55 protein-coding genes, 1 tRNA gene and 1 pseudogene (1 of these 57 running past the window's edge) are annotated in these 57671 nt (G+C 31.0%); 39 read left to right on the plus strand and 18 right to left on the minus strand.

Going from position 1 to position 57671, the window contains the following annotated elements; all coding sequences use genetic code 11:
- The first annotated feature begins 146 nt into the window (after nucleotides 1-146).
- Genes JJD95_RS02370 through JJD95_RS02380 form a run of 3 tightly spaced genes read left to right on the plus strand, consistent with a single transcriptional unit; the run spans nucleotide 147 to nucleotide 1985 of the window.
- Entirely contained in the window at nucleotides 147-290 is a 144-nt protein-coding gene (locus tag JJD95_RS02370; RefSeq protein WP_291640117.1) for a sigma factor-like helix-turn-helix DNA-binding protein, read from the plus strand.
- Complete coding sequence (locus JJD95_RS02375) at nucleotides 280-1101, plus strand: DUF4179 domain-containing protein (RefSeq protein ID WP_291639976.1); 822 nt, start codon at nucleotides 280-282, stop codon at nucleotides 1099-1101. The genes JJD95_RS02370 and JJD95_RS02375 overlap by 11 nt, the downstream gene beginning before the upstream one ends.
- A gap of 23 nt (nucleotides 1102-1124) precedes the next feature.
- Nucleotides 1125-1985 carry a hypothetical protein gene (locus JJD95_RS02380; RefSeq protein WP_291639978.1) on the plus strand — a complete coding sequence of 287 codons (861 nt, stop codon included), beginning with the start codon at nucleotides 1125-1127 and terminating at the stop codon, nucleotides 1983-1985.
- Nucleotides 1986-2075: 90 nt separating this feature from the next.
- Here JJD95_RS02380 and JJD95_RS02385 read toward each other — a convergent pair whose 3' ends face one another.
- Nucleotides 2076-3473: a hypothetical protein gene (locus JJD95_RS02385; protein ID WP_291639980.1), complete on the minus strand. Its 1398-nt coding sequence runs from the start codon at nucleotides 3471-3473 to the stop codon at nucleotides 2076-2078.
- A 272-nt stretch (nucleotides 3474-3745) separates the two neighbouring features.
- Here JJD95_RS02385 and JJD95_RS02390 point away from each other — a divergent pair, with 272 nt between their 5' ends.
- The 3 genes from JJD95_RS02390 to JJD95_RS02400 all read left to right on the plus strand — a co-directional run bounded on the left by JJD95_RS02390 (nucleotide 3746) and on the right by JJD95_RS02400 (nucleotide 6739).
- Nucleotides 3746-4918 carry a malic enzyme-like NAD(P)-binding protein gene (locus JJD95_RS02390; RefSeq protein WP_291639982.1) on the plus strand — a complete coding sequence of 391 codons (1173 nt, stop codon included), beginning with the start codon at nucleotides 3746-3748 and terminating at the stop codon, nucleotides 4916-4918.
- 125 nt (nucleotides 4919-5043) lie between these two features.
- A complete protein-coding gene (locus JJD95_RS02395) occupies nucleotides 5044-6021 on the plus strand; it encodes a D-glycerate dehydrogenase (RefSeq protein ID WP_291639984.1) in 978 nt (325 codons plus the stop codon).
- Nucleotides 6022-6352: 331 nt separating this feature from the next.
- Nucleotides 6353-6739 (plus strand): hypothetical protein, encoded by a 387-nt coding sequence (locus JJD95_RS02400; RefSeq protein WP_291639985.1) that lies wholly within the window; start codon nucleotides 6353-6355, stop codon nucleotides 6737-6739.
- Nucleotides 6740-6851: 112 nt separating this feature from the next.
- Here JJD95_RS02400 and JJD95_RS02405 read toward each other — a convergent pair whose 3' ends face one another.
- From JJD95_RS02405 to JJD95_RS02415, 3 genes and pseudogenes are all read right to left on the minus strand, one after another.
- Nucleotides 6852-7034: an FMN-binding protein gene (locus tag JJD95_RS02405; RefSeq protein WP_291639988.1), complete on the minus strand. Its 183-nt coding sequence runs from the start codon at nucleotides 7032-7034 to the stop codon at nucleotides 6852-6854.
- Nucleotides 7035-7062: 28 nt separating this feature from the next.
- Entirely contained in the window at nucleotides 7063-7485 is a 423-nt protein-coding gene (locus JJD95_RS02410; protein ID WP_291640119.1) for a DUF3048 C-terminal domain-containing protein, read from the minus strand.
- Between the two features lie 33 nt (nucleotides 7486-7518).
- Nucleotides 7519-8124, minus strand: a pseudogene (locus JJD95_RS02415) (DUF3048 domain-containing protein); the annotation flags it as partial.
- Between the two features lie 310 nt (nucleotides 8125-8434).
- Between JJD95_RS02415 and JJD95_RS02420 the strand changes: the two are divergent.
- From JJD95_RS02420 to JJD95_RS02445, 6 genes are all read left to right on the plus strand, one after another.
- Nucleotides 8435-10192 carry a sigma 54-interacting transcriptional regulator gene (locus JJD95_RS02420; protein WP_291639991.1) on the plus strand — a complete coding sequence of 586 codons (1758 nt, stop codon included), beginning with the start codon at nucleotides 8435-8437 and terminating at the stop codon, nucleotides 10190-10192.
- 248 nt (nucleotides 10193-10440) lie between these two features.
- A complete protein-coding gene (locus JJD95_RS02425; RefSeq protein ID WP_291639993.1) occupies nucleotides 10441-11922 on the plus strand; it encodes a pyridoxal-phosphate dependent enzyme in 1482 nt (493 codons plus the stop codon).
- Nucleotides 11923-12307: 385 nt separating this feature from the next.
- Nucleotides 12308-13798 (plus strand): glycerol kinase GlpK, encoded by a 1491-nt coding sequence (gene glpK, locus JJD95_RS02430; protein ID WP_291639995.1) that lies wholly within the window; start codon nucleotides 12308-12310, stop codon nucleotides 13796-13798.
- 105 nt (nucleotides 13799-13903) lie between these two features.
- Nucleotides 13904-15010 carry an NAD(P)/FAD-dependent oxidoreductase gene (locus JJD95_RS02435; protein WP_291639997.1) on the plus strand — a complete coding sequence of 369 codons (1107 nt, stop codon included), beginning with the start codon at nucleotides 13904-13906 and terminating at the stop codon, nucleotides 15008-15010.
- Between the two features lie 436 nt (nucleotides 15011-15446).
- On the plus strand, nucleotides 15447-16565 hold the full coding sequence (locus JJD95_RS02440) for an NADH-dependent flavin oxidoreductase (protein WP_291639999.1): 1119 nt from the start codon (nucleotides 15447-15449) through the stop codon (nucleotides 16563-16565).
- Between the two features lie 130 nt (nucleotides 16566-16695).
- Nucleotides 16696-16771 (plus strand) — tRNA-Thr (locus JJD95_RS02445).
- A gap of 150 nt (nucleotides 16772-16921) precedes the next feature.
- On the opposite strand, the gene nagB is transcribed toward JJD95_RS02445, so the two are convergent.
- The 4 genes from nagB to JJD95_RS02465 all read right to left on the minus strand — a co-directional run bounded on the left by nagB (nucleotide 16922) and on the right by JJD95_RS02465 (nucleotide 20352).
- Nucleotides 16922-17647, minus strand: coding sequence for a glucosamine-6-phosphate deaminase (gene nagB, locus JJD95_RS02450; RefSeq protein WP_291640001.1), 726 nt, complete (start codon nucleotides 17645-17647; stop codon nucleotides 16922-16924).
- Nucleotides 17647-18816, minus strand: coding sequence for an N-acetylglucosamine-6-phosphate deacetylase (gene nagA, locus JJD95_RS02455; protein ID WP_291640003.1), 1170 nt, complete (start codon nucleotides 18814-18816; stop codon nucleotides 17647-17649). The genes nagB and nagA overlap by 1 nt, the downstream gene beginning before the upstream one ends.
- 56 nt (nucleotides 18817-18872) lie before the next feature.
- Complete coding sequence (locus tag JJD95_RS02460; protein ID WP_291640005.1) at nucleotides 18873-19604, minus strand: GntR family transcriptional regulator; 732 nt, start codon at nucleotides 19602-19604, stop codon at nucleotides 18873-18875.
- A 169-nt stretch (nucleotides 19605-19773) separates the two neighbouring features.
- Nucleotides 19774-20352, minus strand: coding sequence for a hypothetical protein (locus JJD95_RS02465; protein WP_291640008.1), 579 nt, complete (start codon nucleotides 20350-20352; stop codon nucleotides 19774-19776).
- A 268-nt stretch (nucleotides 20353-20620) separates the two neighbouring features.
- Between JJD95_RS02465 and abc-f the strand changes: the two genes are divergently transcribed.
- The 10 genes from abc-f to JJD95_RS02515 all read left to right on the plus strand — a co-directional run bounded on the left by abc-f (nucleotide 20621) and on the right by JJD95_RS02515 (nucleotide 33812).
- Nucleotides 20621-22519, plus strand: a complete 1899-nt coding sequence (gene abc-f / locus JJD95_RS02470; protein WP_291640010.1) for a ribosomal protection-like ABC-F family protein — start codon at nucleotides 20621-20623, stop codon at nucleotides 22517-22519.
- A gap of 95 nt (nucleotides 22520-22614) precedes the next feature.
- Nucleotides 22615-23844: an aminopeptidase gene (locus tag JJD95_RS02475; RefSeq protein ID WP_291640012.1), complete on the plus strand. Its 1230-nt coding sequence runs from the start codon at nucleotides 22615-22617 to the stop codon at nucleotides 23842-23844.
- A gap of 174 nt (nucleotides 23845-24018) precedes the next feature.
- Nucleotides 24019-25260, plus strand: coding sequence for a hypothetical protein (locus JJD95_RS02480; protein WP_291640014.1), 1242 nt, complete (start codon nucleotides 24019-24021; stop codon nucleotides 25258-25260).
- 302 nt (nucleotides 25261-25562) lie between these two features.
- On the plus strand, nucleotides 25563-27038 hold the full coding sequence (locus JJD95_RS02485; protein ID WP_291640016.1) for a spore germination protein: 1476 nt from the start codon (nucleotides 25563-25565) through the stop codon (nucleotides 27036-27038).
- A 26-nt stretch (nucleotides 27039-27064) separates the two neighbouring features.
- Nucleotides 27065-28159, plus strand: a complete 1095-nt coding sequence (locus JJD95_RS02490) for a GerAB/ArcD/ProY family transporter (RefSeq protein ID WP_291640018.1) — start codon at nucleotides 27065-27067, stop codon at nucleotides 28157-28159.
- Nucleotides 28156-29268 carry a Ger(x)C family spore germination protein gene (locus JJD95_RS02495; protein ID WP_291640020.1) on the plus strand — a complete coding sequence of 371 codons (1113 nt, stop codon included), beginning with the start codon at nucleotides 28156-28158 and terminating at the stop codon, nucleotides 29266-29268. Before JJD95_RS02490 ends, JJD95_RS02495 begins: the two co-directional genes overlap by 4 nt.
- Nucleotides 29269-29270: 2 nt before the next feature.
- Nucleotides 29271-30350: an endospore germination permease gene (locus JJD95_RS02500; protein WP_291640022.1), complete on the plus strand. Its 1080-nt coding sequence runs from the start codon at nucleotides 29271-29273 to the stop codon at nucleotides 30348-30350.
- 1 nt (nucleotide 30351) lies between these two features.
- Nucleotides 30352-31473, plus strand: a complete 1122-nt coding sequence (locus JJD95_RS02505; protein WP_291640023.1) for a Ger(x)C family spore germination protein — start codon at nucleotides 30352-30354, stop codon at nucleotides 31471-31473.
- Between the two features lie 73 nt (nucleotides 31474-31546).
- Nucleotides 31547-32704 carry a Ger(x)C family spore germination protein gene (locus JJD95_RS02510; RefSeq protein WP_291640025.1) on the plus strand — a complete coding sequence of 386 codons (1158 nt, stop codon included), beginning with the start codon at nucleotides 31547-31549 and terminating at the stop codon, nucleotides 32702-32704.
- A gap of 22 nt (nucleotides 32705-32726) precedes the next feature.
- On the plus strand, nucleotides 32727-33812 hold the full coding sequence (locus tag JJD95_RS02515; RefSeq protein WP_291640027.1) for an endospore germination permease: 1086 nt from the start codon (nucleotides 32727-32729) through the stop codon (nucleotides 33810-33812).
- Between the two features lie 77 nt (nucleotides 33813-33889).
- Here the strand turns inward: JJD95_RS02515 and JJD95_RS02520 are convergent, their stop codons facing one another.
- Complete coding sequence (locus JJD95_RS02520) at nucleotides 33890-34096, minus strand: hypothetical protein (protein ID WP_291640029.1); 207 nt, start codon at nucleotides 34094-34096, stop codon at nucleotides 33890-33892.
- Between the two features lie 23 nt (nucleotides 34097-34119).
- Nucleotides 34120-34284 (minus strand): hypothetical protein, encoded by a 165-nt coding sequence (locus tag JJD95_RS02525; protein ID WP_291640031.1) that lies wholly within the window; start codon nucleotides 34282-34284, stop codon nucleotides 34120-34122.
- 194 nt (nucleotides 34285-34478) lie between these two features.
- Here JJD95_RS02525 and JJD95_RS02530 point away from each other — a divergent pair, with 194 nt between their 5' ends.
- Nucleotides 34479-35204: a hypothetical protein gene (locus JJD95_RS02530; RefSeq protein ID WP_291640032.1), complete on the plus strand. Its 726-nt coding sequence runs from the start codon at nucleotides 34479-34481 to the stop codon at nucleotides 35202-35204.
- A gap of 55 nt (nucleotides 35205-35259) precedes the next feature.
- On the opposite strand, the gene JJD95_RS02535 is transcribed toward JJD95_RS02530, so the two are convergent.
- Entirely contained in the window at nucleotides 35260-35868 is a 609-nt protein-coding gene (locus JJD95_RS02535; RefSeq protein WP_291640033.1) for a 3'-5' exonuclease, read from the minus strand.
- Between the two features lie 245 nt (nucleotides 35869-36113).
- On the opposite strand from JJD95_RS02535, the gene JJD95_RS02540 reads away from it, so the two are divergent.
- The 3 genes from JJD95_RS02540 (at nucleotide 36114) to JJD95_RS02550 (ending at nucleotide 40031) form a co-directional block, all read left to right on the plus strand.
- A complete protein-coding gene (locus tag JJD95_RS02540) occupies nucleotides 36114-37787 on the plus strand; it encodes a sensor histidine kinase (RefSeq protein ID WP_291640035.1) in 1674 nt (557 codons plus the stop codon).
- Between the two features lie 4 nt (nucleotides 37788-37791).
- Nucleotides 37792-38493, plus strand: a complete 702-nt coding sequence (locus JJD95_RS02545; protein ID WP_291640037.1) for a LytTR family DNA-binding domain-containing protein — start codon at nucleotides 37792-37794, stop codon at nucleotides 38491-38493.
- Nucleotides 38494-38594: 101 nt separating this feature from the next.
- Nucleotides 38595-40031, plus strand: a complete 1437-nt coding sequence (locus JJD95_RS02550; RefSeq protein ID WP_291640039.1) for a carbon starvation protein A — start codon at nucleotides 38595-38597, stop codon at nucleotides 40029-40031.
- Nucleotides 40032-40100: 69 nt separating this feature from the next.
- On the opposite strand, the gene JJD95_RS02555 is transcribed toward JJD95_RS02550, so the two are convergent.
- The 4 genes from JJD95_RS02555 to JJD95_RS02570 all read right to left on the minus strand — a co-directional run bounded on the left by JJD95_RS02555 (nucleotide 40101) and on the right by JJD95_RS02570 (nucleotide 43341).
- A complete protein-coding gene (locus JJD95_RS02555; RefSeq protein ID WP_291640041.1) occupies nucleotides 40101-41261 on the minus strand; it encodes an amidohydrolase in 1161 nt (386 codons plus the stop codon).
- A 204-nt stretch (nucleotides 41262-41465) separates the two neighbouring features.
- On the minus strand, nucleotides 41466-41645 hold the full coding sequence (locus JJD95_RS02560) for an asparagine synthase (protein WP_291640043.1): 180 nt from the start codon (nucleotides 41643-41645) through the stop codon (nucleotides 41466-41468).
- Between the two features lie 93 nt (nucleotides 41646-41738).
- Nucleotides 41739-42599: an anti-sigma factor domain-containing protein gene (locus JJD95_RS02565; RefSeq protein WP_291640044.1), complete on the minus strand. Its 861-nt coding sequence runs from the start codon at nucleotides 42597-42599 to the stop codon at nucleotides 41739-41741.
- Nucleotides 42592-43341: a sigma factor gene (locus JJD95_RS02570; protein WP_291640046.1), complete on the minus strand. Its 750-nt coding sequence runs from the start codon at nucleotides 43339-43341 to the stop codon at nucleotides 42592-42594. Before JJD95_RS02570 ends, JJD95_RS02565 begins: the two co-directional genes overlap by 8 nt.
- A 221-nt stretch (nucleotides 43342-43562) precedes the next feature.
- Between JJD95_RS02570 and JJD95_RS02575 the strand changes: the two genes are divergently transcribed.
- Nucleotides 43563-44552 (plus strand): DUF5667 domain-containing protein, encoded by a 990-nt coding sequence (locus tag JJD95_RS02575; protein ID WP_291640048.1) that lies wholly within the window; start codon nucleotides 43563-43565, stop codon nucleotides 44550-44552.
- Between the two features lie 106 nt (nucleotides 44553-44658).
- A complete protein-coding gene (locus JJD95_RS02580) occupies nucleotides 44659-44814 on the plus strand; it encodes a hypothetical protein (protein ID WP_291640050.1) in 156 nt (51 codons plus the stop codon).
- A gap of 258 nt (nucleotides 44815-45072) precedes the next feature.
- On the opposite strand, the gene JJD95_RS02585 is transcribed toward JJD95_RS02580, so the two are convergent.
- Nucleotides 45073-45486 carry a hypothetical protein gene (locus JJD95_RS02585; RefSeq protein WP_291640052.1) on the minus strand — a complete coding sequence of 138 codons (414 nt, stop codon included), beginning with the start codon at nucleotides 45484-45486 and terminating at the stop codon, nucleotides 45073-45075.
- A gap of 279 nt (nucleotides 45487-45765) precedes the next feature.
- On the opposite strand from JJD95_RS02585, the gene proB reads away from it, so the two are divergent.
- The 6 genes from proB (at nucleotide 45766) to JJD95_RS02615 (ending at nucleotide 51611) form a co-directional block, all read left to right on the plus strand.
- A complete protein-coding gene (gene proB, locus JJD95_RS02590) occupies nucleotides 45766-46584 on the plus strand; it encodes a glutamate 5-kinase (RefSeq protein ID WP_291640054.1) in 819 nt (272 codons plus the stop codon).
- Between the two features lie 23 nt (nucleotides 46585-46607).
- Complete coding sequence (locus JJD95_RS02595; RefSeq protein ID WP_291640056.1) at nucleotides 46608-47864, plus strand: glutamate-5-semialdehyde dehydrogenase; 1257 nt, start codon at nucleotides 46608-46610, stop codon at nucleotides 47862-47864.
- A 173-nt stretch (nucleotides 47865-48037) separates the two neighbouring features.
- Complete coding sequence (locus JJD95_RS02600; protein ID WP_291640058.1) at nucleotides 48038-48769, plus strand: glycerophosphodiester phosphodiesterase; 732 nt, start codon at nucleotides 48038-48040, stop codon at nucleotides 48767-48769.
- Nucleotides 48770-48798: 29 nt separating this feature from the next.
- Nucleotides 48799-49569: a YdcF family protein gene (locus JJD95_RS02605; protein ID WP_291640059.1), complete on the plus strand. Its 771-nt coding sequence runs from the start codon at nucleotides 48799-48801 to the stop codon at nucleotides 49567-49569.
- A gap of 312 nt (nucleotides 49570-49881) precedes the next feature.
- Nucleotides 49882-50658, plus strand: coding sequence for a CsxC family protein (locus JJD95_RS02610; protein WP_291640061.1), 777 nt, complete (start codon nucleotides 49882-49884; stop codon nucleotides 50656-50658).
- 161 nt (nucleotides 50659-50819) lie between these two features.
- Nucleotides 50820-51611, plus strand: a complete 792-nt coding sequence (locus JJD95_RS02615; protein WP_291640062.1) for a CsxC family protein — start codon at nucleotides 50820-50822, stop codon at nucleotides 51609-51611.
- Nucleotides 51612-51762: 151 nt separating this feature from the next.
- Here JJD95_RS02615 and JJD95_RS02620 read toward each other — a convergent pair whose 3' ends face one another.
- Entirely contained in the window at nucleotides 51763-52239 is a 477-nt protein-coding gene (locus JJD95_RS02620) for a hypothetical protein (protein ID WP_291640064.1), read from the minus strand.
- 261 nt (nucleotides 52240-52500) lie between these two features.
- Between JJD95_RS02620 and JJD95_RS02625 the strand changes: the two genes are divergently transcribed.
- Nucleotides 52501-52818 carry an ATP-dependent Clp protease adaptor ClpS gene (locus JJD95_RS02625; RefSeq protein ID WP_291640066.1) on the plus strand — a complete coding sequence of 106 codons (318 nt, stop codon included), beginning with the start codon at nucleotides 52501-52503 and terminating at the stop codon, nucleotides 52816-52818.
- 2 nt (nucleotides 52819-52820) lie between these two features.
- Nucleotides 52821-55133: an ATP-dependent Clp protease ATP-binding subunit ClpA gene (gene clpA / locus JJD95_RS02630; protein WP_291640068.1), complete on the plus strand. Its 2313-nt coding sequence runs from the start codon at nucleotides 52821-52823 to the stop codon at nucleotides 55131-55133.
- 41 nt (nucleotides 55134-55174) lie between these two features.
- Here the strand turns inward: clpA and JJD95_RS02635 are convergent, their stop codons facing one another.
- Entirely contained in the window at nucleotides 55175-55543 is a 369-nt protein-coding gene (locus JJD95_RS02635; protein ID WP_291640069.1) for a VOC family protein, read from the minus strand.
- 128 nt (nucleotides 55544-55671) lie between these two features.
- Between JJD95_RS02635 and JJD95_RS02640 the strand changes: the two genes are divergently transcribed.
- From JJD95_RS02640 to JJD95_RS02650, 3 genes are all read left to right on the plus strand, one after another.
- On the plus strand, nucleotides 55672-56409 hold the full coding sequence (locus tag JJD95_RS02640) for an MBL fold metallo-hydrolase (RefSeq protein ID WP_291640071.1): 738 nt from the start codon (nucleotides 55672-55674) through the stop codon (nucleotides 56407-56409).
- 298 nt (nucleotides 56410-56707) lie between these two features.
- Complete coding sequence (locus JJD95_RS02645; protein WP_291640073.1) at nucleotides 56708-57571, plus strand: YitT family protein; 864 nt, start codon at nucleotides 56708-56710, stop codon at nucleotides 57569-57571.
- Between the two features lie 77 nt (nucleotides 57572-57648).
- A protein-coding gene (locus JJD95_RS02650; RefSeq protein WP_291640075.1) for a hypothetical protein crosses the window boundary here: on the plus strand, nucleotides 57649-57671 show its 5' end (the start). The gene runs 238 nt beyond the window's last position; only the first 23 of its 261 coding nucleotides appear in the window; the start codon lies at nucleotides 57649-57651; its stop codon lies beyond the right edge, outside the window.

Below are 57671 nucleotides of genomic sequence, written 5' to 3' on the forward strand. Positions count from 1 at the left end.
AAAAGTGAACTATGAAAATGAATTGAAACTTATTTTATCAGCAATATTATATAAAAAAATCTGCGAATCACAAATAGTAATAGTAATTTATAATTTTAAGTTAAATTAGTGCTTTTAAAAAAAATCATGCTTCAGCTCTGGATGTAATAAGACTTAAGTATTTTGGAGATTACAAATTAGAGGAAGTATCAACTATCTTAGATATCCCAGTTGGAACGGTAAAATCAAGATTGAATTTTGGAATTAAAAAGTTAAAGGCGCTTATGGAGGTGAATAAAAATGCTCTGTGATGAAGCAAAGGATAGGCTCTATGAATTTATTTATGATGAATTAAGTGTTGAAAAAACTAGTGAGGTAAAAGAGCATATTGATAACTGCCCTAGATGTAAAAAGGAATATGAAGAGTTAAAGCAACTACTAATAAATGATATGGAAGAGTTTAAAGAGTTAACTGAGGAAATTAAAATCCCAAATGGCCTGTCAATAAAGGTTAAGGACTCCATAAAAAAAAGGGGACTAAGAAAGTTTTCAAGGTACGCTGTAGCTGCCTGTATGTTATTTATATTAATAGGTGGTATACCAGTAGCTGCTCAGTATATAAAATCAAGTACACTTCTTGATAAGTATAAGCAATTGGATCCAGAGATTGCTTCAATTTATAGCAATGATAATGGTGAAATGATAGAGAAAAGTAGTACTATGAAGGATATAACTTTTACTGTAGATGCAATTATAAATAAGAAGGACAGCACATTAATATTATTTACAGTTAAGGTACCTAAGGGTCAGGGAATAAATTATGCCACGCCTCCTTTTGGCATAGATTCTATAACGGTGCAAGATGTACTTGGGAAAATATATTTTACTACGGGTTCTGCAATGACACTCCAAAGTGTGAATAAGGATGGTGAAATAAAAGCAATAATGGAGATAGAACCCTTAAAGTTTTATGTAAGTAGTCTAACAGTTAGAATAACTGCTATGGAAGTTGGAAATATGACTGTAACTACAAAAGATAGTGAATTGCAATATGATGTTAAAAAGAAAAAAAATATTTATGGAACATGGCAGGTTAAGTTTAGAATTCATAAATTAAAATAGTGTTTAAGTAAAGGAGGTCTGATATGTCTACAATTTTTTCGGTAATATTAAGATTAGCTACTATTTTAGTTTTTTATGCATTAATTATTACATTAGTATATAAATTTATTAAGGTTTTTATAGAAGACTTTAGAAAAAATAAACACAAGATCCTATTAATTAAAATAGTAGCAGTAGTTATTGTTATATTTAGTTTTAATTATATGATAAATGCAAGAGGGGGATGGTACAATCCATATGTAGATAAACAGTATAAAAAATATTTTTTAAATTTGAAGGTTGAAAAGTCTTCCGGTGACACCAAAATAAAAATTAATGATGTACTAATGGATTTAAATAAATTATATTTTACCATTGGTGTAAAGGGCAGGGATAAGCTAGTAGCTGTGGAAGTAAAGAAAAACTTGCAGGATGAAGAGCCTTTAAGAGAAATAATAGGATTATGGCTTGGTAAAAGATTTATGTATTCATATAATGATTATGGTACATCTTACAAAAGTGAAAGCTTTATAGATCCAATGTATATTGTTTGTTATCTCTCAAGTGGGGAAGAGGTTAGTTTTAAGGTTGAGGATACAAAGGATATAAAATACCTTAGTAATATAATTCATATAGATAAAGATTTGCAAGAAGAAGGCGAAAAAATCAGAATGAGAACCTTCACAAGTGGTGTCACTTATGGAGAATTATATATGGTTTCAGATCTAGGATATGATGCCACCGATGTTTCTATATTTATCGATGATAAAGAATACAAAAACCTCATGGGCTCAGGCTCAGGAGGACAACAAAACTATACTACTCCTCCAATTGGTGATAGCAAGGTATATGTGAAAATTGTAGTTAAGAGTAGTGGAAAAGAATATAAGGTTGATATCCAGTAACTGATAGCAAGTGAATTCAGTTTAAGGCCTAAATACAATAAAAACGGCTCAATTCACGAGCCGTTTTTATTGTATTTATTTCTAGCTAAACTACATAATGAAAATAGCTACAATAGTAGTAATCACTAAACCTATGACAACTGGCTTAATGTTTTTCTTAGCCAGTTCAAAGGGATCAACACCACAAATAGCTGCTACAGGAATTACTGCCCAAGGAATTATTGTTCCACCGCCTACCCAAATTCCAGCTATTTGGCCCAGGGCCGTAAGGGTTGAGGTTCCTGCACCTAAAGCCGAACCGAAGATCTTAGAAATTGAACCAACAAGGGATATGCCGGAGAAACCTGAGCCATCCAGACCCGTAATTGCACCCACAACTGTAAGCGTGCTGGCTGCTACTGCTGAGCTAAGAGGGACTAAGTTTGCAAGTGCAACACCTAAATCATTAACAATTCCATTAGAACCCTCAGGAAGTATTTTTCCGAAAATATCAGTGAAAGCTGAATCCCCTAAATAAAAGAAAGCAGCTATAGGGATAACAATACCGAATATCTTAAAACCGAATTGTAAACCCTTAACAAAATTATCAGTAATTTTCTCTAAGGGGTGATTCTTGTAGGTTAATATTGAAACCAAACTTAGTATAAATACAGCTGTGCCTCCAATAAGAGCTGTTGCATCACCACCTTGAAGTTTTGCAGTGTACATTATATAGATGTCTAATGCGAAAAGCACTAGTATAAATAATGCCAAAAATTTTCTTAGAATTTTGGAAGAAATAAGCACTCTTTCAGGTAAACTACTTGTAGTTTCCTCTGTTTTAAATTCAACGGATAGTAGTCCTTTCTTAATATCCGCTCTAAGAAAATAAAAGGCTGCGGTAGTTGTAACTATGCCCATTGTGATTACAAGTGGAATACTTGCAGATATAACACTCGCAATAGGTATGCCAGCCCCATCTGCAGTAAGTTTAGGTGCAGCCTGAATTATATAATCACTTGACAGAGCTATGCCGTGTCCAAATAAGTTCATTGAAATGGCCACACCCATGGCTGGTAACCCTGCTTTTATGGCAATCGGTAAGAATAATGCTCCCACAAGTGCTACTGCTGGGGATGGCCAGAAAAACCAAGATAAAATCATCATAAAGATGCCGATAACCCAATAAGCTATCCAATAATTTTTAATGATGCCTTTAAAAGGGGACACTAGTTCATCATTTATTCCAGAATCCATAAGAGTGTTGCTCATAGCAGTTATGATGGATATTATAAAGATGGTAGGCATTAGCTCTTTTGTTGCATAAACAAAGCTATTAAATACACCCATGGTAGATCTGTAGATAGAACCTGTACCAAAAAGACCTAGGAGAAAAATACCTAATATACATATAAGAGATATATCCTTCTTCTTTATCATGGCGAATATTATTATAAGAATGAAGATTAGATATATATAGTGAAGAGGGGTTAGTGTTAAATTAATCATGTGCTTCTCCAATTAGCATTGTTATAGTATTAGATTATGAGAAAATACATACTTGGTTACTAACTATCATAGCCACTTATTGTGTTTATCATTATATTAGTAATTATAGAGTCGTAAAATAAGGGAAACCTTAATAAATAGACATGACTCCTGTGTTATTATATAATGGTAGGTGTAAAGGATATCGGTGGTATAGATGATCAGAGTTTTAATAAGTATTATCTTGAGCAGATAGATGGATTTAAATTAAATGCAAGGAGGTATATTTTATAATGAATTACGATGAACTTAGTCTAAAAATGCATGAAGAAAATAAAGGTATGATTAGTATAGTATCTAAAGTTTCTGTGAAAAACAGAGATCAGTTAAGTACTGCCTACACACCAGGGGTTGCTGAACCTTGTAGGAAAATTTATAAAAATAGTGAAGATGTCTATAAATATACAGCTAAAGGAAATCTTGTAGCGGTAATTTCTGATGGAACGGCAGTGCTTGGACTTGGAGATATAGGACCATTAGCTGCAATGCCAGTTATGGAAGGGAAAGCAACATTATTTAAGGAATTTGCAAATATTGACGCTTTTCCAATATGTCTTGATACAAAAGATGTTGAAGAGATTATAAAAACAGTAAAATATCTTGCCCCAACTTTTGGAGGGATAAACTTAGAGGATATATCCGCACCAAGATGTTTTGAAATTGAGAGAAGATTAAAAGAAGAATTAGATATACCTGTATTCCATGATGATCAACATGGCACTGCAATTGTGGTACTAGCCGGAGTTATTAATGCACTAAAGGTAGTTAAAAAAGACATTGATGTTGCAAAAGTAGTTATAAATGGTGCAGGTTCAGCAGGAATATCAATTTGTAAGCTTCTTCTTTCATATGGTATTAAAAATATAGTAATGTGTGATAAGAAAGGTGCACTTGCAGAGGGACTTGATTGGATGAATCCACCTCAAGTAGAAATGGCAAAGGTTACTAATAGAAATATGGAGCAGGGGTTACTAATGGAAATAATAAAAGAAAAAGATGTATTTATTGGAGTTTCAGGACCCAATATGGTAAATGCAGATATGGTTAGAACTATGAATAGTGATGCAATTATATTCGCAATGGCAAATCCATCACCTGAAATAATGCCAGAAGAAGCTAAAAAAGGTGGCGCAAGAGTAATTGCAACAGGAAGGTCAGATTATCCAAATCAGATTAATAATGTATTGATATTCCCAGGAATATTTAGAGGAGCACTAGATGTAAGAGCAACAGATATAACTGAAGATATGAAACTTGCAGCAGCAATAGCAATAGCAAGCTTGATTACAGATGAAGAATTAAATGATGAATACATTATCCCAGGAGCTTTTGACCCTCGGGTAGCAAAAACTGTTGCAGCGGAAGTAGCTAGAGTAGCAAGAGAAACAGGAATAGCAAAAATTTAGAATACCGATTATAAATGATTTGTATGTCTAATACTGGCAAGTAGTTTATTAAAAATATTCATGTAAATAAATAGCGAGGGTAGCTAAAGTTATTAATGAATTTATAGTGGATAAGGGGGCAAAAAATGAATAAAACTAATATATATATTGCTGAGAAACTACCTGAAGAGGTGGAAAAATATATCGCTAAGTACTGCAACTATGAAAAGTGGGACTTTGATGAAAAAATACCAAGAGACATATTGCTTCAAAGGATTAAAGATAAAGATGGAGTAATTTTAACAGGTATAAAAATTGATGAAGAACTATTAAAGAACGCTCCAAAGTTAAAGGTTGTAAGCAATATTTCGGTTGGTTATAATAATTTTGAATTGGAAGCAATGAAGAAAAGAAAAATTATAGGTACAAACACGCCTTACGTACTAGATGATACTGTGGCAGATTTAATACTTGGGCTAATGTTATCTGCTTCGAGAAGAATTGTTGAATTAGACAGATATGTGAAGGAGGGTAAATGGACACCTAGGGACGATGAAAATTTATTTGGGTTAGATGTTCATCATACTACTTTAGGGATTATAGGCATGGGTAGAATAGGTGAAGCAGTTGCTAAAAGAGCTAAGTTTGGATTTGACATGGAAGTATTATATTATAATAGAAGCAGAAAAGAGGATACTGAGAAAAGATTAGGGGTAAAATATTGTGATTTTGATTCTCTATTACAAAAATCTGATTTTATCGTACTGATGACTCCACTTACAGAGGACACCTATCATCTAATAGATACTAAAGAGTTTGATAAGATGAAAAATACAGCAGTATTTATAAATGCATCCAGAGGTCAGACGGTTAATGAGAAGGCGTTAATAGAAGCGCTAAAAAGTAATAAAATATATGCAGCAGGGCTTGATGTTTATGAAACGGAGCCGATTAATTCAGGTAACCCTCTGCTTAAAATGCCGAATGTAGTTACGATTCCACATATAGGATCGGCTACTGAGAAAACACGATATAATATGTGCATGGTAGCTGCAAAAAGCCTTGTTAGTGCAGTTACAGGCGAAGTTCCTATAAATGTTGTACCTGAATTGAATAAGATTTAATTAATAACCGCTGGGGATGCTTTTATCCTTCATCGGTTATTATTTTATGTTCGATAAAGTTATTTACTATAGTATCAGTTATATAAAAAACTGAAATAAATATACATGGATATGTATATTTATTCACGAAAGTTTTATTGTAAATTAATCTAAATATGACTAATTTACAACATTTATTATCAAACAATAGCCATAAACAAAGCTTTACAGATGCATTTAAATCGTAAAAATATTCAATAAATATTACAAAAAAGCATTGACTAATGAATTTAAATGCAGTACAATGTATACAAATAAATTTTTATTCTATTAATTCAAGGGGGCAATATAAATGTCAAACACACAATTATTTAAGTCTGAAAACGAATTAGTATGTTTTATTTCTGAATATATAATCAAACATGATGATACTATAGCAATTATAAAAAAAGATTTGAGAAAAGACGTAATTAAGTCTTTATTAATAAATGAAGATTTTAATGCCTTTAAAGATATATCTGATTCAGAAGAGAATGTACTATTTTTAATCAAAACTGGTGATAAGGAAGAAAAGAATTTAAGTCTTAAGGTGTGCGGTGCACATAATAAGCATACTAAAGCTTTTAAGATGGTTGATATTGATAATATACTACTTGTAGATGGTTTGATTACTGATGATGAAGCTAAGAGTATAATTTACAATAAGGAAATCACTAATATGAAGTTACAATTACAATAAAATTTCTTCTGGTTTCAGTAAAAAAGTTCTCTACTATAACAAATTAGCTTGTTATAGTAGAGAACTTTTTTGTTGTTTAAGTATGGTTCCATAAAGGCATAAGGGTGTTTATTTAATGACTTTTTCTTTCGCCACCACCCTTACCGTGTCCACGATTTTGTGGTAACTCTTGAGTGGTTGGCAATGTTACATTCAAAAGCGCTTGTGATAGAGCATCATTAACTGCATTCATTATGCCTATGGAAGTAAAGGTTGCTCCGGAATTTGCATCTACCTCAGAATTTTGATTATCCAATAGGGTAACTTTATTAACATTATATGAATTATTTAATATTGACAACAGTACTTTTATCTACAATGTTCCACCAAGTGTTCCCAGGATTCAATGGTAATTCATTACCTGCTTCATCAGTTAAAAGGGTTTGTGAAGTGGCATTCTTTTTACGCCAATGCATTTTAACAAACTTGCCATTGCTAATAACATAGCCATCTCCACTACCTACAATAGCAATGTCTAAATGAAGTCCATCTGATTGTAGTTTGATGGAAGTGAATTGTACCACTATATTTTTAGTTGTTAGGGGGAGATTATCTTCTTTATTAACAGCAGACTTTTCATCCATGCTTTTAAGATAAAGTCCATCTTTATATGTGTATCTAGTGCTGTAGGTTTTACTTATTTTTAAAAATATATCTGTAGCTGGCAAAAATTCATCACTATCCCAATAGTTTTTATCAAAATTCAACTTTACAGTGGGCGCTTTAACATAATCCTTTGTTTTAATAAGTGCTCTTAATTTCTCAGTAGAGGTATAAAGGTTATGAGGAGCTTTCCTTACTTTATCCCTCCAATAAGTAGAACCATAGGCGAACTCATTCATACTCATTAAGTTCTCATTTTTCACTCTAGCAAGAGCCTCTGCACTACCGCCACAATGAGCAAAGGGAAGGTTATATTCTGCGGCAATATCTAAGAAATAAGGCCTTGCACTTCTAATGGGTCCAATCTTTTCAGCATCGCTCTTTTAGAATAATGCAATGAATCTAGGTATGCCACCTTCAGCCACAGTTTCATAAACAATATCTGCAGCATTTAAACCTGATTGAGGTCTTGCAGCTACTAAGTTTTCTACTATGGCAAGTACAGCTATGTTATCTAATGATTCTTTTTCTACCACTTCACCTGTATAGGGAGAATAGTATTTTTGTGGGGCTTCCACAGGTGCGGGAACAGGAACTTTTGTTTCAACAGCTTCCGGCTTACTTGGAGTAACAATAGGTTCAGGTTTCTTTGTACATCCAACAACCATAAAACTAACTAAAATAATTATACCTAATAGTAGCTTAGATTTATTCTTCATATGAATCATCTCCTTGTATATCATTAATTTGTGTTATAGAGGTCATACTTGATAGCGACAAGTTTCTTATCTATCATATTGTTATCTTTTGTTTGATTCTACATAACATTAAATAATCCTTCATAAAAGCAATATATTATAAAAAAATTCAAGATTTAATTAGAAAATTACTTATGAGGGAGTTAATAGGAAGACGTGACGGTGCACAGTTGTATTTTTTTATTAAAACCGCGACTTCGTGAATATTTATTAAAATATCTTTACTTAAATAAGGTGAAAGTTTAATATTAATATAATAACTTTAAATTATTATTTGGGGATGGGGGAATAAAAATTGAATTCAATATTAAAAGACATACAGGAAGCAGTAATTAAATATGCGAATATTATATCCCAAATTCTTCAAGTAGAAGTGGAAATAGTAGATGATAATTTGACTAGAATAGCAGGTACGGGTATTTATAAAGATAAGATAGATGTAGATATATCAGAAGAAGGATATGTTTATAAAAAAGTTATGAAATCTGGAAAGTCTCAAATTATATATGAACCGGGGAAAGATAAAATTTGTATACCTTGCCCCAAGAGAGGATTATGTGGAGAAAAATTAGAAATGAGTACCCCTATAAAATTGAATGAGGAGACTATAGGAGTTATTGGGTTAATATGCATTAACAACAATCAGAAGGAACATCTACTGGCAAGCTTTGATGTATATATGACTTTCCTACAACAAATTTCTGAGTTTATAAGCAGTACTGCAAATGAAAAAAGAGAAATAATGAAAACGCAAACCTTACTACAGCTTCTGAATTTTGTTGTTGATAAAACAGAGCAAGGCGTAATTATACTAAACAAGAGTAACTGTATTACCCATATAAATGAAAAGGGTCTTAAGGAACTAAATTTAAGCGGTGATTTTAGGAATCACAAAGTAAAAATCACAATAAGCAGTGACAATGTATTTGATCTTCAGGAATACAAATTAATGGTTGATAAAGAAATTTTCTTTGTTGTTGGAAGCATACATAATATAGAATTTAATGAGGAACAATATGATAGGATGATTTTTTTCCAAGACGCGAAAAAGTTTAAAGAGAAATTATCAAATTTTACTACTATTAATAAAGTTATAAAAAGTAAGGATATTTTGGGTAAATCAAAACAAGTTCAAAAATTAAAACAAAATGTAAAGAAAATTGCTATCTCAACCTCTACGGTACTAATAACTGGAGAAAGTGGTACTGGAAAAGAGATGTTTGCAAGAGCTATACATAATGAAAGTAACAGAAATGATAAGCCTTTTATCGCTATAAATTGTGGAGCTATACCAGATATGCTTCTTGAAAGTGAACTTTTTGGATATGCAAAGGGAGCTTTTACAGGTGCAGATCCTATGGGTAAGATAGGTAAGTTTGAATTTGCTAATAAAGGGACAATACTCTTAGATGAAATAGGGGATATGCCGCTCTACCTTCAGACTAAACTTTTAAGAGTTTTGCAAGAGAGATGCATTACAAGAATAGGATCAAATAAGACAATTGATATTGATGTTAGGGTAGTTGCAACAACAAACAAAGATTTAGTAAAAGCAATAAAGGAAAATAAATTCAGAGAGGACTTATACTATAGATTAAATGTAATACCTCTTGAAATACCTCCTTTAAGAGAAAGAAAGGAAGATATAAAACTACTTATAGAAGCTTTCATAGAGAAGTATTGCAATCTATTTAATAAGAATTTTTTGAATATGAAATTGGCGGATGATACAGAACAAATACTTTACAACTATAAATGGCCGGGGAATATAAGGGAATTAGAGAATACCGTGGAATATATTGTTAATATGGTTGGGACGAATGGAATTATTAAAAGAGAAATTTTACCTGAAAATATTTTTCATAATGAAATTGATATTTTCAACAATGAACATGAGATATTTACACTAAAGTCACTAGAAAAAAGAGCAATAGAAAATGCCATAGAAAAATATGGAACAACTACTGAGGGAAAAAAAATAGCAGCAAAGAGACTTGGAATAGGTATAGCTACTTTGTATAGGAAAATTGAAGAATATAATTTATCAAAATGATAAATTGTTATTCGTAGACAGGCTAAATAGTAGAAAATTCAGATAATACGTCATTATCATAATGATAAAAATTATCATTATGATATTTTTCTTGTATCTTTTAAAAAAACATATAATAGAAAACCATTGATATCAGCTATTTTGATTTTGTAGAAAATTGGCATGATTATTGCTTTATATTATTAAAAAGGAAATAATGTCGACGAAGAAGGTAAAAAAAATAATATATACTCAGAGGAGGGTTTTAAGTGCATAAATTAATAGATCTAACAATCAATGAGCAGCAACTTAAAAAAACTGTAGAGAGTGCTAAAGAAAGAAATGTTATTATTCCAACAATAGCTCAAATGAAGGACCCAAGCAAGATACCTGAAGAAATAAAAGAAAAATTAAAAACAACTGGTTTGTGGGATATTGATCCCGTTAATTTGTTTAGAATTTCATGGAAAAATCAACCAGTAAAGACTGGCGGATTATACAATGAACTACCAAACTACATAGAAATTCCTTCCGAAATATCAGGTGTTAAGGCAAGGATTTTTGCAATGGTTGGAAAGTATTTTCCGGTTGGATGTCATAAGGTTGGAGCAAGTTTTGCTTGCCTAGTTCCACGCTTAGTTACAGGTCAATTTGATCCTACATTCCATGAAGCAGTTTGGCCATCAACAGGTAATTACTGCCGTGGTGGTGCATACAACTCTGCATTGCTTGGATGCAAAGCTGTTGCTATATTGCCTGAGAACATGAGTAAAGAGCGTTTTGACTGGCTAAAACAAGTAGCAGGAGAAGTTATTGCAACTCCTGGTTGTGAAAGTAATGTAAAAGAGATTTATGATAAAACATGGGAACTAAAAGAAACTAGAGATAATGTTGTAATATTTAACCAATTTGGAGAGCTTGGTAATCATTTATGGCATTATGAAGTAACTGGTAATGCTATGAACGACATTGTTAAAGCTGAAGCTGGTCCAAAGGGCAAACTTGCTGGTGTATGCTTAACATCAGGTTCTGCAGGTACACTTGGATGTGCAGATTTTCTAAAAGATCAATACCCACATGCTAAAATTGCGGTTGGTGAAGCACTTCAATGCCCAACACTTCTTAATAATGGTTTTGGTGATCATAGAATTGAAGGTATAGGTGATAAACATATTCCTTGGATTCATAATGTAAAAAATACAGATATGGTTGTTGCTATTGATGATAATGATGCTTTGGCAATGTTTAGGCTCTTTAATGAACCAGCTGGTCAAGCATATCTAAAAGAACAGGGAGTTTCAGAAGAATTAATACAAAAACTTGCATATGTTGGTATATCTGGTGCTGCGAATATATTAACCAGCATTAAATTTGCTAAATACTATGAGTTAACAGAAAATGATATGATTATGACTGTTCTTACAGATTCTGCAGAAATGTATGGATCAAGACTAGAAGAAATGAAAACAGAAAGAGGAAGAGAATATACTGGAGTAGACGCTGCCGTAGATCATAACAGAAGTGTTTTAGGTCTTAGAACAGATAGTATGGAAGAGTTAACATACCAAGGTAAAAAACGAATTCACAACCTTAAGTACTACACTTGGATTGAACAACAAAAGTACGATATGGATGAATTAAATGCACAATGGTATGATTATGATAATTATTGGGGCAAATTACATCAGATGGGACCGGAACTGGATGAACTCATTATTAAGTTTAATGAGAGGACTGGGCTTACAAAATAAAATAGTGTAAAATATATGAATAGAAGGTAGTGCTTAGGCCCAGTATCTTCTATTCCTTTTTTTTGTTAATATTATCAGTATTAAAATAAAGTGACATGTTATTAGCTATCAGATTAGTGACATATAGAAAAATATAACTTAAATGACTATTTAAACAAATTATTGACTATATCATTATAAAATGTGATAATTAAGATATGGTATCCACAAGTTCATGTGCTATAGTGGGATCTACAACGGCATCTGAACTGTGGGAGTTAAATAGATAAATTTAGGCTAGAAAAATGAGAGCCGAGTGAATTTTAAAGTTTTATACTTTATTTTGCTCGGTATTTTTTATATATATTAAGAAATCAATTACAATAAAAACTGGGAGGATATTAAAATGGCAAAGTATATAATGGCACTAGACCAAGGGACAACCAGTTCAAGATGTATTTTATTCAATAAGAGGGGGCTTATTGAGAGTATTGCACAAAAGGATATTAGTCAAATTTATCCAAGTGGAGGATGGGTAGAACATAATCCAATAGATATATGGTCTACGCAATTCTCTGTTGCAATTGAAGCTATGGCAAAAGTGGGTGCACAGGCTTCAGACATCGCAGCTATCGGAGTAACAAATCAAAGAGAAACCACAGTTGTATGGGATAAAAGAAATGGTGTACCTGTTTATAACGCTATAGTATGGCAATGTAGAAGAACAGCAAATATGTGTGACGAACTGAAAGAAAAAGGTTTTGATGTTGTTGTAAAACAAAAGACTGGATTAGCGCTGGATGCTTATTTTTCAGGAACAAAAATCAAATGGATTCTTGACAATGTAGAGGGAACAAGAGAAAAAGCTGAAAAGGGATATCTATTGTTTGGAACTGTAGACACTTGGTTAATTTGGAATCTAACTAAAGGGAAAACGTACGTTACTGATTATTCAAATGCCTCAAGAACAATGCTATTTAATATTCATGAATTAAAATGGGATCAAGATATATTAGAAGAATTAAACATACCTCTATCAATGTTACCAGATGTTAAACCTTCAAGTTATGTTTATGGTAAAACAGACAGTTCATTGTTTGGAGCAGAAATACCAATATCAGGAGATGCTGGGGATCAGCAAGCGGCATTATTTGGTCAATGTTGTTATGAACCTGGAGATACTAAAAACACTTATGGAACTGGAGCCTTTCTCCTAATGAACACAGGGGAACAGGCTTTAGAATCAAGAAATGGATTATTAACTACCATTGCTTGGGGAGCTTTTGGAAAGATTGAATACGCACTTGAAGGAAGTGTATTTATTGCTGGTGCTGCAATTCAATGGTTAAGAGATGAACTACGAATGATAGATAATGCTGCTGAATCTGAGAAATATGCAACAGCAGTTGAAGACACTAGTGGAGTGTATGTGGTTCCTGCTTTTGTAGGGCTGGGGGCGCCATACTGGGATCCATACGCAAGGGGTGCAATTGTAGGACTAACAAGAGGAACAAAAAAAGAACATATTATTCGTGCAACTTTAGAAGCTATAGCCTATCAGACTAATGACATTCTAAAAGCAATGCAAGAAGATTCTGGAATAGAACTTAAAGCTCTAAAGGTTGATGGTGGGGCTTGTGCAAATAATTTTTTAATGCAATTTCAAGCAGACATACTAGGCGTACAAGTTGATAGACCAGAAATAATTGAGACTACCGCACTTGGAGCAGCTTATCTAGCAGGCCTCGCTGTAGGTTATTGGAAGGATAAAGAAGATATATGCAGTAATTGGGATCTATCAAGATCTTTTGTGGCTAATATGGAATCAGATAGAAGACAGGGATTGCTTAAAGGATGGCATAAAGCAGTTGGTAGATCTCAGGATTGGGCTGAGTAATTTAAATTTATTTTAGTGAATTTTTTAATTGTATATTTTCGTGCTAAATACCAATGCATAGAAATCTCTCTAAAACATACACTATATGCTATAGGAGGTTTTCATATGGAAGTAGCTATAATGGGAGCTGGAATGTCTGGACTTTGCTCAGCGATAACCCTTGAGAGATATGGAATTACACCAACAATTTTTGAAAAAAGAGCTTGTGTAGGAGATCGATTTATTAATGCAGAAGCAATGTTTAGTATCCTTAATAGACCTAATAAAGACTGGGTACCTTACATAGCAAACAATTATCATATAAATTTAAAACCTATAGTTGAAGTTGATAAATTATTTGTACATTCTCAAAATGAAATTGGTTGTATTAATGGGAAGATTGGATATACAAATGTAAGAGGCAGACATCAAGACTCATATGAGTGTCAACTAGAGAAACAAGTAAAATCTAAAATAAATTTTAATTCAACTTACGAATACGAAAAGTTATGTAAAGATTTTGATTATGTCGTTTTGGCAACTGGAGATGGACAATATGCGTCTGATTTAGGTAATTATAGGTGTGACCTTACTTGTACTATAAAGGGAGCCACTGTTCAAGGGGAATTTGTAACAAGTAATCCTCATGTATGGTTTAATTATGATATATTACCCAAAGGTTATGCTTGGCTCATACCTTTTTCTGAAAGTGAAGCAAATTTAGTTATTGCTTATCCAGATTATCCTGACAATATAAAATTAGATATAAATGATATGTGGCAACAATTTTATAATTTAGCATGTGTAAAGTTAGAGCAAAACCTTGTGATAACTGATAACTTTGAAATTACAAGATATATGATGGGAATATGTGATAAACCTATAATTGATAATACTTATTTCGTTGGTAATTGTTTTGGTGCTATTTCTCCAGGTCTGGGGTTTGGCCAATATACATCAATTTTAACAGGGATATATTCGGCGCTTGATATTTGCAAACAAGGAGATTATGAGAAACTTACTAAACCACTATTTGAAAATTATAATCATTCTCTCACACTAAGAAGATTTTTAGAGAATCTAACTGATGATAAATTCGATTCTGCAGTTAAGAATTTAGATAGCAAAATCATGGGTGATTTGGTTGACAAAATATGTAGTGAAAGTAGCAGTATTGATTTACTTAAATTAGCAACTCCAATTATAAAACTGATTAATAATTACTCGAAGTGAGATTTACAATAAAAAGGTGTTACTTAATTTAAAATTTGAAAAAAGAAGCCGTTAAATTAGCAGCTTTTTTTTGCGGAAAAATATATTAAGTCAGGGTTATTAAAGACAGGCATGGTCTTCTGGACCAGTTGCAGAAGCTGGATTGAAAAAAGCTATGCTACTTAGATATAAGTTAATACCATATATACATTCCTATGAGAGGAATTCTTATAAGTATGAAAAAGGAGGATACTTTATACAGAACATGACTGTGGAGGATAGTAAGGGAACTTTTAACTTAATATAAGTGATATATATGGAGAGATAACTTACGTAAAGATATTATCAAATGCTAAAAAATTAATATTAAATAATAATAATTATTATTTACAAAGTTATGAATGTATAGTATTATGTAATAAAGTGAAATGAAACATTTTGAAAGGAAGAGATTAAATTGAAAATAGAAAAGTTACTTAAATCTAGTGTATTAGGTTCTGGAATAAATGTAAAAAATTCTTTAGTTATGGCACCTATGACTACTTTTTCTGCGAATACTGACGGAACGGTATCTGAGGCGGAATTGAGTTATTATAAGGCAAGGTCGAAAGGTGTAGGCATGGTGATTACGGCAGCAACATATGTTAGTCTATCAGGAAAGGGTTTTCCAGGGCAGTTTGCTGCCTATGATGACAGCTTTTTACCAGGGCTAAGAAGGTTAGCCAAAACCATAAAGGATGAAGGCGCTTTAGCCATTTTACAAATATTTCATGGAGGTAGAATGGCAATTCCTTCTGATATACCAGGTGAACAAACAATTAGTGCAAGTGCAGTAGCACCGGAAAGGTCAGGGGCAATGATACCTAGAGAAATGACGGAAGAAGAAATTAAGGGTACTATTAAAGCATTTGGTGAAACAGCAAAATTAGCTATAGATGCTGGGTTTGATGGTGTAGAAATTCATGGTGCTAACACATATTTACTGCAACAATTCTTTTCTCCTCACTCAAACCGTAGGACTGATAATTGGGGAGGGAATATAGAAAAAAGAATGAATTTCCCGCTTTCTGTTATCGCAGAAGTTAAAAAAGTAGTAAGTGAAAAAGCCGATGAAAACTTTATAGTGGGTTATCGTTTTTCACCAGAGGAGATTGAAAAACCAGGTATAACTTTAGAAGATACACTTTTATTTCTAGATGTATTAGCAAATCAGAACCTTAGTTACTTGCATATTTCTATAATGGATTTTTGGCAAAGCTCAATGAGAGATATAACAAATACAAAACCTATCATATGTAAAATACTAGACCAAATTCATGGTAGGGTGCCTTTCATTGGAGTGGGGTCTATTCATACACCGGAAGATGCTATTAAGGCACTAGATAGTGGTGCGGAATTTATATCCCTAGGTAGAGAAATAATCATGGAACCAGAGTGGGTAAGCAAAGTTCAACAAGGGAAAACTTCCGAAATACGTACTACTATAAGTAAAAGTAATGGTAAATTATTAAATATACCAGAGCCACTTTGGAATGCAATAATGAATACACCGGGTTGGTTCCCAGTTACTGAATAAAGTGATATGATTTAGATAAAGAATGTACGAATTAGATTGCAGTACATTCTTTATTTTTATTTATCTGCAAATTTACCTTGAAATATAGGTAGCATATGGTATATACTTAACAAGTTAAGAAATATAATATGCTGAAATAGCTCAGTTGGTAGAGTAACGCACTCGTAACGCGTAGGTCGAGGGTTCGATCCCCTTTTTCAGCTCCAAATTTTGTGTTGCCAAAAAAATTACTATAAATTAAAGAGTAAAAGCTATTGCTAAGGTGCAATAGCTTTTACTCTTTTGAATGATTAAGAAGATTTAAAAAAAAGTGGTTCAAAATCCTCACACTCTGAGGATTATAAACCACTTTCTTTTTATAATTTACTGGCAGCATCTTTATCTAAAATCACGGTTACATCTTGATGTAGCTGAAGGATAGATGCAGGAGTTTCAGGATTGATTTTACCATTTATAGTTTTATAAATAGCATCAGCTTTTGACAGTCCACTTGCTAGCAGCACAATTCTCTTTGAATACATTATAGTTTTTATTCCCATACTGATGGCCTTAGTAGGAACATCCTCTATCCGCTCAAATAATCTAGAATTTGATTCTATAGTAGTTTCATCTAAATTAACAAGGTGAGTTTCAGCTTCAAAATTAACATCCGGCTCATTAAAGCCTATGTGTCCATTAACTCCTATTCCAAGAACTTGAATGTCAATGCCACCAGATTTTTTTATTTTATTTTCATATCTTAAACATTCTTCGTAAGTATTCTCAGCATCTCCATTAGGAACATTGATATTTTCATGTGGAATATTAATATGTTTAAAGAAATTGTTCATCATATAATAGTAATAGCTTTGGCTATTATTTTCATCTATTCCGTAATACTCATCTAAGTTAAAAGATTTTACTTCTCTAAAATCAATTTCCTTTTTATTATATAGCTTTATAAGCTCACTATACATTCCAAGGGGAGTGTCCCCTGTTGCTAATCCAAGAATGGTATTTGGTTTTAAAATCATTTGACTGCTAACTAAGCTAGCAGCTTTCCAGCTCATTTCCTCGTAATTGTCTACTACAATAATTCTCATTATAAGCACCTCTTCATTTCGTTTGATTTAAAAACTGTATTACCTTCTACTATGGTTTGCTGAACATTGAAATTACTATCTAAAATTACTATATCAGCATACTTTCCTACCTCAAGGCTTCCTTTTACCTTATCTAGGCCAAGCTCTCTAGCAGGATTAATGGATACTAAACTGATTGCTTCACAGATATCTATATCACTATTATTCATGAAATTCTTAACGCCTTCATTAAGTTTTAGAATACTTCCTGCTAAGGTTCCGTCTTCTAGTCTTGCAGAGTTATTTTTAACTATCACTTTCTGGCCTCCAAGTTCAGAAACACCATCTTTTAAACAACCTGCCCTCATTGAATCAGTAATTAAAATTATTCTGTCTGTGCCTTTTAGTTTTTTTAATATATTAAATATTGCAGGATGAACATGAATACCATCTGCTATTAGTTCACAATATATATCGCTATTTAAAATTGCACCTACAATACCAGGTTTCCTATGATTTAATGGGGTCATTGCGTTGAAAGTATGAGTTGCGTGGCTAATTCCACATTTTATGGCTTCCATTGTTTCTTCATAATCCGCATTAGAGTGTCCTATTGAAAGTATTATGTTTGTTCTTTTCACAATCTCTTTAATAAAATCAAAATTATCATCCTCTTCAGGGGCTAGGGTTATGAGTTTTATAACATCAATATAGTCTTCAATAAATTTAAAATTAGGCTTAATAATAAAATCTTCCTTTTGAGCACCCTTATACTTTTTATTTATGAAAGGACCTTCCATATGTGCTCCAAGAATTTTAGATCCATTTATTTTCTTTTTCATTTGGATACGTATATTGTCAAGAGCAGCATATATCTTTTCTTCGCTCATAGTCATAGTAGTTGGAAGAAAACCTGTAACTCCATTTTGGGCAAGCACGCTGCTTATAACACTCAGAGCCTCCTCGGTTCCGTCCATAACATCATATCCACCGGAGCCATGCACGTGAATATCAATAAAGCCTGGGGATACGAAATTTCCTTTTGCATCAATAATTTCATCACATCTGGGAAGCAGCTTTTCTAAATCTTCAGCTTCAACAAATTCTAATATTTTTTCATCGAACAATAGTGATTTTTCGTAAACTACCTCATCCTTAATAAGAATTTTTCCGTTAATTATAATTTTCAATTTTATCTCCCCTCCATAATTTCAGAGTCTTTTATATTAGATTCATAAATTTTCTCTTATTCCAAAATAATCTCATATTTATATCTATCGCTTCTATAAATTGAATTAGTATATTCTATAGGTGTTCCATCTTGAGTGTAAGTAGTTCTTTTAAACATAAGGGCTATTGAGTGTGGTTTTTGATTTAAAAGGTTGCACTCATATTCGCTTAGAATAATTGGTTCTATTGTCTGTCTTGCCTTTATTGGATTTATGCCATAATTTTCTCTGAAAATAGAGTAAAGAGATTTACCTTCTATCATAGCTGTTGTTATATCATTAAAAAGATGATGTGGAAGCCACACAGTTTCAATTGCCAGTGGTTCATCATTACTTAGCCGTAATCTTTTAATCTCTATTAATTGCGTCGACATATTTTCAATTTCTAATATTGTTTTAATCTGTTTTGTGGCCGATTTTAATTTAAAAGAAAGAATTTTAGTTTGAGATTTAAGCCCTTTATCCTCCATTTCTTCAGTAAAGCCTTTTAATTTAGAAATTTGTTGTTTTTCTTTAGGGGCTGATACAAAAGTACCTTTGCCTTGCTCTCTATATATAATGCCTTCATTAACAAGGTACATAATAGCTTTATTAACAGTCATTCTACTTACACATTGGATTTCACATAATTCTCTTTCGGCTGGGATCATATCGCCAGGCTTTAATTCTTCATTTTCAATCATTTCTTGTAAAATCTCTTTAAGCTGATAATATAAAGGTAGAGGGTTAACTTTTGAAACTATACGCATATAAACTTCCTCCTAGGAACAAAATTAGTTCTATTTTAGTATAACATATAGTTAACATGTTGTATATACCAATAAGGTGCCACCCACGTGGCAAGTGGCATCTTATAATATGGAAATGAAAAATCAGTTAACCCATCCATTGGTTAACTGATTTTTATTTCATACTATATTATTTTGCCATTTCCTGAACTCCTGTAACTTTACTTGTAGCATCCATTTTGAAAGTGGATTTTGCTTCATCTGTAGTGAAATATATATTACCGTCAATTGTAGCATCTTTTAACTGAAAATCACTTACTGTAACATAAAGGTCTCCTTTGAAAGTTCCATGTTCTATACTTCCCATAGGGCTACTAAAAGTTAATTTTGGAGCAGTCAAAAGGAATCTATCAGTTACGTTATGATCTTCATCTTGAGTGTAGAGAGCGACTTTACGTTGCATAATATCCTTACCAGCATCATCTTTTTTACCGTTTTTATACTCACCATCGACAACAAGATCTTTATCAAAAGATAAGTCCTTTAATATTGCAATAATCCATGTACCCTCGTTACTTATGGCTTTTTCAAAAGCAGCCTCAGTATCTACTATTGAAGCTGTAGTTACAACATCAGGGGTTGTTTCCGGTGGTGTTGTTGTAGTTGGCGGTGTATTTGGTGTTTCCGGTATCACCTCAGCGTTTTTAGCACAACCAACAGATAGTACAATTAATAGGGCTGATATTATTAATATCGCTTTTACTTTCATTACAAATCCTCCTTGTTATTTTATAATTTTTACTTTAAATCTAGTATAACCAAAATGTTTAAAATTAATGTTATTAAAATAAGTCCTATTTTAATAAAATGATAAATACCAATATTGATATTAAATAAAATTTAAGGTAATATTATTGGTCAGTAGAGCTAATTTATATAGAATCAAAATACTAAAAATCTTGATAATGTCCTTTAATGGGGTTTTTTATTTTGCTTTGGAAATTTATATTGTTTGAAAAATATAGGAGGAATCTATAATGATAGAATTGGCGTTAAAAGAAGTTGAAAAATATTTTGGAGGTAATAGGATTTTCGAAAATATTACTTTTGAAGTTCAAGAGGGTGATAGAGTAGGGCTCATAGGAAGAAATGGTACGGGTAAGACTACAGTTTTTAAAATTATTGCTGGTATAGAAAATCAAGATAAAGGTAGCATATCCATAAGAAAAAATTCAAGTATAGGTTATTTGCATCAAATACCGGATTATCCAGAGGAGTTTAAAGTAATAGATGTTTTAAAAATTGCTTTTGAGGTTCAATATGAAATAAATAGTGAAATGAAATTATTAGAAGTGCAGATGTCAAGTTTAAAGGGAAATGAATTAGAATATGCTTTAAGAAGATATGGTGAACTGGGCGCGCTTTATGAAACAAAAGGCGGTTATGATATAGAGGAAAAAATGAGCAAGGTTTGCACTGGATTAAAGTTTAATGACAAGTTTTTGAGTAGAGACTTTATTAGTCTAAGTGGTGGTGAAAAAACTATTGTAATACTGGGCAAAATTTTACTAGAGAATCCAGATATACTTCTTTTAGATGAACCTTCAAACCATCTAGATGTGACATCTATAGAATGGCTTGAGGGTTACCTTAAAGTATACAAGGGGACAGTATTAGTTATTTCACATGATAGATATTTTTTGGATAGAGTTGTAACAAAAATAGTTGAAATAGAAGACGGAGAGACTTCATTTTATCATGGTAATTACTCTTATTATGTTATTGAAAAGCAAAGAAGGGTTTTTGAACAGTTTGAAGTATATAAAGATCAACAAAAAAAAATAAAGGCTATGGAAAAAGCAATAAAACAATTGAGGATATGGGCGGTTCAAGCAGATAATGAAAAGTTTTTTAAAAGAGCAGCAAGTATGCAAAAAAGATTAGATAAGATAGAAAAAGTTGATAAGCCTCTAATAAATCAACCTAAAATCCAATTGAATTTTGAAGGTACAGATAGGTCGGGAAAGGACACAATAAGTATTAAAGGCTTATGTAAAAGCTTCGATCAGAAGGAAATATTAGATCAATTATATTTAGAAGTAAGATTTGGTGAACGTACCGCTTTAATAGGTGATAATGGAAGTGGTAAATCCACTATTATAAAAATTCTTTTAGGCGAAACTAATGGGTACTTAGGCGAAGTAAAATTAGGCTCTAACACCAAAATAGGATATCTTCCTCAAAATATAGAATTTAATAATGAAGAGCTAACAGTGATTGAAGCCTTTAGAGAGGATATTTATATTTTAGAAGGCCCAGCTAGAGGTATCCTTGCTAAGTTTTTATTCTATGGAGAAAGTGTGTTTAAAAAGGTTAAAAATCTTTCTGGTGGAGAAAAAAGTAGACTTAAGCTTTGTATATTAATTCAAAACGATATAAACCTTTTGATACTGGATGAACCTACAAATCATTTAGATATAGATTCGAGGGAAAATCTTGAAGAAGCTTTAATGGAGTTTAATGGGACTATATTATTTATATCTCATGATAGGTTTTTTATAAATAAACTAGCAGAGAGAATATGTGAAATTGAAGATAAAAAGATTGTTGATTATAAGGGTAATTATGAATATTACAAAGAAAAGAAAAATGAATTTAAAAGAAATAAAATAGAAACTCCGAGTATTTACAAAGAAAAAAAACTAAAAAGCAAAGAAAATACCCAAAAACAAACAAGTAATAACAAACTAAGAGAAGCAGAAAGCTTAGAAAATACAATAAAGGAGCTTGAAGCAAAACTTAAAGATATAGATATTGAAATGAATAATAAGGGTAGTGAATATGAAATATTATTGGAGTTAAATAAAGAAAAACAAAGAACTCAAGAAGAATTAGACATGATTATGGAAAAGTGGATGGAAATTGAAAACTCTTAATGGTATAATTTTCTTGTATGGTATGGATAAAGTATCATAAAATAAGTTAATGCACAAACTAATTTTTATCTAAATTGAAGAAAGGAAGTCTTAATATGAACAATGAATTATTAGAAAAATATGCTCTTTTGTTGGTGAAGACAGGAATTAATATTCAAAAGGATCAGACCCTTGTAATTAATGCTCCTATAGAGTGTGCTTCTTTCGTTAGAATCGCGTCAAAAATTGCATATAATGAAGGTGCTAGGGATGTAGTTATAAACTGGAGAGATGAATTATCTTCAAAAATAAAATTCATGAATGCCCCTGAAGAGGTTTTCGAAGAATACCCAGACTGGCAGAGAGATTTTTACTTGTCGAATGTGCGGAGGGGAGCGGCTTTCTTAAGTATTTCAGCCTCTGACCCTGAGCTAATGATGGATGTTGATCCTGTGAGAATGGCAAAATCGCATAAAGCTGCTAGTAATGCAATAAAGGAATATAGAGAAAGGCTTATGAGTAATAGAAATGTTTGGTGTATTGCTTCAATTCCGACTATATCTTGGGCAAAAAAAGTATTTCCGGAAGTTTCAGAAAATGAAGCAGTGGAAAAACTTTGGGATGCTATATTTAAAACAGTAAGAGTTGATACAATTGACCCTGTTGCATCATGGGAAACCCATAAAGGAAACCTAAAGAAAAGTATGGATTTTTTAAATTCAAATAACTTTAAATATCTACAATATAAAAACTCATTAGGTACTGATCTTAAAATTGAACTTCCAGAAGATCATTTATGGCTTGGAGGATCAGAATATACCCCTGAAGGTGTAGAGTTTATAGCTAATATGCCAACTGAAGAGGTATTTACACTTCCTAAAAAAACTGGGGTTAATGGAATAGTCCTAAGCTCAAAACCTCTAAACTATAATGGGAATCTGATAGAAGACTTCTCACTTACTTTTAAGAATGGAAGAATTATAGATTTCAGTGCAAAAAGTGGTTACGATAGTTTAAAGAGCATTATTGAAACTGATGAAGGATCATATTATCTTGGCGAAGTAGCGTTGGTACCATATGATTCACCAATATCTAATTCAAACATACTATTTTACAATACACTTTTTGATGAAAATGCCTCTTGTCATTTGGCTATTGGAAAAGCATATCCAGTATGTATAAAAAATGGTGAAAATTTAAGTGATGAGGAACTTGCAAAACTAGAAGTTAATGATTCCTTCGTGCATGAAGACTTTATGGTTGGAACAGAAGATTTGCAAATAATAGGTATTACAAGAGATGGAAAAGAAGTACCTGTATTTAAAAATGGGAATTTTGCATTTTAAATTATTAAACACCTTAATTTCTTTAAAATTATAGAAATTAAGGTGTTTTTATTGGAGAAGAATGTTTAAAAAATAAGTATTGAGTTTTCTGATATATATTCATAAATTGAATAAAAAACATATATTAGTAAATAATTACAATGTATATAGTAAATAGAAAAAAAGGAGTAAGTTATGGAAATAATTGATTTGAAAAAGCTAACAAATGATAAGTTGGAACCTATTTGCAAATTAGAGGGGAAACTTTTTTTGAGGGAGACGAAAAACGTATATAGCGAAGATTTTAGTGATCTAGGCATTATAAATTATTATACTTATGACATTAATGATAAAAAAATGACTAAAGTGAGTACAGATAGAGATAAAATAATATTAGACTTTTTTCAGCAGAAATCTGTAGAGGGAGAGGATGGGTTTTATTATGTAACTCTTAGAAAGCAGATTTTAATTAACGAGTATAGTTTGAATACTGTTAACATTAATACTTTGAAGGTTACAACAGTATTTAATTTTGAAATGGATAAGAAATTTGATTCTTTACTAGTTGAAAAATTAGATGAGGATAGATTTATAGTTTTTTTAAGGGAAGAGCATACATTAACATTTGAAGAATTTGAAAGCTTTGAAACTCCAGAAGAAAATTATGGATATGACAAGGCAATAATTTATAATACGCGTAGTGGAAAAAACTTCGAAGTAGTGGATAAAGACTTTTTAAGAGGGCTCCGTTCGGTGTTTTTTAAAACTTCTTTAAAAAATGAGCAGTGCGTTGTGTACGAAGAAAATTATTTAGAACCCTATGACAAAGAACAGATATATATTGATATACAAAGCGCGGGAAAATCTAAAAAAGATAAGTTTTTTTACTTAGATCGTATTAGATATATACCAGTAAAAAAATTCGTTAGTGAGATTGAAGAAGGCTGTGAGAAATTAGATTTTGTAGATTTGGAAACTCAAGGTATTGATGGCTACGAATTTTTTGCTGGTACAGATAGTGATAATATATATTATGAAGTAAATAAGTTCGGGAAGGTCAGAAATGATGTTATGATTATATTGAACAGGGAAAGTCTAGAAAAAACCACTGTTACATTACTATCAGAAAATGATGCAGATACAACTATAAATTCCGCTAGTTACACTTGGAATTTAGATGGAAAGTATAAGGTCATTTTTCAAAAAAGGTTTTTCCCTAAGGGTAAACTAAGAGTTAAAGAAATTATGCATGGTAGTATTGATTATACTTATGCAGAAAAGTTAGGTTACCCACAAGAATGCATTAACAATCGCTACTTAATTACTTTAAACATTAGAGATGGTCAAAAGACTTCTATCATTGATATGCAAACAGATATTGTAGAAACTTATAAAAGTGAGCATATAGTATTTGATGACTATTTAGTTTTATTCTAAATAAATAAAATACATATATGAGCGATAAATCCTTAATGGTGTTTAGCATTATGGATTTATCGCTTTTATTTTTTTAAATATGAAACTAGGGGGAATAGGAATAAACAATGTTGAAAAATTTATGAATTTATATTGCCTTACAGTTGAATTTTACATAAGAAAAATAAAGTTGGATAATTTAGATTAAAAAAGAGAAACTATGTATTATAGAATAACTATGTAACTTGAAAAATAAAGGCCGAAATATTAATTTTTATTTTAAAGTTGCTTGGCTATGAGAAAAAGGAATGGTGGTGATTGCAATGGAAAATGGAGATCTAGAGGGAAATATAGATTTAATTAGAAACGGACTAGGTGCACAAAGTCCTATGGTTGTAAAACATATTTATATTGGTGTAGATCAGCCTTTAGAAGCTGCTATTATCTATGTTAATGGAATCTCTAACAAGGATATTATTGATAGAGATATATTAAATCCTCTGATGCTTCACATAGGAGAAAATTTAAATGGAAAGGCAAACATAGGAGATTATCTTTGTAAAAGATATATTTCAATGAGTAATACATCGGTAGAATCAGATTTAGAAGTAGTGATTAATTATCTTAAAAGAGGGAAAACCGCTGTACTAATAAATGGCGCTCCAGAAGTAATAATAGCCGACACTACAGGGGGGCAACAAAGGGCTATTATGGAGCCTATGAATGAAACTGCATCAAAAGGCCCTAGAGATGGTTTCGTAGAAAATTTAGAAGTGAATGTTAGTCTAATACGAAGAAAAGTAAAAGATAATAATCTCACCATTGAGATATTAAATGTAGGTAGTAGAATGCAGAGTGATGTGGCAATGGTTTATTTAAATGGTGTAGCCGATAAACAAGTAGTTGAAGAATTAAGAAAGAGATTAGAATCTATTAATGTGGATGGTGTACTTTCAGCAGGAGCGCTTGACCAGCTTATTGAAACATATACCTATACAATTTTTCCACAAGCCGATAGTTCAGAAAGGCCTGATAGAGCTATTGGAAATATGCTAGAGGGGAGAATACTTGTTGTTTTAGAAGGAACGCCCATGGTGCTTATGTATCCAGCAACATTTATGGAGTTTTTTCAGGCTGTGGAGGATTATACAGAAAGAACTGTGATATCCTCTTTTGTAAGATTTCTTAGGATTCTGGCGGCTTGCATTGTTATTACCCTACCTTCTATTTATTTAACACTAATAAAGTTTAATGTAGAACTGATACCCATAAAATTTGTAACCCCCATTGTGCAGTCAAGGATAGGTATTGCATTAACTCCTTTTTTAGAGATTATGGCAATGGAACTAGTTGTGGAGTTTTTGAGAGAGGGTGGCTTAAGACTACCAACTAAGATAGCGCAAACATTAAGTTTAGTAGGCGGTATTATTATAGGGGATACTGCAATTCAATCTAAAATGGTTAGTCCTACTACATTACTTATAGTGGGAATTACCGTAATCACAACCTTTTTAATTCCAAATTATGATATGTCTCTTTCTATTCGATTGTTACGGTTTCCGATGCTGATGTTAGCAAATATTATGGGTATATTTGGAATAGCTGTTGGGTGGTTTTTAATTTTAGTTCATCTTTCTTCTTTAGATAGTCTAGGTGTACCCTATTTTGAGTTCCATAAAAGTGATATGAAGGATATCTTTATTAGAGCGCCATTATGGAAGATGAACAAGAGGCCAGAGGGGATTCCGAGTGGAGACCCAATAAGGCAGACGGATTTTAGAAATAAGTTTAAGAAATAAGTTTTTAAAAAAAGGTAGTGAATAAAATGGGGAGAGGATTTAATAAAAAGCAAAGTGAATTAACAGTAAGTCAGTTTGGTACTATTATTTTTGGATGCATTGTTGGAGTTGGTATTTTATCACTTCCCAATGCTGTAGTAAAATCGGCTCATCAGGATGGGTGGATTTCCACGTTAATAGGTGGCATATATCCATTGTATGTTGTAATCATAGCTAGTTATATAGGTAAAAAATTTCCTAATGATAACATATTAATTTTAAGTAAAAAATATTTTGGCAGGTTTTTTGGAGGTATCTTTAATTTAATTTTCGCAAGCTATTTTATTTATATTGCATCAATGATTGCTTGTTATTATAGCAATTTAATGCGAAGTTATATGATGGGCTTTTTAACTTCCTTTAAACTCCTATCTATCCTATTTATCTGTATTATTTATGCGTCGTCTAGAGGGTTAAAAGTAATAGGAAGAATGAGTGAAATTACTTTTTACATTACAATGGTTCTTTTTTTATTTCCTATAATGGCTTTAAAATATTCTGCAATTACAAATGTTCTTCCTGTATTTGGTTCTGGTTTTAGTTCAATAGCAAAGGGTACTATGAAATCAATTTTTGCTTATTCAGGGGCAGAAATAATTCTACTGATTTATCCTTTTTTGAAAGAGAAAAAGAAGATGTTGAGATCTTCTCTTATTAGTGTAACTATAATTATAGCTGTTTATGTTTGGTGTGTTTTTATAACCATATATTTTTTAGGCCCAGATATTGTGAACAAAAGTTACTGGTCATTTTTGGTGGTGACAGAAAGCGTAACCATATCAGCAATTAATAATTATAGATATATTTTTATGTATGTGTGGAGCATAATTGCATTTAAAAGTATGAGCAATTACGGTTATGCAAGTATATATATTCTAGAGAATTTTGAATATAAGATAGAAAAGAAAAAAATTTGCTTTTTATTGTATCCTCTGCTTTTATATTTAGCTCTTGAGTTTGGAAATGAGATAAGTAGGCAAAATATAAATGATAGCATTTTACCTTTATATATCATATTTAATTTATTATATATGACGGTTATCGCTATATTTATATTTTTTAAGGGGGGAGGTAAATCTTGAATAAGAAAAAATACTTAATTATAATCATTGGTATACTAATTTATGTATTTATTACTATTGGGCAAGATAGGGTTCCTGTTGAAGAAGTAGTGACTATTAACGGCATAGGCTATGATATAGTGAGAAAAGGTAAAGATACCATTGAATATAGTGTACCAATCAATACGAATGTTTATAAAGCAAGTGGTATGCAAGTGAATTTATTATTTAAAGAGCAGGGCCAAAATTTAGGCGAAATAATTCAGAAAAGGCAAGAAAAGATGGATAAAAAATATATCCTAGGGCAAGAAAGTGTAGTTTTGATTAGTGAGGATTATGCAAGATATGGATTAAAAACTTTGATAGAGGATAGATTTAGAAATCCTGAAGCAAATAGTACGGCTTATATGGCAGTATGTAAAGGAGAGGCAGAGGATTACTTAAAATATCAGAAAAAGGGGTATATGAATTCTTCGGAGTATATAGCGGGGATTATAGAATATAATAGTCATTACAGTTTTTTCTCTGACAACTACAAGGGAATAGATGCTTATGTTAGGATTGGTGCTGAGGGTAGAAACCTGGTGCTTCCTTATATACAGATAACAGAGGAAGGAATAGAATTAACCGGTATGGCTATTTTTTCAAATGATAAAATGGTAGAAGTTGTGGATGTACAAAAATCTAAAATACTTAATATATTAAAAAATGACAATGGGCATGGCATATTATCATTGCAAAATAATTCAATAGAGTTTATTGATTTTAATGCAATGGTTGGCAAAAGAAAGGTGAAATGTTATAAGCAAGGTGATAAGTACAGTTTCACTATTGGTTTGACATTCAGAGGTAGGATTACTAATAATGAAATGTATGTTGGTATGAAGGATGATATAAAGAAAACAAAAGAATTTGAAAAAGATATGGAAAAGAGTATAGAAAAAGAGTGTGATGATTTTATAAAAGTAATGAAGAGTGATTACAAGATAGATTGCCTTGGCCTTGGCAGAGAGGCTGCTGCTAAGTATGGAAGGCAGAAACACATTGATTGGAATGAGGTTGTTTCCAATGCAAATATTAAAGTAAATGTAAAGGTTAAGGCGGATTTGCAAGGTAGAGGAGATTATTAGGCATGCAGATAGAAAAGAAAAATCTACTAACTCCAAATGAAGTTATTTTTATATTAATGGGAATTATGATTGGTGTAACAGTAGCAGGTTTACCTAATAATGTAATGATTGCAAAACAGGATGGGTGGATTTCTACATTAATAGGTGGAATATATCCACTGTATGTAGCACTTTTAGCTATATATGTAAGTGGAAAATTTCCGAAGGAAAATATTTTAGCGCTGAGTAAAAGATATCTTGGTAAGACAATTGGCACAATATTAAATTTTCTTTTCTTAATGAGTTTTTTTAGTTATTTACCACCCTTAATTTCATCAACTGCAATAATTATAAGAACGGATGCAGTACCTAGCCTAGCTCCAATTAAAATTTATATAGTTTTACTTTTAGCAGGAGTATTTGCAGCAAATATGGGTATTAAAGTACTGGGAAGGATATGTAGTATCACATTTTTTCTGTTGCTTGCAATCTTAATTCCTACTATTTCTGTTTTAAGTCAAGGAAGTTATCTAAATGTTAGCCCTATATTTGGATCTGGAATTGTAAACATTTTTAAAGGAAGTGTTAAATGTGTTTATAATTACTCATTATTGGAACTCATATTCTTAATCTATCCCTTTATAAATGATAGCAGTAAGATAAAGAGTTCAGTTTTAAAAGCAACAGGATTTACTACTATTATATACGTTTGGATTACTTTTATAAGTATATATTATATTGGAAAAGATATAATCCCTAAAACGGTGTGGAGTTTTTTTACAGTAGCTGAGGCAGTAAGGGGTGAAGTAATAACTAATTTCAGATATGTTTTTATATATTGCTGGATAATTATAGCGATAAAATCTGTAGCTATTTTTAATTATGTATGTGTGTTTATTTTAGAGGATATTAAAAAAATAAAAAGTAAAAAGACAGTATATTTAGTTATTGCTAGTGTGGTTATAATCCTTGCACAGATTTATTATGGCAATAGGCTAGCAATGCAGGAGATTACAAAATATACATCACCAATAAGTACTATATACAATTTAATATATATAACCCTCATTGCCAGTTTAATATGGATAAAAAAAGGAAGGTAAAATGAAAAAAAATATGAATTTAATATTTATTGTGGTTTTATGGAGTGTAGTTATTATGGTGTTTTCTAGAGGTGAAAACATGAATTTGCATAATATGGAAGAACTGGGTATTTCTATTGGGGTAGGAATTGGAATAAATAAAAATGGTGAAGGGAATATAATGTATAGGGTTACTACCACTACTAATGAATATAAAGAAGATGCCAGTGTTGAAGCTTTATTAGGTACTGGAACAAGTAGCACTATTAGCAAAACAAGAGAGGATAGACAAAAAAAAACAGGTAAAGAATTCTTTTTAGGGCTAGCAAAAATTTATATAATAGATGAGGAATATGCTAAATATGGAATAAGAGCTTTTATGGATATTAATTTTAAGAATACTGTAGGTAATGACAATGCATTTGTAGTGGTATGCAAAGGTAGGAATGAAAAATATTTTAATTATAAGTCCCCAGGCTATGATAATTCAGCAGATTATATAAGTGATATGATTAAAAATTCTGTAAACTATAATTTTTTTAGAGAAGGGTACACGTTTAAAGACGCAGCATTATCAATGGATGCAGAGGGTAAAAATGTTGTTAGTCCCTACATTGAAATAATGGAAGATGGCATTAAAATTACAGGAGTGGCTGTCTTTAAAAAAGATAAGCTAGCTGTTATTTTGGATATGAAGGAAACAAGAATAATGAATATGTTACGTGAAAATAAGGTAAGGGGCATACTAACCATACAAAAGAATTCAGAGAAGTATGTAAACTATCAAGCGGAATCTAAAAGAAAAATTTCGTGTGAAAAAATAGGGGATAAATATACTTTTACTATTGACCTAAATTTAGATGGAGAAATTATTAACAATGAATTATATAAAGATATAGCAACTGATATAGAGGTAACAAATAAATTTGAAGATGACATGGCGAGACAAGTGAAAGAAATATGCAATGGATTTTTGGATAAAATGAAGAAGGAGTATAAGCTAGACTTACTGCAGCTAGGATGGGTGGCTGCGGCGAAATATGGAAGAGACACAGGAGTAGATTGGAATGAGGTTGTTGCAAACTCTGACATTGTGGTGAATGTAAAGGTAAATGTTGATAAATTAGGAAGAGGACAGTATTAAATACAGGATAAATAGAAGGCTTAATGATTAATAATCATTAAGTACAGGATAGGAATGCATGAGAGGATACCTTATGAAAAAGAAAAAAATGATAATTATGTTTTTAGTAGCGCTTATAGTTTTTATTTATCTAGGGAAATTGCAAGTAAGTCCTATGGAGGAGCTAAATGTAATAGCAGGCATTGGGTTTGATATTAACAAAGAAGCAAGCAGTAATGTGGAATATAGCGTTGCGTTTACTATATATGATTTTAATAAGAAGGGAAAAAATGGTGCAAGAAGCACTGATATCAAGGCAATTAAGGGTGGAAAAAATACAGAGCAAGGCAGTATCTTTATAAAGTCAGAGTCAACTACATTTGGAGACACAAGGGAAAAAAGACAATTAATTTCCAGTAAACCTTATGTAATTGGTACTGAAAGGATATCAATATTAGGGGAAGAACAAGCATCTTATGGGATATTAAATTTAATAAATATATTTTTTGCCAATGCAAAAATTAATGAAAGTGCTGTTTTTGCAGTATGTAAAGGGAAGGCAGAAGATATATTAAAGTTTAAGGTAGAAGGGTATCCTAGTTCTGCAGATTATATGAAAGGTATGATCAGGAATGCTACAAACTATAACTTTATATCTGCGAAATATACTTTATTGAATACATATGTAACACTAGATTCAGAAGGAAGTAATTTAGTGCTTCCTTATCTAGAAATAAAGGATAAAAATATCACTTTTGCAGGTATGGCCTTATTTAAAGGGAATAAAATGGCTTATGTACTACCTATGGAGGAAAGCAAAATTATGAATATGCTTAGGGAGAAAAAAGGGAAAGGAGTATTAAGTCTGCAGGAAGGACCAGATAAGTATATAAATTATGATGCAATTGTTAAAAGGAAGGTGAAATGTACTAAGAGAGAAGGAAAATATGAATTCATTATTAATTTAGATTTTCAGGGAGACATCATAGAGAACACATTATATGGAGATATAAAAAAGGAAAACGAAAAAGAATTTGAAAAACTCATGGCAAAAAAAATAGAGAAAATGTGTAATGAATTTTTGGAGAAGATGAAAAATGTTTATAGAATAGATTGCTTAAATCTAGGGATGTTCGCTGCGGCCAAATATGGAAGAGAAACGGGAGTAGATTGGAATGAAGAGGTAAGTAATGCAGATATTAAAGTGAATGTAGTGGTGAAAATTGATAAAATAGGAAAAGGTCAGTATTAAAATACGTATGGAGAATAAAAATATGGAGAAAATAAAAAATAACTTATTAGAAGAGGGCGAATGCATAGCGATGGTAGTGGGGTTTGTAACCAGCGTAGGTCTTTTATCATTACCTAATGGAGTAGTACAGGATGCTAAACAGGATGGATGGTTATCGGTTGTTGTTGGTGGAGTATATCCTCTGTTTTTGGCTTTTTTATCTATTTATTATGTAAAAAAACATCCAAATGAGGATATATTAGTTTTAAGTAAAAAATATTTAGGGGTCATTCTTGGTACCATATGCAACATTCTATTCCTGGCTCAGTTTATTATATATTTGATAGGGGTTGCATCTGGAATGAGTAATGTTTATATATGCCATGCAACAGCTTTTTTAACACCAATAAAGATTTTTATTCCTGCTATATTATTAGCTACTTATTTAGCTCTTAAAGAGATAAAAGTATTGGCAAGAATAAATATAATTGGACTCTATGCTGTGGTGATATCAATATTTACCTTACTACCAGCCTTGCAACATGGTAATTACCTAAATTTGTTTCCGATTTTTGGATCTGGGTATAAAAATATTTTAAAGGCAAGTATTGAATCCTCTTATGCTTATGGTGGACTAGAGGGAATATTTTTAATTTATCCTTTTATGAGAAACAAAGAAAAAATTAAAGCGGTAGTGTTGAAATCTACTTTTTTAATTATAGTGATTTATACTTGGACAACTTTTATATGTATTTATTTTTTAGGATATAAGGTTACTTCTAAAGCATTATGGCCAGTTTTAATAGTAACAGAAGGAGTAGATTTACCGGTACTAAATAGTTTTCGTTTTGTATTTTTATATTTATGGAGCATGACTATATTTAGGACGTTAGCAACTTATCAGTACTCAGTTACATATATTTCAAGTTATATACTAAAGATAAAAGATAAAAAGAAGGTTTATTGGTTTACAGTTCCTATTGCAATTTACTTATGCTTAAAAGTTGGGAATGAAGTGCAAAGGAGAGCAATTCTTGGCTATATTATTCCAAAGGTAACATTGTTTAATATTGCATACATATCTATTATTGCTATATTGATATTTATAAAAGATAAAAGGAGAAAGTAAACTACACAATTTAAAAATCCCCTAAAACTCCAGAATTTTTCTGAGGTTTTAGAGGAACTATAATTGTGTATAATATATTAGTCTTCTATTTCGTAAGTATATGGATATATATCTTCAACAGATTTATTTAAACTACTAGCAAATTTTTGAACATCAATTTCCTCAATGGTAGTGTCACTTTTAAGTACTCTAGCATTCCATACGTCACCATCAGAATTAACTAGTAATTCCGCAGCATAAGTAGAACCATCATCAAAATGTATTTTACCTTTTTTCCATGGCATAGAACGTTCCTCCTTTAAAAATATTATTTATTATGAGATAGTTTAGAACGTTTAGTAAACTTATCATTATTTGCATCTATTTTCACACCATTTTCGATTCCTATATCGCTACCACTCTGAGGAAACATTTTTCTAAGTTCTGCATTTGTTTTCTTTTCGGTTTTTATGTGACTTTTATTATTATTCATAAATAATCCTCCTTATTTTATAATATGTTATTAATATAACCTTAATATCAGAAAATATTTAACGAAAAAAATTACTATTAAAGGTAGTAATTTTAAAAAAAATGTATTTATAGGATCCAATTAGATGTATAATATTAATCTAAAGTACCTGATTAATTTATGAAATAAAAAAAATTAAGAGGAAGTGATTTAATATGCCATTTAATGTATATAACAAAAACAATAAATATTTAGGGTTTATTCAATGTGCATATCAGCAATATACAAATGTATTTATGGTGGCTAGTACAAATATTCTGTTAGAGGGGGAAGATTTTAATATAGCTAAAATAAGATCTCAGTTAGCAGGCTACCTTGGATGCAAAAGCATTTTAGGAAAAATAAATGAAGAGAAATTAAACAAAAGTATAGATAATATAGTAAACAAAGAATTTAGTAGATTTAAAGATAATACTCATGAAGAATTATTAAAACTGGTATACCTTAAAATATTACGTAATGAACAAAATGTTCGTTATAAAATCATTGATAATGAACAAATTAATTCATACTTCTTGCTGGATATTAATAATATTGTAATTCAAAATGACCGAGTCATTATAGATGAAGAGATAGATTATATAAGTAATGCAACCATAGGAAAACTTATTCCTATGGTTGCAAAGATTATTGATTATCCAACAATACAAATTGATAGTATCTCCTCAGGACAAGGCTTGTTATTGGGCGTAGATCTTGATGATTTGGCAGGAAGAAAGCATAATCATAAAACAAAACTAAAAGTAAAATCAGGGAACTTTGTATGGGATCTTAATTTACCTGTAGAACTATACTCACAAAAGGGTGATACAATTCAGATTTATGTGGATAATAGAGTTATTAAAAGGGTGTTTTGCCAAGGGATAATATATGAATTCTAATAAAAATAAACTACACTATGAGTACTATTTATAGTGTAGTTTATTTTTATGTAAATTATTTTGCAAGCTGAGAAAAGTAATGCTTAGGTATAAAACCTTTCTTTATACCTTCTGTGACTAGCAAATAAGTTGCAGTAGTATCAAATCTAGCGTCGTGAAAATTAGCAGTGTCTCCAAAATATTCATTGCTTTTTAAATTTATTTCTTTTTCATTTAATTTTAAGAACTCAATGTTTTCTGATAATTTTGGATTTTTATAACCACCCCGTGCAGAGTAAAGTTTGCAGATATCTTTGTAATATTTCATTGTACAAAATGTATGTTTAGGGGTTAGAGTATGTCCACAATTTTTAAGTTCGTGAGTTAGAAATTTTATATCGAAATTAACATTGTGTCCTATAAGAATATCTGCATCAATAAAGTCATCAATAAAATCTTCGTATGAATCTTCAAAAGTTTTACCATCACTTAGTGCAAATAGTGCATCTACACTAAATCCATGAACATCTTGCGCAGATGGTTCTATATAATCTACTGTAAAAAAAATATTTTTACCTACTGTTTTTGTCGGCTTATAATCTGTATCAACAAGTATATAACTAAGTTGACATATGTTTCCTGGCCTTATGCCAGTAGTTTCTGTATCAAAAAAAATCATTCTCATTATAGGACCCTCCTGTAGTTCTCACCTAGATGTACATTTCAATTAACATACAAAGGCTATTTATAGTTTAAAAGCTTTTAAAGATAACATTATAAAGCATCCTTTATATTTTTATTACTTGAAAACAAGCTCACATTAATTATAACATAGTTTATATACCTTTATATATTATGGAATGTTGTATATACTATTAATAAGGCCTTCTTTAATAATGACAGTAAAGGTTAGAAATGGAGCGAATACTAATGATTGAACTTTTAAGAAATCTTACTAATAATTTAGGCTATGTAATTCTTATTTCTTTTTTTGTTTCTAAGATAGGAAGCTTTAAGAATATTGCCCAAAAGGATAAATTTAAAAAAAGAGAATTAATTATACTCTCAATAATTTTTGGTGCATTTGGAATTTTAGGAACTTATACAGGCACAGATGTTAATGGTGCTATTGCTAACACTAGAATTATTGGGGTAATGGCAGGAGGAATCCTATATGGACCATTTGTAGGAATAATGGCAGGAATTATAGCTGGGGCCCACAGGCTACTCGTAGATATAGGAGGAATTACATCAATACCTTGTACAATTACCACTATAATTTCAGGAATAGTTGCAAGCATAATATATAACAAATCCAATGAAAGTAACAAGTGGTGGTATGGTTTAATGGGTGGGCTTTTAATGGAAGTTTTGGAAATGATTTTAATAGTCACCATTGCGAAGCCTTATAGTAGAGCCGTAATTATTGTAAAAAGTATATATTTTCCTATGAGCTTTGCGAATGCCATTGGAATTGCAATATTAATATTAATAATTCAAAAAATATTTAAAGAAAAGGATGAAATTGAAGCAAAGCAAGCACAAATTGCTTTAGAAATAGCTAATAAAACATTGCCTTATTTTAGAGAAATGGATGAAAGTTCATACGATAAGATTTGTGGAATAATTAAAAGTTCAATTCGAGCAGATGCAGTAGCTATAACAAATAAGGAGTATATATTAGCACACGTAGGGGTAGGATCAGACCATCATATTAAAGGTCATAAGATTGTGACTGAGGCCACAAAAACAGTTATTAGGGAAGGAAAGTTAATTTCATTAACTAATGCAAATCAGATAGATTGCCATAATTTGAAATGTACACTGAAATCTGCAATTATTGCTCCATTAAGAGAAGGAGACGAAATTATAGGTACTTTAAAACTGTATTATTGTAAAAAGGATGTAATTTCTTTTAGAAATATAAGTTTAGCATTAGGATTATCTCAACTTATTTCCACCCAACTTGAAATAAGTAAACTTGGAGAGCTAAAGCATTTGGCAAATAAGGCTGAAATAAAGGCACTACAAGCCCAGATAAATCCTCATTTTATATTTAATGCACTTAATACTATAATTTCTTTTATTAGACTTAATCCTAATCGTGCAAGAGAGTTAATTATAAATTTATCTACTTATTTAAGGTATAATTTAGAAAGAGGAGATAAACACGTAGATATCTACCTGGAACTAGAGCAGGTTAAAGCGTATATTGAGATAGAAAAAGCAAGATTTGGAGATAAACTTCATATAATATATAATATCCAAGATGATTTGGACGTTAAAATCCCAAGTCTTATTATTCAACCAATAGTTGAAAATTCTATAAAACATGGTATTTTAGAAGGTAAGGGCTGGGGCAGCGTAATTATTAACATTAAAAAAGTTGATGCTGAAAACATTATGATAGTAATTGAGGATGATGGAGTTGGCATTTCAAATGACATCATAGAAAAGGTATACGCAGGTAAAATGGAAGAAAATAAAATAGGGATTTCTAATGTTCATAATAGACTTAAATACATTTATGGTGAAGGATTAAAAATAGAAAGACTTAAAAATGGTACAAGAATTAAATTTAATGTCAGAAAAATAGGGGAGTGATGATATGAACTGTATTATTGTTGATGATGAATATCCTTCAAGAGAGGAACTAAAATATTTCATATTGAATTTTAGTAATATAAAAATAATTGATGAATTCGATGATTCTATTAAAGCGCTAGAGTTCATTGAACAAAATAAACCTGACATAATTTTTTTGGATATTAATATGCCTAAATTAGATGGCATGGCATTAGGTAAAATTATTAGCCACTTTCCTAAACATCCCCTTATTATTTTTATTACAGCCCATAAAGATTATGCTGTAGATGCCTTTGAAATTAATGCTTATGACTATATTTTAAAGCCCTATTCAGAAGAACGTATAATTAATACCTTGAAGAAAATTGAAAAACCCATTGGTGGAAAAAATGTAAATAGTAAAATAACCCTTTGGAAAGACAATAAGATGATAGTTAGGCGTATAATTGATATTTCTTATTGTGAAGCAAAAGAAAGGGAAACATTAATTTCTATTAAAGGAATTCAATACAGTATAAATTGTAGCATTACAGAATTCTATGAAAAGCTTCCAAAAGAATTATTTTTTCGAAGCCATAGATCATATATTATTAATACTGATAAGATAACGGAGATAATTCCATGGTTTAACAATACTTTCATGATAAAGCTACAAGGTGAGGAAGTAAAAATACCAGTAAGTAGAAGTAATATAATTGAGTTTAAACGAATAATGGGTATATAAAAGCACTCTATGTGCTTTTTTTGTCGTTTCATGTATGAAAGCGTATTCAATACATAAAAATATATTACAATTTAGTTAACAATTAATTAGGAGGCGTTCACATGATATCGTTTATTTTAGCAATTATTGCTCTTATAATAGGCTATTTTGTTTATGGTAAAATCGTAGAAAAAGCATTTGGAGCAGATGACAAAAAAGTAACACCAGCTATTAGGCTAGCTGATGGTGTAGATTTTGTTGAGATGCCTGGATGGAAAATTTTCTTAATTCAGTTTCTTAACATCGCAGGACTTGGACCTATATTCGGCGCAATTGCAGGTGCAATGTGGGGACCAGTAGCATTTTTGTGGATTGTACTTGGATCCATTTTTGCAGGCGGAGTTCATGATTATTTTTCAGGGATGTTATCACTAAGACATGATGGTGCAAGTATTCCTGAAGTTGTAGGAAAATATCTTGGTAAAGGCTTTCAAAACTTTATGAGAGTGTTTTCAATAGTAGTTTTGGTACTTGTAGGGGTAGTTTTCGTAATGGGACCAGCGGGTATCTTAAAAGGTTTAACAGGAATAAATGTTACAACATTAATTTATATAATATTCGCATATTATGTAATAGCAACAATGATTCCAATAGATAAGCTTATAGGAAAAATATATCCTGTCTTTGGATTTGCTTTATTATTTATGGCAGTTGGTGTTGCTATTGCCTTGATTTTTGGAGGATTCCCTATTCCAGAAATAACACTAGCTAATTTAACAAATATGCATTCGGATCCAGGGTCACACCCAATATTCCCTATGTTATTTATAACAATTGCATGTGGAGCTATTTCAGGATTCCATGCAACTCAATCACCTTTAATGGCAAGATGTTTGAAAAATGAAAAACAAGGAAGAAGTGTATTCTATGGTGCAATGATATCAGAAGGTGTAGTTGCATTAATTTGGGCAGCAGCAGCTATGAGCTTCTTTGGAGGAGTGCCTCAATTAAATGCTACTATGGCATTAACAGGTCATAATGCAGCATGGGTAGTTAATGGAGTTTCAGTTGGATTACTTGGAAAAATGGGCGGAATGCTTGCTATACTTGGAGTTGTGGCTTGTCCTATTACATCTGGGGATACCGCATTTAGAAGTGCAAGATTAACTTTAGCTGATGCATTTAAATTTAATCAAGGACCTATTAAAAATAGATTTTTAATTAGTATTCCACTATTCCTGATAGGGTTCATCTTAACTAAAATGGATTTTGCAATAATATGGAGATACTTTGGATGGTCTAACCAAACTTTAGCTACCATTGTATTATGGACAGCGGGTATGTACTTGGCTAGTATAGCTAGAAATCACTGGATTGCAACAATTCCAGGTGCATTTATGACAGCGGTGTCTATTTCCTATATTTTAATTGCACCAGAAGGGTTTAGCCTATCTGCAGGGATTGCATATCCAGCAGGAATTATAGCTGGAATTGCAGCAATGGTAATTTTCTTAAGTGCAGCAAAAAAAATACAAGTAAAAACAAACGCTAATTTGTAGAATTTTTTATGAATCTTCTTTATAAAAGAAAAAGGCTGTTAACATAAATATTATGTTAACAGCCTTTTTCTAATTATTTTTTATAATATTACCGTTTACCATTACTAGTTCTACCTTGCTCCTTAAATCAAATGGATGTCCACTATATATAACAATATCGGCATCCTTTCCAATTTCTAAGCTTCCAACTTTGTCTTCGATACCAAGTATTTCAGCAGCATTAATAGTTATTGCCTTTAGGGCTTCATTTTCATCCATACCCTCCCTTGCAGCAATACCCGCACATACTGGAAGATATTGAAGTGGTATAACGGGATGATCTGTCATAATAGCTACCTTTAAGCCTGCTTTTGAAAGAATTCCAGGTGTTTCAAATGTTAGGTTTTGCAGTTCTACTTTTGACCTATTAGAAAGCGTCGGACCTAAAATTATACCCTTTTGATAGCCTTCTTTTAAATAATCTACAATTAAGTGGCCTTCTGTGCAGTGATCAAGGGTTATATCTACATTAAATTCCTTTGCAATTCTAAGAGCGGTAAGAATATCATCAGCTCTATGAGCATGAGCTTTTAAAGGGATTTCTTTTCTTATAACCTTTGCAAGTGCTTCCATCTTCATGTCAAATTCAGGTAGCTTATCGGGGCTCTCTAAAGCTTTAGTTTGCTTATTAATGTACATATGTGCTTTAATAAGATTTTCTCTTAAAATTGCAGCTGTGCCCATCCGTGTGCTTGGAGATTTTTTCTGAGCATGATATACCCTTTTAGGATTTTCACCAAAAGCTACCTTCATAGAGTGACACTCATTTACAATCATATCATCAATTCTAGTTCCATAGGTTTTAATAATTGCGAACTGGCCACCAATAACATTGGCGCTACCTGGACCTGTTGCAACAGTTGTTATACCAGCATTAAGTGCATCTTTAAAACATATGTCCATAGGATTAATTGCGTCGATTGCTCTTAAATGAGGAGTAACTGGGTCAACAGCTTCATTCCCATCAGCACCTTCAGATCCCATTCCGTCTTCAAACATCCCTAAATGGCAATGAGCATCAATCATTCCCGGCATAACAAACTTACCTTTAGCATCAATAACTTCCGCGAAATCAGGCGTTGTAACATCGTTTCCAATGGCAATAATTTTACCTTCATGGACTAAAATCATTCCATTTTCAAAATCATCATTAGCCATGCTACGTATATTGGCATTTTTAATTAAAATCATATAAAAATCTCCTTCAAATTTAAGATTTATAGTATATCAAGGTGAAAATATTTTTTAACCTTGATAATATCTCAATATATAAAGTATTATAGCACTTGTAGGAAATATTTTTTGTTAATTAAATAAACCCATCCTGTAAAAAAACAGAATGAGTTTATTTTAATACTAAATGTGGCTAGAAAATAATAGTGAATAAAAATGGAGTTATTTTCTGTGCTCAACTAAATCAATTGACCCTAGAATTATGTGGGCGAGTCCAAAACCAATAACTCCGGCCTCTACCATAGGAATTACATTTTTCTTTTTCATATTATTTTTTGAAAATGATGCTCCAGCAGCAGTTACAACGGAACCTAAAATAGTTGGAATTAATCCTTCACGCATATTAAAGACCTCCCTTTTTATTTTATACTCTTATCCTTTACAAATGTGAGATCTTTAATACTGAAAAATATATAGAATATATGTTTTATATTTCTATTTATTTTTAGCCTTTTTCATGGTTTTATCATTATTAGAATTATTTTTGTCTAATGTTAAATCTTTGTTTGTTTTATTTTGTTTGGTTGTAGTGGGCATAGTACTTTTGTTAATTTCTTCTTTGTTTTTTGTGGATTTATCCTCGATTATATTTGTGTTAATATCTATAGAAGGTTTTTCAATAGAATTATTTTTATTTTTTGATTTTATATTTGGAGTCTCATTTTTAGCACTACTCGGAATTAAGTCGTTAGTATTTACTTTTTCATTATTAGCTATAATGTCTATTTTTTTATTGTTATCTGAAGATAAATTTAATTTAATATTTAAATTATTGCTATCCATAATTTTTTTGAAGTTTGAGATATCTATAGTACGGTCATTATTACTTTTAATATTGATACTAATAATTTTTTTGTCAGTTATATATTTTTCATTTATAATCTTTTCATTTTGAGCTTCTTTAACTAATAGCTCAAGACCCACATCTATAGACTTATTATTTAGATTTATATTACTGAGTAGGGTAGCACCTTCTGAGTCCGGAGAGTTAGAACCAATTATTTTATTCCATCTATTAGCTTTAAGATGGACGGATGGATTAATACTAACAACTATAGATGTAACTGGAGTATAGTAGGCATAAGCTAAAGTGCTAGAAATAAATAAAAACATTAATGAAGCAGCAGTTATAGCATATTTATAAAGGGATAAGGGTTTCCTACATATTTGGCCAGTGTGAATTTCACCTATTTTAGGTAATACTTTATTAGTTTTTATATATAAGAATTCCCCACTTGAGGTCATAACGCCAACTTTGCTACGCATAATGTTTATTACAATGCCTGTTTTAATCATGTAGTTCACCCTCTTTTATATTTAGATATGATTTTAAATACACATATTCTGGATTTGTAAGTATTAATATTAGTGAAATTATATATATGCGCCATTTTTCAATAAGTTTTCTATTGGAGGAAGTTAATAAGATTATTTCTTTGGTTGGTAGCCTTTTTTTAGTCTTCATATGGCTTAATATTGATTCATCTCTAGCACATAAAAAGGCAACATTTAATAAGTTGTCTCTTGTATCCCTGTGGGATGGTGATAAACTAATAAGGGAATTAAAATCAATTTTATATTTTAATAATTCCTCTGAAAATGTAGTTATTTCATCAACTCTGAATTGATTTTCTATTTTAATTTCATAATTGTTTAAAGAATTATTTTCATCTATATAATCTACATTACCATCATTATTCTCAAACATTAGATTGGGTGAATTTTTATTTTTTCTAAAAGAATCTATAAGTGCATTTTTAATAATGATTTTTCCGAAACCATAAAAATTTCCTTTAGTTTTATCATATTTGTCACAGGCTATATTAAAAGCAATAAGTGCAATACTAAGCTCTTCATCATTTTCCCAGTTTAAATGTTTTTTGCATAATTTACTTGTAGTTGAATATACAAAACCTTTATTAGAATCAATAAAATCACTGCGATTTTCGGGGGATAAAGCAGTTATATTAAAATTTTGTTCTTCATTTAAACTGGAGACTACTTTTTTATTTTTATGAAAAATAAGTTTCAAGTTCATTTGTACACCCCTTATATTTATGTATACGTAAATATTATCAATATTAAGAGGGAAAAGAAAGAAAATTTTTTTTCAAGGATAATTAAAATACAATACAACTAAAATTGAAAAACCCTCTAATAAATCTTTATGTGTTTCGTATGTAGAAGAGAAATGGGAAAAAATATGGAACAATAATTTTTTATTTATATCTATATCAAATAATAAGAGGAGGAATTAACATGAAGAAAATAGCCATACTAGTTGCGGCCGTAGCATTTACATTAAGTCTAAATATGAGGGTGTTTGCAACAGGTGTTGAAAGTTTAAATAATGCTGAAGTTAATGAAGCAACAGTTATTACAACAGAAACTGCACAAGAAGATACTATAAATGAGGATACAGGGATTATGCCTGATAGTATTTTTTACATACTTGATAAGGCTTTTGATAATTTTAGATTATTTATAACTTTTGATGATGAAAAGAAAATGGAAATAATTTCACAAATAGCAGATGAAAGATTAGCTGAAAGTGAAATAATGACACAAGAAGAAAAATACGCCTTAGCGACAAGTACAATGGAAGAATTTGATAATTTGGTAACTGAAGCAGCTGCTTTAATAGAAGACACTGCAATAGAGGAACCTAAAATAGAAAAACCTGAATTACAATTAGCTATAAAAGCAGCAGTTGCTAACATGGTAGAAAAAAGGCATGAGTTAAATACAACAAGACAAGAGCATCAAGCAGTAAAGGTTGCTATGAAAAAAGCTGAAAAATCTAAGGATGAGGAAGCTATAAAATTAGCAGAGGTACTACTAAAAGAAAAACAGGATCTTTATAAAGTAGCTAAAGAAGAATTTGAAATGGCTTTTAAGGAAATGAAAGGTACTAGAAATTATAATAAGAAAAGTGATGTTAAGATAGAAGAAATTAATAAAGAAGAAGTTAAGGTAGAAGATGACAACATAAATGAAGAAGCTATTAAGACAGAAGAAAAAATTGAAGAAGAAAAAGTAGAAGAGGTAAAAGAGGTAAAAGAAGTAAAAGAAGTAAAAGAAGATAAAAAGCTTAAAGAAGCTAAAGAAATTAAAGCTGGAAAAGTAAGTGAGATTAAAGAAGTAAAAGAAGTAAAAGAAAAATTAGAAAAAAAAGAAACTACAAATGAAAATGAAAAAAAAGAAAATAATAGAAGAACAAATGAAAACAAACAAAATAGAAATAATTAAATAGAAGTTAGTAATTTAGAATAAAACTTATCTTCTAGGTAAAAATAAGGTATTGTAATAGTAAATTACAATACCTTATTTTATTATAGAGGAGGATTTAAAAGTTATGAAAAAAACAAAATTACCTAAAGGCCAACATGAAGAGGAAGTTGAAAATGTAAAAAAATTGCTTCATAGAGGCATGGGCGTTATTGAAATTATAGGTTTAACAAGTCTAAATGAAGAAGAAGTCATAGAAATTAATAAGGAACTTAAAGGATAATAAGTATAATATATAGGTTAGACAAGTACAAACTACCTTTAAGGAATAATAGTTCTTAGAAAAATTTACGAATAAATTTCAGGAGGTAAAATCATGGCAAAAAAAGGAATGAGTAGACCTACACCACCACAAGTTCAACCTAAAGGCGATAATAATAAAAAAATGAAGGACAACGATGCAAAGAAAGTTCCAGAAGTAGGTAAATAGAAAAATAAGAAAAAGCTGCTTATTATAAGCAGCTTTTTCTAAAAACTGGGATTATTCGTAAATACCAAATCCAGTAATAATTAATACATCCCAATCAATTTCTTCATTTTTAACCCAATTGTATTCGATTGAAAGTTCTTTTAACCAGGCATTAAGGCCACTGCTTTTTTTGCTTACATTAGGAGCTTGTCTCCCAAAACTTTCTTTTATGGTTTGCAGTAAATCTAATTGATCTTCTTCTCCCAGTTCCTTATCAAGCATTTCTTCAATAATGTCACAACACTCTTCATAACATTTCTTATCCTCAGAATATAGTTCATCAGCTAATAGTTGTCTTTTGTTATTTAGAGTAATTTGAACATCCTTAATTTCTTCTAAATTAGATAAGTATTTCTTGGCTATATTCATAGCAGCAATTTCATTATCTATTTTTGTTATTACTCTTTCTAATTTGGCATTTCTCATTTTAATCTTCTCGCTTTACAATTTTATTTAGTTATTATTAAGTCATATTTAAAAAATAACTAGTGTGTGGAATATGGTGTTTTTAATTTAGTTAATGACGATAAATCAATTATATCATTAAATTTATTATGATACAAAAGTGGATTTTTTAAACTAATATATTTTAGGTTGGAGTTAAATGTATAAAAGATGGAAATTTGTCCTTAAATGATGTAAACTTATAATAACTTTAAGTATAAAATTATAAATGATAAAAATGATGAGACGAGGCTTAATTATATGAATGAGAGAAAAGAATATTTAAAAGATGTAAAAAAAATTGTAGTAAAGGTAGGAACTTCAACATTAACTCACTCTACAGGATTATTAAATTTAAAGCATATTGATAATCTTGTACGCCAATTAGCAGATATTCATAATGAAGGTATTCAGGTTGTACTAGTAAGTTCAGGAGCTATAGCAGCTGGTATGGGAAAATTAGGGCTTAAAGTAAAACCAAAAACCATTCCAGGAAAGCAGGCAGCTGCAGCTGTGGGTCAAGGGGCATTAATTCACATATATGAAAAGTTTTTTTCTGAGTATGGAAAAATTGTAGGGCAGATTCTACTTACAAAAGAGGATATTATAGATAAAAAGAGATATTTAAATGCACACAATGCATTTAAAGCGTTACTCTTACAAGGCGTTATTCCTATAGTAAATGAAAATGATGCCGTGGCTACTGATGAAATAAAGGTTGGAGATAATGACACCTTATCTGCCATGGTGACCAAGTTAATAGATGCAGATTTGCTTATAATACTTTCAGATATTGATGGATTATATGATTCAAATCCTAGGACAAATCCTAATGCTAAATTCATTTACAATGTAAAAGAAATAACTGATGAAATTATAAATTCAGCAGATAGCGTAGGATCAGACCTTGGTACGGGTGGTATGGCAACTAAAATTAAGGCAGCAAAAATTGTAGTAGCTGCAAACGCTGATATGATTATTGCGGAAGGCTCTGAGCCTAACATTATTAGTGATATTCTAGGTGGAAAAAAAATAGGTACATTATTTGAAAGAAAATTAAAGAATAAAAAAATTGAATAGTATTGGATGGAGGATGAGAAAATATGAACTTTGAAGAATATATTGAAAATATAGGGAGACTTGCTAAAGAATCTTCTAGAATTATGGTTACTGCTAGTACTAATTTGAAAAATAATGCACTTGTACAAATGGCAGAAGCGCTTTTAAATAATAAAGACGCTATAATTGAAGCGAATAAGGAAGATATGAGATTAGGTGCAGAAAACAATTTATCAAAGGCAATGCTCGATAGATTAATGATTGATGAGCAGAGAATTGAAAATATGGCTGAGGGACTTATAAATGTGGCATCACTTCCAGATCCTATAGGTGAAGGAATAAAAAGGTACAAAAGGCCCAATAATTTAGATATTTCAATGGTAAGAGTTCCACTTGGTGTAATAGGTATGATATATGAGTCAAGGCCAAATGTAACGGTAGATGCAGCAGCATTATGTTTAAAGGCAGGCAACTCAATAATACTCAGAGGCGGTTCAGAAGCTATAAACACGAATATTGCTTTAGCTATGGTAATTAAAAAAGCAGCCACTGAGTCAGGACTTCCTGAAGGTTGTATTCAGCTTATTGAAATGGTGGATAGAGAGCTTGTGAATCGTTTAGTAAAGCTTAATGATTACGTAGATGTGATAATTCCTAGAGGTGGTAAAGGACTTAAAAAAGCTATTATAGCTAACGCTACAGTTCCAGTAATTGAAACAGGGTCTGGTATTTGTCACATTTATGTGGACTCAGAGGCTGATTTGAATATGGCTGAAGAAATAATAGTTAATGCTAAAACTCAAAGACCAGGAGTATGTAACGCAGTAGAAACAGTACTCCTACATAAAGATATTGCTAGTGAGTTTTTGCCTAGGCTAGCACAAAGACTTAATGCATTAGGTGTTGAAATTAGAGTTTGTGAAGGTGGAATTAAAATTCTCTCAACTGCTAAGGCTGCAACTTCTGCAGATTGGTCTACTGAGTATTTGGATTTAATACTTTCAATTAAAGTTGTTGAGTCAATGGAAGATGCAATAGACCATATTTTCAAATATGGAACAAAACATTCGGAAGTTATAATAACTAACAGTTATAAAAATTCACAGAAGTTCTTAAAGGAAATCGATGCTTCTTGTGTGTATGTGAATGCTTCAACTAGATTTACTGATGGCTCAGAATTTGGATTCGGTGCAGAGATAGGTATTAGCACTCAAAAACTTCATGCAAGAGGTCCTATGGGTCTTGAACAGCTTACAACTACAAAGTATCTTATATATGGTGAAGGTCAAATTAGAGAATAGAAATAGTGAACTAAGTTATGAGAAGTGAAAATAAGCAGGATTTCTTGCTTATTTTTTTTGTGCAAACATGGTGATTTTTGAAATTCAATATGATATTCTTAAATTATAAGGAATAATGATGATATGATTAACCTATACTTTATTATAAAAGAATTTAAAGGGGGGATTGTGTAATGACAATCAATTATGCTCATAGAGGTGCAAGTGCGTATTTCCCAGAAAATACAATGCTTTCATTTGAGAAGGCTTTGGAAATGGGATGCACAGGCATAGAAACAGATGTGCAGATGACCAGAGATGGAGTATTGGTGCTTATTCATGATGAAATGGTGAATAGGACAACAAATGGAGATGGACTTGTAAAGGACTATACTTATAGTGAACTAAATAAGTTAGATGCTGGGTCATGGATGGGTGAAGAATTTACAGGTATTAAAATTCCCACAGTAGAAGAGTTAATTTACTTAGTCCAAGATAAAAACATTATTATTAATTTTGAAATTAAAAGTGGAGTAGTAATATATGAAGATATTGAACAAAAACTTATTGAACTTATTTATAAGCATAAGATAGCGCATAAAGTTATTTTATCCAGTTTTAATCATTATTCTATTGCTAAGTGTAATAAAATATCAAAGGAGATTAGTACAGGGGTACTATATATGGCAGGAATTTATAAGCCATATGACTATGCGAAAACTGTTGGGGCAAATGCAATTCATCCATATTTTTTGGCGTTAAATGAAGAGATAATAAAACAAACTAAAAAACACAGAATTAAGGTGAATGTGTTTACTGTGGATGATGAGAAGTATATGAAATCTTTCTTGCATATGAAGGTTGATGGCATTATCACTGATTATCCAGATAAACTTAATAAAATAATGAATGATAACAATTTATAGTGGATTCCAATGCAAGAGCGGGAGGGGTTATGAAAAATAAAGGTAATATATACATAGTTTTAGGAATAGTATGTGAAATCTATTTTATAGGAACCATAATATTTGGAGGCAGAGTAACTTTTGCAGAGTTTTATCTTGGACTTGGAATATTACTAGTGGCAATGGGATTATTTAATCGAAGTAATAAAGGTGAATATACTTTATTAAAGCCAGGTAAAATTAAAACTGCAATAAAAATATGTTTTTTTATAGGACTAGCTTCTTTTGTAGTTATTGAAGGAGTAATAATTGGAGCAGCAGTATCAAAGCATAGAGAAAAAACCGATTATCTAGTAATTCTAGGGGCAGGTATTAGGGGAGAAATTCCTTCAACGGCTCTTTATCAAAGGCTTTATGCTAGTCTAGAATATATTAAACTTAATCCTAATGTTATGATAGTAGCTTCCGGGGGACAAGGTCTTGGTGAAACTATCACAGAAGCTGAGGCTATGAAAAGATTTTTAATGAAAAATGGAGTAGCAGAGGATCAGATAATAAAGGAAGAAAACTCAACAAGCACTTTAGAAAATATGAAGTTCACAGCAAAGATATTAAAGGAATTAAAGGAATTAGAGGGAAGGGAAAACATAGAAGTAACTATTGTGACAAATAATTTTCATATGTTTAGAGCTAAGTTTTTAGCACAAAGACAGGGTCTAAAGGCATATGGGTATCCGTCACCACTTCATCCAATGCTGGTGCCTACTTACTTTGTAAGGGAATATTTAGCAGTAATAAATTCTTATATTTTTGATAACTGAACCACGCACACTCGTGACTTCAGCCCCAAGTTATTATCTTGGGGCTTTTACTTTTTGGAAGAGTTTTCAGAGAATATTATTTAGTAAAATTGAGTGAATTATAAAATTTAAACCAATTTAGATGTAACGTAAAAGCATAAATCATAATAGTATATACTGTAAAGATTACACTATAAATCTTACGTTTTTCCGAGTAGATCACAGAATTATTAACAGGAAGAGTAGAGGGCAGAATGTAGTAGATTCAGTGAATCTATTTATACAAGATTAATGATTATGTTTTCGTTAAATTAAAAGGGGGATAATATTTTTATGGATATAAATTATAATTCAGATAAAGAAATTGCGGCTTGTTTAGATCCTGCTTGCGCAACTGTTGCTACTCAATCTGTATCATTAACTGAACAAGTTAAAGTAACGCCTGAGGTTATTATGGGTGGACCTGTAGTAGTTAAGATACCAGTAGTATTAGCAGAGACAAATATAACAATTCCTGTTGAAGCAACTATCACATTAGACGAAGAAGCCATTGAAATTAAACGTATTAAAAAGAATGTATATTTAACTCAATCTCGTCTTATTCCATATTCTCAAGATGGCATGAGTGGAACTGGAATATTATTTATAGAAGGATTTGTTAGAAAGAATATTGAGTATGCAACTCAAACTTGTCCAGTAGCTAATGGATGTGGAAATGTATGCGGAGATATAAGGCACTGTACAGTTCAAGTTCCTTTTAGTTTCACTACTAGAATTGACCTCCTTAGGGATCCTATTTTTAATGAAAACACTCCTGCAAGTGAATTAGGATACTTTACGGATAAACTTCAAGGCTGCGATATTTGCACAGATCCAGTGATTGGACGTAATCCTTGCGATCAGAGTTTTACCTTTAAAGAATACTTTAATGAAAAACCTTATGTTGAATTAGTAAGCGCAAATATTACTGAAGTTGATATTCACAAAAATCCAACTTCAAACTGTTTAACACCTACAGAGCAAAGGTTTACTCAACTCACTGAAAAAATAGTAGTGAATTTAACACTAAAAGTATTGCAAAATCAACAGGTAAGAATTACAGCAGTGTAAGATTGGTAAAACTAAATTATGATTATTCTATTAGATATTAATTAATTTATATGCTGAGACTCAAAGCTTACTAAGAGTGGTTTTGGGTCTATTTTTAGGAAGGAAAAGTAATAATAATTTTCAATTACTTTGATTTATAGCATTTTAATAGGAGGAGTTATTTGTCAAAATTTGGACGTGATTATAATGGTCAAGTTGATGAGAGTACAACTCAGAATTGTAAAACAAAGGTTATTTCTGAAATGTTACCACTTTGTGAGAGTAATCAGCATACGTCAGAAGTCAATTTAGATACTGTAACGGTAAAGATTCCAGTGGTGTTAACAGAAAGTACGGTAACTATTACTATTGAATCTTATATTAAGTTAGATGAAGTTGTATTACAAATTAAACGCATTAGAAAAAATGTATACTTAAATCAATGCAAACTTATACCTAATTCTGAAAGCGGCAAACCCAATACTGGAATATTATTTATAGATGGTTTTATTAGGAAGAATATAGAATACATAACTAAAGAGCATAATGATAAAGGAGTAACATGTGAAAAAGTTAAACATGATACAGTTAAAGTTCCTTTTAAATGCAGTACCAGAGTAACGTTCAACGCTTACCCTAAGTTTATACCAAATACTAATCAAGATGAAGTGGAAATACTACAAACTAGCAATAAAGTTTTCAATCCTTGTGGAGAAGATATAACTGTAAGCGATACTCTAGAGCAAAGTTTTAAAACTATTGAATTTTTTAATGAAGAAGTATTTTGTGAATTAATTAGTGCTGAAATTGTTGAATCTGATATTCTTGAAAATTCAATAAACAAAGATTCTACAGGAGATTTACAACAAGGTTTTTACAATATTACTGAAAAGGTAGTACTATTTTTAACAATAAAATTATTGCAAAATCAGCATGTGGAAATTTCTAAAAACCCTCCGCAAGTCACACTTTAAATATGAAAAATTAGTAGGATAATTTAACTCTAAAAGTATTATAATATCAGTAGGTAAAAATTTCAGCATTCGAGTCCACGCTAACATAATTACATGTAAAAACCAGGAACATAAGAGTAAATCTTATGTTCCTGGTTTTTTACATCTCTTATCATGTTTTAGAGGGAGGAATATCATTATTTTCGTACATAGGTATTACTTTACTATCAACTAAAAATATGTGCTTTTCCGTTTTTTTTGGATTGGAGGTAGTGTTATTATTAATTTCCTCCTTATTATGTTTATTCTCCTTTTTACAGTTTGTATCATATTCAATATTTATTTCTTGGATAAAAGGTATATATTTTGTATCATCTTCTACATTCACTTCTAAAATAGAAGTGTTGCATATTTTATCAGATTTTTCTATAGGAAATATACATTCCGTATTCATTTTTTCCTTTAAATTCGTTTTAACACTTAAATCATTTAATTTTATAGTGTTTTTATGTTTGCTATTTTTTGAGTTTTTTTTAGATATTAAAATAATATTTTTATCGCAACATGATTGATTTTGTAAAATTTTGATAATCCTAAATAGTTTTAGTTCTGATTTGCTTAATTTATCACAGTCATTGTGTGGTAACATAGCGAAATACTCCTTTCTTATAGAGATTGGCATCAGAAAATAAAATCGACTTAGATAACTAAAGGGCTTAAGACCTATTACATAATATGTAGAAAATAAAAAAAAGGTTACTTTTAATACGATTATGTTTCAATTTATACATATGAAAGTTATAAGTATAAAACAGTTGAAAAAGTATAGGTAAATGCAGTAATATATAAACAAGTAGGATATAATAGTATAGTAAATGAAAAATTAATTTTTATGATGGAGTTGTTGATTATGTCGGAACAAAAGATTTTTGATGATGAAGTTAGTATTAAAGAAAAAACGGAAATAAAGATAAAGAAACCTAACTTGTACAGGGTAATCATTCATAATGATGATTATACAAGTATGGAGTTTGTTGTGCAGGTTTTAGTTGGAGTTTTTAAAAAACAGGTTGTGGAGGCCACAAAAATCATGTTTGATGTCCATAAAAAAGGCAGCGGTACAGCAGGAATATATAGTTATGACATGGGTGTAACAAAAATTGCCCAAGCTATTGAGATGTGTGAAGAAAGTGGTTTTCCATTAAAATTAACACTAGAAGAGGAGTAATTATGCAATTAGATAATATAGTAAATGAGATTATTACAGCGGCTTATAATGAAGCACAGATGTCCAATCACGAATATTTCACCCCAGAACATATTCTGTACGCTTCCTTATTTTTTGAAGAAGGTATTGATATAGTAGAGAATAGTGGTGGAAATGTTAAAAGGCTTAAAAAACAGATAATTAAATTTTTAAAGGAAAATATAGATGTTGTAGAAGATACAGAACCAATTCAATCTATTGGAATCCAAACAATTCTATCAACAGCTGCAGATCACGTTATGCTTTCTGGAAAAGAACTGGTTAAGATAGGTGATGTGCTCGTAGCCATGTATGACGATGAAGAAAGTTTTGCCTCATATTTTTTACGTAAACAGCAAATGAAGAGGAGAGATCTTCTTAATTATATAGCTCATGGTATATCTGTAGTAGATACTTTTGACTTTGATGGTACCTTAATTAATGAAGTTGAAGAATCAATTGATTTTGAAGAAAATAATGAAGAAGATAATAACGAAGATATAGAATACAATGATGAAGAGGAAAATAGCAATCCTAAGGGGAAAGAAAACTTTTTAAGTAATTTCACTGTGGAGTTAACGGAAAAAGCTAGAAGAGGAGAAATGGATCCTCTTATTGGAAGGCATGATATTCTCCTGAGAACCTTACAGGTATTATGTAGGAGGCTTAAAAATAATCCAGTGCATGTAGGAGAGCCGGGGGTAGGTAAGACTGCTATTACTGAGGGTCTTGCACAATTAATTGTGGAAGATAAAGTACCGGAGCTACTTAAGGGAAGTAAGATTTATTATTTGGATATGGGATCGCTCCTGGCAGGTACAAAGTATAGAGGGGATTTTGAAGAGCGGATTAAAAAAGTATTAAGGGAGATTAGTAAAGAAGAAAAAGCAATAGTGTATATTGATGAGATACATACAATAGTTGGAGCGGGTGCAGTTTCTGGAGGCTCAATGGATGCTTCTAATATTCTAAAACCTTTTCTTGCAGATGGTAAGATAAGGTTCATTGGCTCAACTACTTATGATGAATATAAGAAACATTTTGAAAAAGATAGTGCGCTTGCTAGAAGATTTCAAAAAATTGAAGTACCAGAACCCTCAAATGAAGATACCTTTGATATTCTTATGGGACTTAAGGACAGATATGAAGATTACCATAAGGTTACATACAAAGGCGACGCACTAAAAACAGCAGTAGAATTATCTAGCAAGTATATTAATGATAGGTATCTTCCAGATAAAGCTATAGATGTTATGGATGAAGCAGGTGCTTATGCTAGGCTTTATGCAGAGGATAGTGAAGAAAATATTGTAATTACGGTAGGGGCTGTGGAAAAAATAGTAGCTTCAATTGCAAAAATACCAGAGCAAAGTGTTTCAACTAATGAAACACTAACACTAAAGAATCTGGACATTAATTTAAATAAACAAGTTTTTGGTCAAAGTACAGCAATAGATACTTTAGTAAGAGCTATAAAAAGATCTAGGGCGGGGTTTAATGAAGAAGAAAAGCCAGTAGCATCTCTCCTTTTTGTGGGGCCTACAGGAGTAGGAAAGACAGAAATAAGCAAGCAATTATCAAAGATCCTAGCTATTCCGCTTATTAGATTCGATATGAGTGAATACCAAGAGAAGCATACTGTGGCTAGACTTATTGGTTCGCCACCAGGATATGTGGGTTATGAAGAAGGCGGATTATTAGTTGAAGCTATGAAAAAAAATCCTCATTGTGTGTTACTTTTGGATGAGATTGAAAAAGCACATCCTGACATACTAAATGTTCTATTACAGGTTATGGACTATGCAACACTTACAGATAATACCGGTAAAAAAGCGGATTTTAGAAATGTGATTTTAATAATGACATCCAACGCAGGGGCAAGAGAGGCAAGCAAACATACAATTGGTTTTGGAGACAGAATGGGGTCTGACGGAGCAATTACTAAAGAAGTGGAGCGTGTGTTTTCACCAGAATTTAGAAATAGATTAGATAATATTATTGTATTTAATAAAATTGATGAAGCTATGGCACTTAAAATAGCTAAGAAGGCAATGAAGCAATTTGAAGAAAAACTTTTAACTAAAAATATAAAATTAGTGGTTACTGATAATTTGTATAAATGGTTAAGCAAAAAGGGCTTCTCAGAGGCGTATGGAGCGAGAGAAATCAATAGAGTAGTGCAGCGAGAAATAAAGACTTACTTTGTAGATGAGGTACTGTTTGGAGATCTTTCTACAGGTGGTAGTGCAACAATTGATATTGTGGATGGTAAACTTACAATTGTTAAAGGAAATTAATAAAGGATGTTGCTTAAAAAGCAACATCCTTTTAATTATAATTACTTCACTGGAATAATTTCTATCCAATAGCCATCTGGGTCCATAATAAAATAAATTCCCATAGGTTTATTCTCAAAACATATGCATCTCATATCTTTATGGAGTGCATAGGCTTCATCAAAACTATCTGTAACTACAGCAAGATGAAATTCATTTTCACCTAAATTGTAGATTTCGGTTCTATCCTTCATCCAAGTTAGTTCTAACTTATGTGAAGTAGTGTTATCACCTAAAAATGCAAGAGTAAAGCTATCATCTGGTGCATTAAATCTCCTGGTTTCTATAAAGCCTAAAGCATTTTTATAAAATTCTATGCTTTTTTCTAAATCTAATACATTTATATTATTATGATCAAAAGAAAATTTCATTAATATAACCACCTTCTGTACAAAAATCAATTTATTATATACAGTATATCATTATTATATATTAAATCAATATTATAAATATATGATATTATGTTAATATAATAAAAATTAAAAGGGGAGAAAAATCTATGAAAGAAATAGAAACAATAATATATTACATATACCATAGTGGGTTTGCAATTAAAACAAAAGATCATTTTTTAATATTTGATTATTACAAAGATCCTATAGAAAATGAGGTTACTCATCAGAAGCAAGCATTGTTATCGCCTGAAAATATTAAAGAAATGAAGAATGTTTTTGTGTTTGCATCTCACAGCCATGAAGATCATTTTAATCCTAGTATTTTAAACTTAGATGATTATAACAATAATATACAATATGTATTTAGTAGTGATATTAAAATAGATAAAAACAAATCAAACTATTCCTTTATGGAGGAAGGTGAAGAAAAATCATTTGATGATGTTTATGTAAAAGCTTATGGATCAACGGATATTGGAATATCTTTCTTAGTTAAAGTAGATGAATTAACTATTTTTCATGCTGGAGATCTTAACTGGTGGCATTGGAAAGAAGATAGTTTAGAGGAACAACTCATAGCGGAGAACTCATTTAAAGATCAGATAGAAAAGTTAAAAGAAGAAAAACATATCGATATAGCCTTTTTTCCTGTAGACCCAAGACTTCAAGAATTTTATTATATAGGGGGAGAGTATTTTGCACAAAAAATTCAACCGAGGCTACTCATACCTATGCACTTTGCAGATGATTTAAGCATTACTAAAGAATTTTCTGAAAGGATTAACATACCCAAAGTAAAAGTAGTACAAATAGATTATTCTGGTCAAAAAATAATATATTAAAAAAAATTTAATATATTGAATAAATAAAGTGATTTATGTTAATCATTTAAGTAAACCAAATAAAAAAGCACCACATGCAATATTTTTTTTAGTCCCCCTAAGTTAATATTGCATGTGGTGCTTTTTATATTGTCATAAATTTCTTGTATAAAATTCACAAGAACACTAAAAACTATTCAAAAGAGTAGTTTTTGTATTTACATAATATAATAAGTGTGATAGATTTATTAAGTGAAAATCACAATCAATCGGTGTACAAGCGAGTACACTGGATATATATGAAAGTAGGATAAAATAAATGAGAAAAGATACTAAAAACGAAAAGATTTTAAACTATTTATACATTATTATAGGTGCTACAATCTTAGCAGCAGGCGTGAATATGTTTTTGGCACAATTACAACTCGTAACAGGCGGAGTATCAGGGCTTGGCATTGTTATCCAATATATAACAGAGAAATATTACGGAAAAGGAATACCTTTATGGTTTACTAATATTGTAGTGAACATACCATTACTTATTATTGCTTTAAAGCTAAAAGGAAAAGAATTTGTAGGTAAATCTTTGTTTGCTGCGGCATATCTATCTTTTGCACTCTTTTATACAAGCTTTATACCAGCTCCACAGGTGGATCTTTTGATAGCAAGTATATTTGGTGGAGTATTTGTTGGAATAGGTTTAGGGTTTGTATTAAGAGCATCTGCAAGTACTGGTGGAACTGATTTAGCTGCTAACATCATAAAAGTATATTTGAAGAATGTTACTATTGCTAGAATTATATTAGTAATTGATTCAACTATAGTACTAATAGGTGCTTTTGTATTTGGAGCTCAAAAGGCTATGTATGCTCTAATATCCATATATATAGTTACTAAGGTTATAGACAGTATACTTGAAGGGATAAATTTTTCGAAAGCGGTATTTATTATTTCAGATCATTCTGTGGAAATTTCGCAAATATTAATGTTAGATTTAAAAAGAGGTGTTACAGGAATAAATGCTACTGGGATGTATACAAAGGGAGAAAAACAGATGTTGTTTGTAGTAGTTGGTAAAAATGAAATAGTTCCTCTTCAAAAAATGGTTAAAGATATAGATAAAAATGCATTCATAACTGTTGCGGATGTAAGAGAAGTATTGGGAGAGGGATTTACACAATAAGTAAATTAGGAAACATTTTCAAAGTATATTTGAAACCCTTGATGCACAAACTACATGCAGAAAGGAAGTGATATAACATGAGTGATAAATTAAATGGTAG

Source organism: Clostridium sp., assembly GCF_016650035.1.
GTDB lineage: Bacteria > Bacillota > Clostridia > Clostridiales > Clostridiaceae > Clostridium_AD.

What these genes read in the sequence shown, in the direction of transcription:
- JJD95_RS02375 (WP_291639976.1), top strand. Translation starts at nt 280, where the DNA reads ATGCTCTGTGATGAAGCAAAGGATAGGCTCTATGAATTTATTTATGAT.
- JJD95_RS02380 (WP_291639978.1), top strand. Translation starts at nt 1,125, where the DNA reads ATGTCTACAATTTTTTCGGTAATATTAAGATTAGCTACTATTTTAGTT.
- JJD95_RS02385 (WP_291639980.1), bottom strand. Translation starts at nt 3,473, where the DNA reads ATGATTAATTTAACACTAACCCCTCTTCACTATATATATCTAATCTTC.
- JJD95_RS02390 (WP_291639982.1), top strand. Translation starts at nt 3,746, where the DNA reads ATGAATTACGATGAACTTAGTCTAAAAATGCATGAAGAAAATAAAGGT.
- JJD95_RS02395 (WP_291639984.1), top strand. Translation starts at nt 5,044, where the DNA reads ATGAATAAAACTAATATATATATTGCTGAGAAACTACCTGAAGAGGTG.
- JJD95_RS02400 (WP_291639985.1), top strand. Translation starts at nt 6,353, where the DNA reads ATGTCAAACACACAATTATTTAAGTCTGAAAACGAATTAGTATGTTTT.
- glpK (WP_291639995.1), top strand. Translation starts at nt 12,308, where the DNA reads ATGGCAAAGTATATAATGGCACTAGACCAAGGGACAACCAGTTCAAGA.
- JJD95_RS02435 (WP_291639997.1), top strand. Translation starts at nt 13,904, where the DNA reads ATGGAAGTAGCTATAATGGGAGCTGGAATGTCTGGACTTTGCTCAGCG.
- nagB (WP_291640001.1), bottom strand. Translation starts at nt 17,647, where the DNA reads ATGAGAATTATTGTAGTAGACAATTACGAGGAAATGAGCTGGAAAGCT.
- JJD95_RS02460 (WP_291640005.1), bottom strand. Translation starts at nt 19,604, where the DNA reads ATGCGTATAGTTTCAAAAGTTAACCCTCTACCTTTATATTATCAGCTT.
- JJD95_RS02465 (WP_291640008.1), bottom strand. Translation starts at nt 20,352, where the DNA reads ATGAAAGTAAAAGCGATATTAATAATATCAGCCCTATTAATTGTACTA.
- abc-f (WP_291640010.1), top strand. Translation starts at nt 20,621, where the DNA reads ATGATAGAATTGGCGTTAAAAGAAGTTGAAAAATATTTTGGAGGTAAT.
- JJD95_RS02475 (WP_291640012.1), top strand. Translation starts at nt 22,615, where the DNA reads ATGAACAATGAATTATTAGAAAAATATGCTCTTTTGTTGGTGAAGACA.
- JJD95_RS02480 (WP_291640014.1), top strand. Translation starts at nt 24,019, where the DNA reads ATGGAAATAATTGATTTGAAAAAGCTAACAAATGATAAGTTGGAACCT.
- JJD95_RS02485 (WP_291640016.1), top strand. Translation starts at nt 25,563, where the DNA reads ATGGAAAATGGAGATCTAGAGGGAAATATAGATTTAATTAGAAACGGA.
- JJD95_RS02490 (WP_291640018.1), top strand. Translation starts at nt 27,065, where the DNA reads ATGGGGAGAGGATTTAATAAAAAGCAAAGTGAATTAACAGTAAGTCAG.
- JJD95_RS02500 (WP_291640022.1), top strand. Translation starts at nt 29,271, where the DNA reads ATGCAGATAGAAAAGAAAAATCTACTAACTCCAAATGAAGTTATTTTT.
- JJD95_RS02505 (WP_291640023.1), top strand. Translation starts at nt 30,352, where the DNA reads ATGAAAAAAAATATGAATTTAATATTTATTGTGGTTTTATGGAGTGTA.
- JJD95_RS02510 (WP_291640025.1), top strand. Translation starts at nt 31,547, where the DNA reads ATGAAAAAGAAAAAAATGATAATTATGTTTTTAGTAGCGCTTATAGTT.
- JJD95_RS02515 (WP_291640027.1), top strand. Translation starts at nt 32,727, where the DNA reads ATGGAGAAAATAAAAAATAACTTATTAGAAGAGGGCGAATGCATAGCG.
- JJD95_RS02520 (WP_291640029.1), bottom strand. Translation starts at nt 34,096, where the DNA reads ATGCCATGGAAAAAAGGTAAAATACATTTTGATGATGGTTCTACTTAT.
- JJD95_RS02525 (WP_291640031.1), bottom strand. Translation starts at nt 34,284, where the DNA reads ATGAATAATAATAAAAGTCACATAAAAACCGAAAAGAAAACAAATGCA.
- JJD95_RS02530 (WP_291640032.1), top strand. Translation starts at nt 34,479, where the DNA reads ATGCCATTTAATGTATATAACAAAAACAATAAATATTTAGGGTTTATT.
- JJD95_RS02535 (WP_291640033.1), bottom strand. Translation starts at nt 35,868, where the DNA reads ATGAGAATGATTTTTTTTGATACAGAAACTACTGGCATAAGGCCAGGA.
- JJD95_RS02540 (WP_291640035.1), top strand. Translation starts at nt 36,114, where the DNA reads ATGATTGAACTTTTAAGAAATCTTACTAATAATTTAGGCTATGTAATT.
- JJD95_RS02545 (WP_291640037.1), top strand. Translation starts at nt 37,792, where the DNA reads ATGAACTGTATTATTGTTGATGATGAATATCCTTCAAGAGAGGAACTA.
- JJD95_RS02550 (WP_291640039.1), top strand. Translation starts at nt 38,595, where the DNA reads ATGATATCGTTTATTTTAGCAATTATTGCTCTTATAATAGGCTATTTT.
- JJD95_RS02555 (WP_291640041.1), bottom strand. Translation starts at nt 41,261, where the DNA reads ATGATTTTAATTAAAAATGCCAATATACGTAGCATGGCTAATGATGAT.
- JJD95_RS02560 (WP_291640043.1), bottom strand. Translation starts at nt 41,645, where the DNA reads ATGCGTGAAGGATTAATTCCAACTATTTTAGGTTCCGTTGTAACTGCT.
- JJD95_RS02565 (WP_291640044.1), bottom strand. Translation starts at nt 42,599, where the DNA reads ATGATTAAAACAGGCATTGTAATAAACATTATGCGTAGCAAAGTTGGC.
- JJD95_RS02570 (WP_291640046.1), bottom strand. Translation starts at nt 43,341, where the DNA reads ATGAACTTGAAACTTATTTTTCATAAAAATAAAAAAGTAGTCTCCAGT.
- JJD95_RS02575 (WP_291640048.1), top strand. Translation starts at nt 43,563, where the DNA reads ATGAAGAAAATAGCCATACTAGTTGCGGCCGTAGCATTTACATTAAGT.
- JJD95_RS02580 (WP_291640050.1), top strand. Translation starts at nt 44,659, where the DNA reads ATGAAAAAAACAAAATTACCTAAAGGCCAACATGAAGAGGAAGTTGAA.
- JJD95_RS02585 (WP_291640052.1), bottom strand. Translation starts at nt 45,486, where the DNA reads ATGAGAAATGCCAAATTAGAAAGAGTAATAACAAAAATAGATAATGAA.
- proB (WP_291640054.1), top strand. Translation starts at nt 45,766, where the DNA reads ATGAATGAGAGAAAAGAATATTTAAAAGATGTAAAAAAAATTGTAGTA.
- JJD95_RS02595 (WP_291640056.1), top strand. Translation starts at nt 46,608, where the DNA reads ATGAACTTTGAAGAATATATTGAAAATATAGGGAGACTTGCTAAAGAA.
- JJD95_RS02600 (WP_291640058.1), top strand. Translation starts at nt 48,038, where the DNA reads ATGACAATCAATTATGCTCATAGAGGTGCAAGTGCGTATTTCCCAGAA.
- JJD95_RS02605 (WP_291640059.1), top strand. Translation starts at nt 48,799, where the DNA reads ATGAAAAATAAAGGTAATATATACATAGTTTTAGGAATAGTATGTGAA.
- JJD95_RS02610 (WP_291640061.1), top strand. Translation starts at nt 49,882, where the DNA reads ATGGATATAAATTATAATTCAGATAAAGAAATTGCGGCTTGTTTAGAT.
- JJD95_RS02620 (WP_291640064.1), bottom strand. Translation starts at nt 52,239, where the DNA reads ATGTTACCACACAATGACTGTGATAAATTAAGCAAATCAGAACTAAAA.
- JJD95_RS02625 (WP_291640066.1), top strand. Translation starts at nt 52,501, where the DNA reads ATGTCGGAACAAAAGATTTTTGATGATGAAGTTAGTATTAAAGAAAAA.
- clpA (WP_291640068.1), top strand. Translation starts at nt 52,821, where the DNA reads ATGCAATTAGATAATATAGTAAATGAGATTATTACAGCGGCTTATAAT.
- JJD95_RS02635 (WP_291640069.1), bottom strand. Translation starts at nt 55,543, where the DNA reads ATGAAATTTTCTTTTGATCATAATAATATAAATGTATTAGATTTAGAA.
- JJD95_RS02640 (WP_291640071.1), top strand. Translation starts at nt 55,672, where the DNA reads ATGAAAGAAATAGAAACAATAATATATTACATATACCATAGTGGGTTT.
- JJD95_RS02645 (WP_291640073.1), top strand. Translation starts at nt 56,708, where the DNA reads ATGAGAAAAGATACTAAAAACGAAAAGATTTTAAACTATTTATACATT.